Below are 57,671 nucleotides of genomic sequence, written 5' to 3' on the forward strand. Positions count from 1 at the left end.
GGCCGGCGATGGCGCCGCCGGTGAAGGCGAGCCCGGCAGCGGTCAGAGCGGTCTTACGCAGCATGTCGGTACGCATGGTGATGGCACCTTTCGATCGGGGGTGCGCGGACGCGCGGGGGAGCGGCGTGCCGCGAAGGGGAAGTCAGAACGGATCGCTCCGGCGGCGGGGGCCTGCTCGGGCGTCCGGGATGTCTCAACGACCCGGGCCGGTCAGCCATTCCGCCGGCCGGTCGGGCCACCCGTGGCGCGGGGGAGCGGAGAGCGCCGTGGGTATGCCATGTTCAACGACCCGCGCCGGCCCACGATTCCGCCGCCCAGGTGGCACCGACCACGGGACGCACCGGACGGCGGCCGCTTGCAGGCACCTACCCGGACATCCGGAACCGGACAAACACCTCACGACATCTCAGTCCGCGCGATCGGTCCTCGGGTGAGCATCGCCGCCGCACGGTGAGATCGTGTGCGGGGAGTGGGTGGCGAGCGCGCTGTCGAGCTGATGTCGCAAACGACTCACGCTGCCGCGCCGGCACGAACCGCACGACACCCGGGGCGAGCTCGGAGCCGGCCCGGGTGACTCCTTCCCGCGCCGACGGCCCGCCTCCCCGGCCGATCTGGGCGGGACATCGCTGAATCGTCTACGACATCAGCTCGACAGCGCGCGAGGAGTCCACCCCGCGCCGCCATGCCCGCGCCGCCATGCCCGCGCCGCCATGCCCGCGTGCCGCCAGCAACCGGCAACCGACGGCAGTGACCCGTCGGCGATGCCCCCGATGATGGTCGGATGGCCTGCCGTGCGACGCCGGGCGACGCATCGGGCGAAACCGCCCGCACCCTGACATCGAGAGGTGAGATTCGCGACGGCGCTTCCCGGGGGCGTTGGGCGCGGGCGTCAGGCGGACGGGGCGGGCGCGGGGGCCTCCTCGGGGCCGGCCTGGGCGGGGATCGCGGTGTGCGGCACGGCGTGAGTCGGTTGCTCGGTCTGGGTGGGGATCGCCGCCTGTCGCGCGGCGGGAGCCGGCCGCTCGGCGGGCCAGGGGATCTCCGGCGAGCGGTGGAAGGCCGTGCCGGCCGCGATCCAGCGCGGGCCGTGCCCGGCCAGCCGGTCGCGGAAACCGGCCCAGTCGTGCGTCGCGCGGGGCGACCAGCCCAGCTCGGCGATCGCCGGCAGGCGCGGGAAGAGCATGAACTCGACCTCGGCCCGCGAGGTGACCGACTCGGTCCACAGCGGCGCCTCCACGCCGAGCACCGCGTCGGCCGGTACGCCGGCCAGGTGGGTGCCGGGATCCCAGTCGTACGCCCGCCGCACGTCGATCAGGCCGGCCCAGTCGTGCCCGATGGGGGTGTCCGGGGCGTACTTCATGTCGAGGTAGGCGTGGTTGCCGGGGGAGAGGACGAGCCGCGCCCCCCGCTGGACGGCGTCCGCCGTGACCGGGTCCTCGCCCCTGGTGCCCCACCACTGGAGCACCCGTCCCTCGGCGTGCGCGACGGGTGCGATCTGGTGCCAGCCCACCACCGTCTTGCCGGTCGCGGCGACGATGCGCTGGGCCCGCTCGACGAAGGCCGCGTACGCGTCGGGGCGCACCTTGAACGCCTCGTCGCCCCCGATGTGCAGCCACGGCCCGGGGGTGAGCGCCGCGATCTCGCCCAGCACGTCGGCGACGAACTCGTACGTCCGCTCGTTCGTGGGGTCGACGTAGCTGAAGCCGACGTCGGTGCCGGTGTACGGCGGCGGCGCGATGCCGTCCGGGGCCAGCTCGCCGTACGCGGTCAGCGCGGCGTTGGTGTGCCCCGGCAGGTCGATCTCCGGCACCACGGTGACGTACCGCTCGGCGGCGTAGGCCACGATCCGCCGGTAGTCGTCGCGGCTGTAGTGCCCGCCCGGGCCGCCGCCCACCTCGCTCGCCCCGCCGACCTCTGTCAGCCGCGGCCAGGCGTCGACCGCGATCCGCCAGCCCTGATCGTCGGTGAGGTGCAGGTGCAGGTGGTTGAGCTTGTAGCGGGCCAGGTGATCGATCACCCGCAGCACGTCCGGTACGCCGAAGAAGTGCCGGGCGACGTCGAGCATCGCCCCCCGGTAGGGGAACCGGGGCCGGTCGGTGATCGAACCGCCGGGCAGCGCCCAGCGCTCGGCCACCGGCACCGGGCTCTCGATGGCGGCGGGCAGGAGTTGACGCAGCGTCTGCGCGCCGTGGAAGAGCCCGGCGGGGGTGGCGGCCTCGATCCGTACGCCTTCGGACGTCACGTCGAGCCGGTAGCCCTCGGGGCCGAGGTCGTCGGAGGCGGCCAGCGCCAACGTGACGTCGCCGGCGGGCTCCGGTCGGGTGGCGTCGGTCACCGGCAGCGGGTAGCCGGTGGCCGGCCGGAGCAGGGCGGCGAGCTGCCCGGCGACGGCGCGGGCGGCGTCGTCGGGGCTCACCCGGATCGTCGCGTCGGGAGTGAGGACGAAGTCGGCGCCCGGGACCGGCGCGACCCGCTCCGGGGCGGGCACGACGTCGCCCAGCCGGACCCGGGCCGGCGGGGCGGGCAGGTCGTCGTCGGCGGCTCCGGTCGGCGGGGCGAGCAGGTTCTCGGGGGTCCCGGTCGGCGGGGCGAGCAGGTCGTCGGCGGCCCGGGCCGCCGCCCGGGCCAGCTCGGCGGCGGTCGGTTCGTGGACCGGCAGGTCGTGGTGCGCGGGGGTCCGCTCGTCCACCCCGGGGGCGCGGGACGGGTCGAGCGGCTCCGGGGCGGCGGTGGGAACGGCTGGCACGGCGTCGGCTCCGAGGGGTGTATTTGCGGCGGTTATGGCAAAGGTGAGGTTCACCGAAAAGCGTGCGGCCAAGAATACGAGGCGAAGCGGGAAATGCGTGATCGTGCTCGTGGAAGCGTTCCCAAAAACCCGTACGAACGCGGATAGTCGTGATAGCTGTGCCTATTGTCACCGAACGGTCCCGGGCCACACGAAGTTCGCTTAGCCTTCGCCCACCGGCCGGCTTGGCACCGGGATTGCCGGTGGTCCATCCCGGGGTATGAGAGCAACTGAACCTTCGTTAAGTGTCGGACCGGCGCGCGTGGGAGGGCTCTGGTGGCAAAGCAGGAGACGGTGGAACACAAGTACGTCTACGCCTTCGTCGAGGGCAACAAGGATCTCAAGGAACTGCTCGGCGGCAAGGGGGCCAACCTGGCCGAGATGACCAATCTCGGCCTGCCGGTCCCACCGGGCTTCACGATCACCACGGAGGCCTGCAAGGCGTACCTCGCCACCGGGGAGGAGCCCGACGGCCTGGCCGACCAGATCGCCGCGCACCTCGCGTCGCTGGAGCAGGCGATGGGCAAGCGCCTCGGTGACCCGGAGGACCCGCTGCTGGTGTCCGTGCGCTCCGGCGCCAAGTTCTCCATGCCCGGCATGATGGAGACCGTCCTCAACGTCGGCCTCAACGACCGCAGCGTCCAGGGACTCGCCCGACAGGCGGGCGGCGCGGACCAGCAGGCCGCCGGCGGCGCGGACCGGTTCGCCTGGGACTCCTACCGCCGCCTGATCCAGATGTTCGGCAAGACGGTGTGCGAGGTGCCGGGCGAGGAGTTCGAGCACGCGCTCGACGACGCCAAGCGGGCCAAGGGCACCGGGAACGACCTCGACCTCGACGCCGACGACCTGCGAGGGCTGGTCGACGCGTACAAGAAGATCTTCTTCAAGCACACCGGCCGGGAGTTTCCGCAGGAGCCGCGCGAGCAGCTCGACCTGGCCATCCGCGCGGTCTTCGAGTCGTGGAACGCCGAGCGCGCGGTGCTCTACCGCCGCCAGGAGCGGATCCCGGCCGACCTGGGCACCGCGGTCAACGTGGTGGCGATGGTCTTCGGCAACCTCGGCCCGGACTCCGGCACCGGCGTCGCGTTCACCCGCGACCCCGCCAGCGGCGCCCAGGGCATCTACGGCGACTACCTGGCCAACGCCCAGGGCGAGGACGTGGTCGCGGGCATCCGCAACACCGTGCCGTTGCAGGAGCTGGAGCGGCTGGACAAGAAGTCCTACGACGAACTGCTCGGCATCATGGCCCGGCTGGAGGGCCACTACAAGGACCTCTGCGACATCGAGTTCACCATCGAGCGCGGCAAGCTCTGGATGCTCCAGACCCGCGTCGGCAAGCGCACCGCCGCCGCGGCGTTCGTCATCGCCGGGCAACTCGTCGACGAGGGCCTGATCGACCTCGACGAGGCGCTGCACCGGGTCAACGGCGCGCAGCTCGCCCAGCTGATGTTCCCGCGGTTCCGGCTCGACCACGAGTTCCAGCCGGTGGCCAAGGGCATCGGGGCGTCGCCGGGCGCGGCGTCGGGCAAGGTGGTCTTCACCTCCGCCCGCGCGGTCGAACTGGCCGCCGAGGGGGAGTCGGTGATCCTGGTCCGGCGCGAGACCAACCCCGACGACCTGAACGGCATGATCGCCGCCCAGGGCATCCTCACCTCGCGCGGCGGCAAGACCAGCCACGCCGCCGTGGTGGCGCGGGGGATGGGCAAGACCTGCGTCTCCGGCGCCGACGAGATCGACGTCAACGTCCCGCAGCGCCGCTTCGTCGTCGGCGGGCAGACCGTCGTCGAGGGCGACATCGTCTCCATCGACGGCACCACCGGCAAGGTCTACCTCGGCGAGGTGCCGGTCATGCCGTCGGAGGTGGTGCAGTACTTCGAGGGCAGCCTCGACCCCGAGCACATCGACAACGCGCTGGTACGGGCCGTACACCGGATCATGTCGCACGCCGATGCCCGGCGGCGGCTGGCGGTACGCACGAACGCCGACACCGGCGCGGACGCCGCCCGGGCCCGGCGCTTCGGCGCGGAGGGCATCGGGCTGTGCCGCACCGAGCACATGTTCCTCGGCGACCGGCGCGAGCTGGTCGAGCGGCTGATCCTGGCCCGCGACAACGCGGACCGGGAGGCCGCGCTGGCCGCGCTGCTGCCGTTGCAGCGCGCCGACTTCGAGGAGATCTTCCGGGAGATGGACGGGATGCCCGTCACCGTCCGGCTGATCGACCCGCCGCTGCACGAGTTCCTGCCCCCGTTGGAGCAGCTCGCGGTCAACGTGGCGGTCGCCCAGGAGCGCGGCGAGGACGTGGCGCAGGAGGAGGCGCTGCTCGCCGCCGTGCGGCGGATGCACGAGGAGAACCCGATGCTGGGTCTGCGCGGCGTCCGCCTCGGCCTGGTCATCCCCGGCCTGTTCGCCATGCAGGTCCGGGCCATCGCGGAGGCCGCGGTCACCGTCACCCGCAGCGGCGCGGTGGCCCGGCCGGAGATCATGGTCCCCCTGGTCGGCGCGGTGCAGGAGCTGGAGACGGTCCGCGCCGAGGCCGAGAAGATCATCGCCGAGGTGGTCGGGGACAGCGGCGTCGAGGTGCTGATCGGCACGATGATCGAGGTGCCCCGGGCGGCGCTGACCGCCGGCCAGATCGCCGAGGCGGCGCAGTTCTTCTCCTTCGGCACCAACGACCTGACCCAGATGGGCTGGGGCTTCTCCCGCGACGACGTGGAGGGCGCGTTCTTCTGGCGCTACCTGGAGCTGGGCATCTTCGGCATCTCGCCGTTCGAGTCGATCGACCGCGACGGCGTGGGCCGGCTGGTGCGCATCGCCGCGGAGGAGGGCCGAGCGGCCCGGCCGGAGCTGAAGCTCGGCGTCTGCGGCGAGCACGGGGGCGACCCGGAGTCGGTGCACTTCTTCCACGAGGTCGGCCTGGACTACGTGTCCTGCTCGCCCTTCCGGGTGCCCGTGGCCCGGTTGGAGGCCGGCCGCGCGGCGGTGGAGACGGACGGCTCCGACAGCCGCTGACGGGGACGGTACGACAGGCTGGCGGCGGACCCGGGGGAGCGGATCCGCCGCCGCTGCCGTGCGGGCGGCCCGTGCCGGCGTGACCGCACCGTGGGTCGGGAGTCGGTCGCGACCGGCTCCCGGAGGTTGCTCAGACCGGCGGGCGGCGCCAGGTGTGGGGCGTGACGCGTCGGGGCAGCCTGCCGCCCGAGGTGCGGGCCGTGAGCCGGGCGTGCGCCTCGGGCACCGTCGCCGCCCCGATCAGGCGGTTGGTGTCCAGCACCGAGCCGGTGCGCCGGGCCACCGCCCGCGCGTCGGCGTGCAGCTCCTCCAGGTCGGCGCCGGCGTCGGCGACCAGCGTCAACAGGGCGTTGCGCCCGGCGGGATAGGTGACGACGGCGCCGGTCGACGTGCGGACCACCGATTCCCGGAACTCGCCGTGCCGCACGGTGTCGGCCACCCGGTGGCCGAGGCCGAAGCTGGCCGCCGCGAGCGCCGCCAGGTGGGTGGCGTCCGTCGTCGGCAGGTCGCTGGAGATCAGCAGCCCGTCGGTGCCGGCCAGCACCGTGCCCGCCACCTCCGGGCGGCGCCGGCGCAGCTCCGACAGTTCCGTTCCCATCATCGTGTCCGCGTTCACGGGCGTCTCCCCACCGTCGGGCCCTCAGTCTGGTCACGTTCCGCGCTGGGAACGCTACCGGCGGCCATGCCGGACCGCGATCCCGTAACCGTCGGCGATCGGTCGACAACTCTCGACTGTTCGGAGGTTGCGTAGCCGTCGGGCGCGCGCCGGCGGCGCGCCGTTCGCGGCGCGCGGGCGTAACCTGATCGGCATGAGCAGCGCCTGGGAGAGCCTGACCGTCGACGCCCGGGACCCCGCCCGGCTCGCCCGCTGGTGGGCCGAGGCGCTGGGCTACCAGGTGGTCAACGAGCAGTCGGACGAGGTGGAGATCCGCCGGTCCGCCGACCGGCTGCCGGGCATCGTCTTCGTGCCGGTGGCCGACGACAAGACGGCCAAGAACCGGCTGCACATCGACCTGCGCCCCGACGACCAGGAGGCCGAGGTCGAGCGGCTGGTCGACATGGGGGCCCGGCACGTCGACGTGGGGCAGGGCGACGGCGGGTGGACCGTGCTGGCCGATCCGGAGGGCAACGAGTTCTGCGTGCTGCGGCAGCGTGAGGACTGAGCCTCCCGGGCCGGACGATCCGGACGTCGCCCGCTGGGTCGACGAGCCGCCGAAGGACACCGGGTACGGGCGGTCGGCGTACGAGCGGGACCGCGCCCGGGTGCTGCACTCGGCGGCGTTCCGGCGACTGGCCGCGAAGACCCAGGTGCACACGGCCGGCACGGACGACTTCCTGCGTACCCGGCTGACCCACTCGCTGGAGGTCGCGCAGATCGCCCGGGAGATGGGGGCCCGGCTGGGGTGCGACCCGGACGTGGTCGACACCGCGGGGCTGGCCCACGACCTCGGTCACCCGCCGTTCGGGCACAACGGCGAGGACGCGCTGGACGACCTCGCGGCCGGGTGCGGCGGCTTCGAGGGCAACGCGCAGACGCTGCGGGTGCTGACCCGGCTGGAGGCCAAGGTGGTCGCCCCGGACGGGAGGTCCGCCGGTCTCAACCTGACCCGCGCCTCGCTGGACGCCGTGAGCAAGTACCCGTGGCCCCGCCGCCGGGAGCAGCGCAAGTTCGGGGTGTACGACGACGACCTCCCGCTCTTCGCCTGGCTGCGCGCGGGCGGCCCGGGTGACGACCGGCGCTGCCTGGAGGCGCAGGTGATGGACTGGGCCGACGACGTCGCGTACTCGGTGCACGACGTCGAGGACGGCATCCACGGCGGTTACGTGGCGCTGCGTACGCTGCTGCGCGACCCCGAAGAGCGGGCCGCGCTCTGCGCCGACGTCGCCGCCACCTACTCCGGCGAGTCCCCGGCCGACCTCGGCGACGTGCTGCTGGAACTGCTCGACGACCCGGTGCTCGCCCCGCTGGCCGGCTACGACGGCAGCCACCGCGCGCAGGCGGCGCTGAAGGCGACCACCAGCGTGCTGACCGGCCGCTTCGTCTCGACGGTGGTGGCGGCCACGCAGGAGCGGTACGGCCCGGGGCCGCACCGCCGCTACGCCGCCGACCTGGTGGTGCCCCGGCGGATCCGGGCGCGGTGCGCGCTGCTCAAGGGAATCGCCCTGCGGTACGTGATGCGTCGCCCCGGCGCGGGGGACCGCTACCGGCGGCAGCGGGAGGTGCTGGCCGAGCTGGTGCACGCCCTGGCCGACCGGGCACCGGACGGGCTGGATCCCGTCTTCGCCCCGCTCTGGTCGGCGGCGCCGGACGACGCGGCCCGGCTCCGGGTGGTGGTCGACCAGGTCGCCTCGCTGACCGACCCGGCCGCCGTCGCCTGGCACGCGCGGGTGGTGCGCGGCGGGCGCGGGCACCAGCCGACTGGGGATGGGGGATGGGCTACCGCGCAAACTTAGGCTAACCTAACCGGCATGACGGAGCGCCCCATCAAGGTCACCACCGCCCGGGTACTGCGCACCGAGCGGCCCACCCCCCACGTCGTCCGCCTGGTGCTCGGGGGTGAGGAGCTGGCCGGCCTGCCGGTGGGCGAGTTCACCGACCACTACATCAAGATCGTCTTTCCCGCGCCGGAGACGGAGTATCCGATCCCGTCGGACCTCAACGCGATGCGCCGCGATCTGCCCCGGGAGCGGTGGCCCCGGCTGCGCGCGTACACGGTGCGGGCCTGGGACGCGTCGGCCGGCGAGCTGACCGTCGACATCGTGCACCACGGTGACGTGGGGCTGGGCGGGCCGTGGGCGGCCGCGCTGCGCCCCGGCGACCCGGTGCCCTTCGTCGGCCCCGGCGGGGACTACGCCCCCAGCCCCGAGGCCGACTGGCACCTGCTGGTGGGCGACGAGAGCGCGCTGCCGGCCATCGCCGCCGCCCTGGAGCGGCTGCCCGCCGGCGCCCCGGCCACCGTCTTCGTCGAGATCGACGACCCGAGCGAGGAGCAGCCGCTGGCCAGCCCGGGCGCGGTGCGCCTGACCTGGCTGCACCGGGGCGACCGCCCGGTCGGGGAGGCCCTGGTCGCGGCCGTCCGGGCCCTGGAGTTCCCGCCCGGTGACGTGCAGGCCTTCGTGCACGGCGAGGCCACCTTCGTCAAGGAGCTGCGCCGCCTGCTCCGCATCGAGCGTGGCGTTCCCCGCGAGCGGCTCTCCATCTCCGGCTACTGGCGCCGGGGCCTGGACGACGAGGGCTGGCGCGCCAGCAAGCCCGACTGGAACCGGCAGGTGGAGGCCGAGGAGGCCGCCGCCGTCCCGGCCTGACCGGCCACCGCCGCTCCTGACGCCACCGTCCCGGCCAGCTGCCGCGCCCGGCCGGCTCCCGTCCACGCGGTCCGGCCGGGCAGGTTCTGCCCGATATCGCCGTGTGCCGCCTCCCTGCCCAGCAGGATGGGCAGGGGGTGGCCATGAGCGGGCAGGTACGGGACCGGGCGCAGGCCGTGGGCCGGATCGACCGGACGGTGCTGGCGCTCAGCGTCGGCGGCGTACTGGCCGTGGTGGCGTGGGGCGTGCTGGCCCGGGGCTCCCTGGCCGGCTTCGGCGAGTCGGGCCTGGCCTGGGTCATCGACACCTTCGGCTGGTTCTTCGTGGTGGCCGCCGACGCCTTCCTGGTGCTCTCGGTGATCATCGCGGTGACGAGGTTCGGCCGGATCCGGCTCGGCGCCGACGACGACGAACCGGAGTTCAGCACGCTGGCCTGGGTGGCCATGATGTTCAGCACCGGCATGGGGATCGGCCTGGTCTTCTACGCCGTCGCCGAGCCGATCGAGCACTACGGCGCCCCGCCGCCGGCCAGCGGCGTCGCGCCGAACACCGGGGCCGCCGGTGCGGCGGCGATGCAGTACACGCTCTTCCACTGGACGCTGCACCCGTGGGCGATCTACGCGGTGGTGGCGCTCGCGCTGGCGTACTCGACGTTCCGTAAGGGCCGGCCGAACCGGATCTCGGCCGCCTTCCAGCCGCTGCTCGGCGCGCAGACCGAGGGGCCGGTGGGCCGCGCGATCGACCTGCTGGCCGTCTTCGCCACCGTGTTCGGCTCGGCGACCAGCCTCGGCCTCGGCGCACTCCAGGTCGCCGCCGGGCTGGACCTGGTCACCCGGGTCCCGGACACCACCGCGGTCGAGCTGGTGGTGATCGGCGCCCTCACCCTGGCGTTCGTCGTCTCCGCCTTCTCGGGGCTGCACCGGGGCATCAAGTGGCTGTCGACCACCAACGTCGTGCTCGCCGTCGCGCTGATGGTGTTCGTGTTCGTGGCCGGCCCGACGATCTACACGCTGGAGGTGCTGCCCGCCTCGGTCGGCGACTACCTGAGCAACCTGGTCACCATGTCCACCCGCACCGGCGCCTTCTCGGATCCGGCGTGGTTGGGCAACTGGACGATCTTCTACTGGGCGTGGTGGATCTCCTGGGCCCCGTTCGTCGGCATCTTCATCGCGCGGATCTCCCGGGGGCGTACGGTCCGGCAGTTCGTCGCCGGGGTGCTGCTGGTGCCCAGCGGGGCCAGCGTGATCTGGTTCGCGGTGCTGGGCGGCAGCGCCCTGCGGGTGCAGGCCACCGGCACCCGGGACCTGGTCGCCGACGTCCGCGCGGGCACCGAACGGGCCCTGTTCGGCCTGCTGGAGGCGCTGCCCCTGGCGGGCCTGACCACCGTCCTGGCGATGGTGCTGGTCGGGCTCTTCTTCGTCACCGGCGCCGACTCCGCCGCGCTGGTGCTCGGCTCGCTGACCTCCCGGGGCGCGCTGCGCCCGCACCGCGCGCTGGTGGTGGTCTGGGGCGTGCTGATCGGCGCGGTCGCCGCCGTACTGCTGCTGGTGGGCGGGCTGGACGCGCTGCAACAGGCGACCATCCTCGTCGCACTGCCCTTCGTCGTGGTGATGCTCGGCCTGGCCGTCGCGCTGGTCCGGGACATGGCCCGGGACCCGGCGGTCAACCCGCCGCCGCGGGTCCGCCGCTCCGGCCTGGCCGCGGCCGTGCGGGCCGCCCGGTCGTACGACGAGGAGGACCCGCCGCCGGTGCGGCGCTACCTGCGGCGCCCGCGCTGAACCGGCGCGGCCGGTCCGGACGCCGCGCCGGGTGGCCGTGATCCGGTCGTCGCGGGCGCGGGCGCCGAGGTGACGGCGGTGGTCGCCACACGCGGCGTCCCCCGGCGGCGCGGCGTCGGTGCGGCAGGGCAGGATGTACGCCGAGGGGGTGGCGGACATGGCTGGGCGGATCCGGGACGAGGACATCGCGCTGGTCCGGGAGCGCAGCTCGATCGCCGAGGTCATCTCCGAGACGGTGACCCTGAGGTCGGCCGGCGCCGGCAACCTCAAGGGGCTGTGCCCGTTCCACGACGAGAAGAGCCCGTCGTTCAACGTCTCGCCCGCCCGCAACGTCTGGTACTGCTTCGGCTGCGGCGCCGGCGGCGACGCGATCAAGTTCCTGATGGACGCCGAGCACCTCAGCTTCGTCGAGTCGGTCGAGCGGCTCGCCGACCGCGCCGGCATCCAGCTGCGCTACGTCGAGAACGACTCCGCCGCGCCGCGCCCGCGTCCCCAGCAGGGGCAGCGGCAGCGCCTCGTCGCCGCGCACGCCGCCGCCGTGGAGTTCTACCGCGGCCAGCTCACCACCGCCGGCGCGCGTCCCGCCCGGGAGTTCCTGGCCCAGCGCGGCTTCGACCGGGCCGCCGCCGAGCGCTACGGCTGCGGCTTCGCACCCGACGCCTGGGACCTGCTCACCAAGCACCTGCGCCAGCAGGGCTTCAGCCACGACGAGCTGGTCACCGCCGGGCTGTCCCGGCCGTCGCGTTCCGGCACGCTGATCGACCGGTTCCGCCGCCGCCTGATGTGGCCCATCCGCGACCTGGCCGGAGACGTCATCGGCTTCGGCGCCCGCAAGCTCTTCGACGACGACGACGGCCCGAAGTACCTGAACACCCCCGAGACGCCCATCTACAAGAAGTCGCACGTCCTCTACGGCATCGACCAGGCCAAGCGGGAGATCGCCAAGCAGGGCAAGGTGGTCGTGGTCGAGGGCTACACCGACGTGATGGCCTGCCACCTGGCCGGGGTGCCGACGGCCGTGGCGACCTGCGGCACGGCGTTCGGCGGGGACCACATCGGGGTGCTGCGCCGGCTGCTGCTGGACACCGACGACGTGGCAGGCGAGATCATCTTCACCTTCGACGGGGACGCCGCCGGCCAGAAGGCCGCGCTGCGTGCCTTCGAGGACGACCAGCGCTTCGTCGGGCGTACGTTCATCGCGGTCAGCCCCGACAACATGGACCCGTGCGACCTGCGCCTGGCCAAGGGTGACCTGGCGGTCCGCGACCTGGTGGCCCGCCGCGAGCCGCTTGTCGACTTCGCGCTGCGGCACGTGATCAACCGCTTCGACCTCGACACCGTCGACGGCCGGGTGGAGGCGATGCGCCGGGCCGCGCCGCTGGTCGCCAAGCTCAAGGACCGGGAGAAGCGTCCGGAGTACGTCCGCAAGCTCGCCGGCGACCTCGGCATGGAGATCGAGCCGGTGCAGCGGGCCGTGCTGGCCGCCGCGTCGCCCACCCCCGGCCGGGAGGCCGCGCCGGCGCCCCGACCCGCCCGGCCGGAGCCGGTCGTCGACAACCCGCACTCGATGGTCGAGCGGGAGGCGCTGAAGCTCGCCCTCCAGGAGCCGGTGCTGGCCGGGCCGATGTTCGACGCGGTCGAGGCGTCGGAGTACCGCCACCCCGTGCACGTGGCGGTACGGGCGGCCGTCGCGGCGGCCGGCGGGGCCGCCACGGCCACCGGCGGGGCGGTCTGGATCGAGTCGGTCCGCGACGCCTGCGAGGACCTGGCCGCCCGGGCGCTCGTCGGCGAGCTGGCCGTGGAGCCGCTGCGCATCGACGGCGAGCCCGACCCGCGCTACGTCTCGGTCACCATGGCCCGGTTGCAGTGGGGCTCGGTGACCAGCCGGATCAGGGACCTGAAGTCCCGGATCCAGCGGATCAACCCGGTCAACAACAAGGACGAGTACTTCGCCGCCTTCGGCGAGCTGCTGTCGCTGGAGCAGCACGCCCGGGCGTTGCGCGAGCAGGCCGCGGGAGGACTGTAGATGGGACTGTTCCGCCGCAAGCCGAAGCTGCCCCCGGCCGCCCGGCCGCCGCTGGCCGCCGACGAGCGGGTGCTCGCCTGGGCCGCCGCCGGCAACGGCGAGGGCGACGGGGTGGTGGTCGCCAGCAACCTGGGGCTCTGGCTGCCCGGCCGGGCGCACCGGCTGGGCTGGCACGACGTCCTCAAGGCGGTCTGGTCCGGCCGCGAACTGACGGTGACGCCGGCCGAGCGGCTCGCCGAGCGCGACGGCTACCTGCTGGTGGCCGACCGCCCGGCCGAGACGTACCTGCTGCTCGACCCGGGGGAGCTGCCGCACCAGGTGCGGGAGCGGGTCACCCGGTCGGTGGCGTACACGCAGCACCACCCGGTGCCCGGCGGCGCCGGCCGGGTCGCGGCGCGCCGCGTGCCGGGGGTGGACGGCCTCACGTGGACGGTCCGCCTCGACCCCGGCACCCCAACCGACGACCCCGAGGTGCTCGCCGAGACCGACCGCCTCGTGGCGGAGGCCCGCGCCGCCACCGCCCCGGCGGACGCCTGACCGGCGCGGGTCACCCGCGCTGGTAGAACCGCGCGGCCCCGGGGTGCAGCGGGATCGGGTCGGTGCCCGAGGCGCTCTGCTGGGTGAAGTTGCCGGCCTCCGGGTGCACCTTGACCAGGTCGGCCTGGTAGGCGAAGAGCAGCCGGGTCAGGTCGTACGCCAGCTGGTCGGGCATGTCGGCGCTGACCAGGATGACGTTCGCCACCGTGACCGTCGGCGTGCCGCTCCTCGTCTTGTAGACCTCCTTCCGCAGCTCCGCGGTGGTGTAGACCGAACCGTGTCGCGCGGTGAGCGGCTCCATCAGGTCGACGATCGGCAGCAGCGCGTACCTGCCGGGCGCGCTGGCCAGCAGGTCGGCGATGCCCGGCGTGGGCAGGCCGCCGGAGAAGAACATCGCGTCGAGCGTGCCGGCCCGCATCCGCTTCACGGTCTCCGGCAGGGAGAGCGTGGCCCGGACGACGTCCCGGTCCGGGTCGAGGCCCGCTGCGGTCAGCAGACGCCCGGCGATGATGTCCGTGCCGGACTTCGGCGAGCCGGTGGAGACCCGCTTCCCGCGCAGCCCCGACAGCTTGGTGATCTTCGCGTCGGCGCGGACGATCACGTGGGTGTAGTTGCTGTAGACCCGGGCCAACGCCCGCACCGGCTGCGGCTGGCCCTCGAAGGCCCCGCGCCCCGCGACGGCGTCCGCCGCCGTGTCGGCGAGGCTGAAGGCGATCTCCATGTCGCCGCTGGCCAGCCGGTTGATGTTCTCCACCGACGCGCCGGTCGGCTCGGCCCGCGCCTCGTAGCCGGGCAGGTGGCGGCTGATCACGTCCGCGTAGCCGCCGCCGAGCTGGTAGTAGACGCCGGTGGTGTTGCCGGTGGCGAGGAAGATCCGGCCACCGTGCCAGGGCTGCGGCCCGGCCTCGGCCGTGCCGCAACCGGCGACGAGCACGGTCGCCAACAGGGCCGCGAGCAACCGGGAGGACCGTCCGATCACGCCCGGACCGCCGGCTCCAGGGCCTCCGCCACCCGCTGGACCAGCATGGCGGTCTCGTAGCCGATCTGGCCGAGGTCGCAGCCGGGCGCGGCGAGCACCCCGACGAGCGCGCGCTCGCCGACCGCCATCACCAGCAGCACCCCGCCGTCCATGTCGACGATCTGCTGGCGTACCCGGCCGGCCGACATCAACCGGGCGGCACCGACGGTCAGGCTGGCCAGGCCGCTGATCACGGCGGAGAGCTGGTCCACCTGGTCGGGCGCGAGGTGGGGCGAGGCCGCCAGCCGCAGCCCGTCGCCGGAGACCGCGAGGGCGTGCGACACGTCCGGCACCTGTTCGGCGAAGTTGGCCAGGAGCCAGTCCAGGCCGGCGCTCACGGATGGGGTCATGGTGTTCTCCTGGGGGGTGTCGTCTGGGTACGTCGGGTCGCGGCGGCCACTCCCTCGGCGAGGGAGGAGAGCCGGGACCGTACGACCTCGGGGTCGAGCAGGTCGCCCGCCGGTCGTACCGGCGGGGCCTCGTGCAGCGTGGCCGGCAGCTGGCCGCCCCGGGTGCGGCGCGGCAGCCCGGCCCCGGTGAGCTGAGGCGGCGCGGGCGGAGCCGACGCGGGACGGGACGACGGCGCCGTGGCGACGCCACCCGGCCCGGTCGGGCGCGCGCCGAGCACCGGGAGGGCGATCGTCGGCGCGTGGTGGACGCTGGCCAGGTCGGGCACGGCGGCGGGATCACCGGTCCCGGTCCGGGGCCGGAACCAGGCGGTCTGGGCGGGGACGACCGGCGCCTGCGTACGCGCGGGCGGGGGCGCCTGCGCGGGCACCTGCCGGACGGGTGGCGCCGGCGCGTGCACCTGCGGGGCGGCCTGGGCGGGGGCACGACCCTCCGGGGCGGAGCGCGGGGCGACGTCCTCGACGCGGGTGAGCGCCGACTCCGGGATCTCCACCTGCGCGACGGTGCCCGCGCCGCTGTTGTGCAGTTGCACCCGCACGCCGTGCCGGGCCGCCAGGTGGGCCACCACGTGCAGGCCCATGCTGCCGGCCGAGGCGCTGGAGAGCATCGCGGGGGCGAGCAGCCGCTCGTTGATCGAGGCGAGGCGGCTGTCGCTGATGCCGATGCCCTGGTCGTGCACGCGCAGCGTGAGGCCGTCGATCGTGCGCCGGCCGTCGACGTGCACCGGGGCGTTCGGCGGGGAGTAGACGGTGGCGTTCTCCAGCAGCTCGGCGAGGAGGTGGACCAGGTTGCCCACCGCGGCGCCGTGCACCGCGGCGGTCGGCACGTCGACCTCCACCCGCGGGTAGTCCTCGATCTCCGAGGCGGCCGCCCGCACCACGTCCGCGAGCAGGTGTGCGCCGTCGTGCGTACGGCCGGGCTCCCCGCCGGCGAGGACCAGCAGGTTCTCCCCATTGCGCCGCATGCGGGCGGCGAGGTGGTCCAGCGCGAAGAGCCGGGCCAGCGCGTCGGGGTCGGTCTCCTCGCGTTCGAACTCGTCGAGCAGCCGCAGCTGCCGGGTGATCAGGGTGCGGATGCGCCGGGCCAGGGCCTCGGCCATCCGGGTCACGTCCATCCGCACCTCGGCCTGTTCGCCGGCCAGGCGCAGGGCGGCCCGGTTCACCGTGTCGAAGGCCTGGGCGACCTGGGCGATCTCGTCGCGGCCCTGCCCGATGCCGGCGGTCAGCCGGGTGGCCGCGCCGTCGGTCGGCGCGCCGTCGCCGGCCGCGATGGCGGTGATCCGCTCGGGCAGTTCCCGGTTCGCCATGGTGAGCGCCGCGACCCGCAGCCGGCGCAGCCGGCGGCTGGTGCGGACGGCCAGCAGCACGGCCGCGGTCAACGACGCCAGCGCGACGGCGGTGGTCGCGCCGCCGGTGATCAGGGCCCGTAGCTGTGCTTCCCGGGCCAGCCCGGCGGCGTTGCGGTCGAGTTCCTCGGAGAGTTCCCGGCCGAGCAGGTTGTAGCGCCGGATGGCGCCGCTCTGGGCCACGTACCAGGCGTCGCCGTCGGTCTTCAGCCCGGCGGGCTCGGTCTCCACGTTGAGCGCGCTGTCGCGCATCCGGCGGGCGGTGGAGACGTCGGTGCCGGACACCAGCCGGGTGTACGCGTCCGCCGCCGGTCGGCTGGCGATCCGGGAGAACTCGGCCTGCCGCTGCTCCTGCGCGCCCCGCAGCTGGCCGAGGCGGACCAGTTCGCCGTCCACCAGCTCGCCCCGGACGAAGACGGTGCGCAGCAGGTCGCGTTCCACGGCGGCGAGGTGCTCCTGGGCGGCGACGGCGGCGACCTCGCGCGCCCCGTTGGCCAGCTCCCGGTCGCGCAGCTGGGCCGGCAGCGCGTCGGCGACGGCGAGCAGCGACTCGACCAGCGAGAGGTAGGCCGGGTCGGCGGTGGTGCCGCCCAGCGCGGACCCGCGGGCCGTTTCGAGCTGGCCGAGCTGCGCGTCGGCGCCGTCGAGCACCTGGCGCAGGTCGGGTGCGGCGCGGCGGGCGTCCCGGCTGGAGCCGCGGTACCGCTCGACGGACGCGTCGACCCGGCGGCGCTGCGCGTCGACGAGGGGTCGTCCGCTGCTGCCGCCCCGCTGGCGCAGTGCCGCCGTCTCGCCGAGTTCCCGTTCCAGCTCGTGCACCAGGCGCACGGTGGCCGTCGCGGTGCCGGCCAGCACCCGGGCGCGGTCCGCGTCGTCGGTGGCGGCCATGGCCATGGCGGTCTGGGTGGACCCCAGCACGACCAGACCGATCGTGGCCACCAGGATGGGCGCGAGCAACTGGGTGCGTACCGACCACAGTCGGTCGGTGTGGTCGGCGGGCCGGTGGTGCCGGCGTACGCGGCCGGGGGTGGGGAGCGACACTCGGGCCTTCCGGGGTGGGGTCGGAGGTGCCGGACCCGGGCGCGAGGCCCGGGCCCGGCACCCTGGATCAGCGTGCGCCGAGGTCCTGCAACGCCTTGTCCGCGCCGCGGTGCAGCGGTACGGGGTCGGTCTTGCGGGCGTTGTCCAGGCTGATGCCCTTGGCGGCCGGGTTGGCCTGCGCCAGGGCGTCCTTCTTGTCGAACACCGTCCGGGTGATCGCGCAGGCCACGTTCGCGTTGAGGTCCTTGCGGACCAGCAGCACGTTCGGCACCACGATGGTCGGGGTGTCCGCGGCGGTCTTGTAGACGTCCGCGCCGATGGTCCCGGCCTGGTACGCCGGGTTGAGCTCGGTCATCTTCGGCAGCAGCGGGGTGATGTCGATGAACTTCACCTTGTCCCCGGCGGTGGTGAACAGGTCGGTCAGCCCGCCCGTGGGCACCCCGCCCGACCAGAAGAGCCCGTCGACGCTGCCGTCCTTGACGCCCTCGACGGACTTGGTCAGGTCGAGCCGCTGCGCCTGGACGTCCTTGGCCGGGTCGAGGCCGGCGGCCTCCAGCAGCCGGTTGGCGATGACCTCGGTGCCGGACTTCGGGGAGCCGGTGGAGATCTTCTTGCCCTTCATGTCGGCGACCGAGTTGATCCCCGAGTCGGCCCGGACGACGACCTGCGTGTAGTTGTCGTAGATCCGGGCGAGCGCCTCGACCGGCTGCGGCGCCGTGAAGCTGCCCTTGCCCTGCACCGCGTTGACCGCCGTGTCGAACAGGGAGAAGGCGACGTCGTACTGGCCGCCGACGAGCTGCTCGACGTTCTGCACCGAGGCGCCGGTCTCGGCGGCGGTGCCGGTCAGCTTGCCCTCGGTCGCCCCGGAGAGCTGACCGGCCAGGGCGTTGCCGACCACGTAGTAGACGCCGGTGGCGTTGCCGGTGGCGATACCGACGCGGGTGCTGTCGGTGACCTTGCAGGTGATCTCACTGGCGGCGTCGTCCTTGGTCGCGCCGTCCTGACGGCCTCCGCAGCCGGCGGTGCCCGCGGCGACGAGGGCCAGCGCGCCAACCCCCGCGGCGAGCCGCACGTTGATCCGTCTCACTGTTTTTCCTCCCCATGGTTCACCGTTGGTACTGCTGACGGCCCGCCGGTCCGACCGGCGGATCCGCGTCTGACGAGCACACCCGCCACCATGACGGCCGCCAGGGCGGCGCCGATCGCGACGGGCACGGGTTCGAGCCAGAGCAGCGTCAGCCCGGCGAGCGCGCCGACGATCCGCTCCGGCGTGCCGGCCGGGCCGACGCCGGGCAGCCAGCCGCCCGCCGCCACCGCCAGCACGGCGACGCTGAGGGCGGCGACCGTCGCGGCGACGGCTATCCGCTGCGGGCCCCCGATGCCGAGCAGCCCGAGGCCGGTCGGGGTGACCACGAAGGCGAGCGGGATGAGGTAGGCCGGCAGGGCGTACCGCAGGGTCTGCCACATGGTCGGCACCAGCCGGCCGCCGGTCACCGCGGCGGCGGCCACCGCGGCGAGCGCGGTCGGCGGGGACGCCTCGGACAGGACCGCGAAGTAGAAGACGAACATCGCCGCGGCGGGCGCGGTGACGCCCAGGTCCAGCAGGGCCGGGCCGATGATCACCCAGCCGATCACGAACGACGCGGTGACCGGCACGGCCAGCCCGAGCAGGGTGAGGGCGACGGCGGCGAGCAGCGCGGTGAGCGCCAGCACCACGGCCGGCTCGGAGCTGACGGCCTGGGCCCCGCTGACCAGCAGCGCCGCGGCCTGGGGCCCGAGGCCGGTCTTGGTGGTGGTGGCGGTGATGATGCCCGCGGCGGCGCAGACCGCGCTCACCGCGAGCACGCCGCGCACCCCGGCGCTCAGCGCGGCGAGCAGGCGGGCCGGGGTGAGCCGGTGCCGACGGTCGAGGAAGGACAGCACGGCGGCCAGGACGGTGGCCAGCACCACGGCCTTCGTCGCGGAGAAGCCGACGGCGAGCAGCCCGACGATCGCGAAGAGCGAGAGGAAGTGGTAGCCGAAGCGGGCCAGCAGCCGGCCGGCCGAGGCCGTCTCGATCACCACCGGCCGCACGCCCGAGCGCCGGGCGTCGATCTCGACTGCGAGGAGGATGCCGAGGTAGTAGAGCACCGTCGGGACGGTCGCCCAGCCGAGCACCTGCAGGTACGACACGCCGAGGTACTCGGCGATGATGAAGGCCGCCGCGCCGAGGGTGGGCGGGGAGAGGATCGCCCCGACGCCGGCCGCGGCGAGCATGCCGCCCGCCCGCTCCGGCGGATAGCCGGCGCGCCGCAGGACGGGCCAGGTGACCGCGCCGATGCTGACGGTCGTCGCCGCGCCGGAACCGGAGACGGTGCCGAGCAGGAACCCGGAGGCGACGGCCGTGCGCCCGGCGGCCGTGCGCGAGCGCCGGAAGGCGGCGGCGGAGAGCTCCACGAAGAACCGGCCGGCCCCGGAGAGGTCCAGCACCGCGCCGTAGATGGTGAACAGCACGATGTACGTCGCCGCGACGTCGAGCGGGGTGCCGTAGAAGCCGCTGTCGGAGTTGTAGAGGCCGTCGACGATCTGTCCGAAGTCGAGGCCCGCGTGGGCCACCGGCCAGGACTGGGGCAGCAGCCCGCCGTAGTAGCCGTAGCCGAGGAAGACCACACAGACCGCCGGCAGGATCCATCCGGTGGTGCGCCGGCACGCCTCCAGCAGCAGGATCAGCAGGACGGTGCCCATCGCCACGTCCACGCCGACCAGCAGGCCCTGCCGGTCGAGGAAGGCGTCGTACCCGCCGCCGCCCTCACCCAGGCCGACGGGCAGCACCGGGTAGAGGCAGCTGACCAGCGCCGCGCCGGCCAGGATCCAGTCCGGCAGGGTGGGACCCCGGCGCCCGGGGCGGCCGGTGGGCGCGGCGTCGCTCGGCGCGTCCGCGCGACGCAGTCGCCGGGGCAGGCGCAGATCGGCCGGGTACGCCAGGAAGACCATCGGCAGGATGCCGGCCAGGAAGATGACCAGGTAGAACTTGCTCCCCTGCGGCAGCGGGCTGAACACCTGCCAGAGGGCGAGCAGCGCGATCGCCAACGTCGTTCCGGTGACCAGCACGCCGATCGGCCCGGAGAGTTCCCGCCCGGGCTTTTCGTCCTCGAACTGCGCGGCGAGTTCCCGTGGATCGGGCGCGGCACCGTCTGGATCGGACCGATTGTCCGTCTCGGGCGGCAGGGGGACCGGACCGCCGTCCGGGGTGGACTCGGGGCCCACGGTGGACGGCTGCGGGGCGGGTTCGCCTGATGAACGCACTGGTGGCACGAGGGGGCACGATACGCGAATTAGATACCGGGCGGAATATTGCTGATCATGATTGCAGCCAGTAATTAAATGGGACTTCCGATTACGCAGAGAGACTGTTATTGCGCCCGGATATGCGGCAGGATGCGCGCCCTGATTGGTAAGAATGCGGCAAGCCGGGAGCGGTCCGCATCCGATGCGTCCACTCTGGTCCGGTAGCGGCGCGTTTCCGGCCCACCCTCGCGCGGTGGTCACCGCGTCGTCGACATCGCACGAAACCATCACGCAGCGTAGTTTTCGTCGCTCTCCGTTGCCGGAAGGGCCCTGACCAGGGCGCCTGCACCCCCTACCGTCCGGCCCCACTCCTGCCGCCGATCCCACCCCTACCGCCCGGCGACGGGCCCGGCCGCGATCCGGCCGGCGGTGTCGGCGCCGGAGGTTATGGTCGGGCGGTGACCACGGCTCCACCACTCATCCAGGCGCGGGCGCTGGTGAAGCGGTTCGGCGACTTCACCGCCGTCGACGGCATCGACGTCGAGGTGCGTGCCGGCGAGGCGTTCGGCTTCCTCGGGCCCAACGGCGCCGGCAAGTCCTCCACCATGCGGATGGTCGGCTGCACCTCCCCGCCCAGCGGCGGCGAGCTGCGCATCCTCGGCATGGATCCGGTGCGCGACGGGCCGGCGATCCGGGCCCGCCTCGGCGTCTGCCCCCAGCTCGACAACCTGGATCCCGAGCTGACCGTCCAGGAGAACCTCACCACCTACGCGCGCTACTTCGGCATCTCCCGCCGGGTGGCCCGCGCGCGGGCCGCCGAGCTGCTCGACTTCGTCCAGCTCACCGAGCGGGCCGACAGCAGGGTCGAGCTGCTCTCCGGCGGCATGAAACGGCGGTTGACCATCGCCCGCGCGCTGGTCAACGAGCCCGAGATCGTCCTGCTCGACGAGCCGACGACCGGCCTCGACCCGCAGGCCCGGCACCTGGTGTGGGAGCGGCTGTTCCGGCTCAAGCAGCAGGGCGTCACGCTGGTCCTCACCACCCACTACATGGACGAGGCGGAGCAGCTCTGCGACCGCCTGGTGGTGATGGACGGCGGGCGGATCGTCGCCGAGGGCTCGCCCCGCGCGCTGATCGACCGGCACTCCACCCGGGAGGTGGTGGAGCTGCGGTTCGCCGCCGAGTCGCAGGAGGCGTTCGCCGGCAAGCTCGACGGGCTGGGGGAGCGCGTCGAGGTGCTGCCCGACCGGATCCTGCTCTACGTGCCCGACGGCGACGCGGCCGTCACCGAGGTCGGCGAGCGGGGGCTGCACCCGGCCAACGTGCTGGTCCGGCGCAGCAGCCTGGAGGACGTCTTCCTCCACCTCACCGGCCGCACCTTGGTCGACTGACCGGGCGGGACGGCCGGCTCCGCGCCGTCCGGCCGACCGAACCGGCGGCGGTCCGCGTCGTCCGCGCCATCCGTGCCGCCCGCATCGTGCGCGCTGTGCGCGCCGCCCGTGCCGTGCGCGTCGTCCGTGCCGCCCGTGCCGTGCGCGTCGTGCGCGTCGTCCGCGCCGCCCGCGGCGGGTGTGCCGCCGGGAGGCGGGTCGTGGCCGGCGGGTGCGGCGGTGCCGGTCGTTACGTAGCATCGGCGGGCCGGCGGCACGTCGCCCGCCCGGCGACACACACGGGGGTGTCATGTCGAGGTTGGAGTTCCAGTCCCGCCGCCAGGCCGGGCTCGCCGCGCTCTATCTGGGCGTCTTCGCGACGATCTGGTTCAGCGTGCCGGCCGCCGAGCAGCCGCTGCGCGCCCTGCTCGTGGTCGCGAGCGGCGCGGCCCTGGTCACGGCGGTGATCGGCGCCGTCGTCGTGGCCCGCAGCCGGGGACCCGTCGCCCACGACCGCGCCGCCGACCGTCGCTACCTCCTGATCGTCCTCGCCGAGTTCGCCGCCGCCGGGCTCGGCGCCGTCGTGCTCGCCCTCGTCGGGTGGTCGGAGTTCATCCCGGTGCTGGTCTGCGCCGTGGTGGGGCTGCACTTCTTCCCCCTCGTGCCGGTGCTGCGCGACCCGCTGCTGCGACTGCTCGGGGCGGCGATGTGCGTCGTCGCCCTGGCGGGGCTGGTCACCGCGCTCGCCACGGCGGTGTCGGCGGGGCTCGTCGTCGGCACGGGTGCCGGGCTGCTGCTGCTCGGCTACGCGGTGCTGGCGCTGCTCCGTACGGCCCGGCAACGCTGACGGACGAGGGCGCCGGTTCGCCGTAGGGTGGCCTCGGCCTGTCGTACCCGCGAGGTAGGAAGGTCGTGGTGGGCGCGGAGCGAGACGGGGGTGGTCGCGTGAGCGTGGCGCAGTCGGCGCGGGAACGGGCGCGTCCGGCGCTGCCGCGGGTGCCGGCGCTCGCGGTGCTGGCGCACCATCTCGTCGGCTACCGGCGCACCTGGCGGGCGGGGCTCTTCTCGTCGTTCCTGCTGCCGGTGCTGACCGTGGTCGGGTTCGGCGTCGGCGTCGGCTCCTACATCGACCAGGGCATCGGCGGGGTGCCCTACCTGGACTGGATCGTGCCCGGCCTGATCGCGTCGACGGCGTTGCAGACGGCCGTCAGCGAGTCGACGTGGCCGGTGTTCGGCAACTTCCAGTGGGTCAAGACCTACTTCGCGCAGAGCGCGGCGCCGCTGCGGGTGGGCGACATCCTCGGCGGGCACCTGGCCTTCGTGGTGTTCCGGGTGGTCACCACCGTCGCGGCGTTTCTGCTGGTGACGGCCCTGTTCGGGGCGCTGCGGTCGCCGTGGGCACTCGTCGCGCTGCCGGTGACGGCACTGCTCGGGCTGGCCGTCGCCGCGCCGACCTTCGCGTACGCGTCGGTGGTCTCCGTCGACAGTTGGCTGGCGATGCTGCTCCGCTTCGCGGTGATCCCGATGACGCTCTTCGCCGGCGTGTTCTTCCCCGTCGAGTCGCTGCCCCTGGCGCTGCGCTGGCTGGCGTACGCGACCCCGCTCTGGCACGGCGTCGACCTGTGCCGGGCGGCGTCGCTCGGCGTCGCCCCGCAGTGGTCGGTCGCCGGCCACCTGCTCTACCTCGCGGCCTGGGCGGTCGGCGGCTGGCTGCTGGCCCGTCGCGCGTTCCGTCGCAGGCTGGTCGTCTAGGAGGGTCGCAGTGGTCGGTCTCGTCCTGCCCCGGCTGGTCGCCGTCTCCGCCGCGTCCCGCCGGTCGGTCTCCGTGGCCGAGCGCAACGTCGCGGCCCTGAAGGCCGTCTACTGGCTGCTGCTCGTCTCCGGTTTCGTGGAGCCGCTGCTCTACCTGCTCTCCATCGGTGTCGGGGTCGGCACGCTGGTCGGCGACCTCACGCTCGCCGGCGGCGAGGTCGTCACCTACGCGGCGTTCGTCGCGCCGGCCATGCTCGCGTCGTCGGCCATGTCCGGCGCGCTGTCGGAGACGACCTTCAACTTCTTCGGGAAGATGAAGCAGATGAAGCTGTACGACGGGGTGATCGCCACCCCCGTGCAGCCGTTCGAGATCGCGGTGGGAGAGCTGCTCTGGGCGATGCTGCGCGGCAGCGCCTACTCGGCCGCCTTCCTGGTGGTGATGGTGGCGATGGACCTGACCACCGCGGCGCGGGCACTGGTCGCCTTCCCGGCGGCCGTGCTGGTCGGCTTCGCCTTCGGCGCGCTGGGAATGGCGATCACCACCTTCATGCGCAGCTGGCACGACTTCGACCTGATGTCGGCGGCCCAGTTCACCCTCTTCCTCTTCTCCGGCACGTTCGTCCCCGCCGAGTCCTACCCGGCCGCGCTGCGCTGGGCGGTGGAGGTGACCCCGCTCTACCGCGCGGTGCACCTCATCCGTGGCGTCTCGGTGGGCGCGGCCGGCTGGGAATGGGTGCTCGACGTGCTCTACCTGCTCGCGGCGATGATCCTGGGGCTGCTGGTCGCCTCGCGCCGGATGGGCAGGTTGCTCTACGGCTAGGGGTTAACGGTGGCCGCTGCCTGGGCATGTCGAGGGGACTGACGCCGACCACGAGGAGGGGCGATGGCCTCCGACGAGTCCTCCACCCGCAGCGGGCGCGACCGCGACGATTCCGGGGCGGTGCCCGCCGGCCGGGTGGGCGACCGCCGGACGGGCCGCGCGGACCGGGGATCCGACCCCCTTCGTGCCGAGCGGCACCGCCCGGGTCGCGGCCCGGTCGGGCCCGACGAGGGTCCCGACAGCCCGGCCGAGCTGCCGGGCGCCGGCTGGAAGGCCGCGCTGCGCCGCACGGTACGGGAGTTCCAGGACGACAGCCTGACCGACTGGGCGGCGGCCCTGACGTACTACGGGGTGCTCTCCATCTTCCCCGGCCTGCTGGTGCTGGTCTCGATCCTCGGCCTGCTCGGCCCGGGCGCCACGCAGGGCGTCAAGGACACCGTCAACCAGGCGGTCCCGCAGGGGGAGATCCGGCAGATCGTCGAGGGGGCGATCGACCAGGCGCAGCAGAGCGGCGGTTTCGCCGGTTTCGCCGCCATCCTCGGTCTGCTGGCCGCGTTCTGGTCGGCGTCGGGTTACATCGCCGCGTTCATGCGGGCCTCCAACACCATCTACGACGTGCCGGAGGGGCGCCCGATCTGGAAGACGCTGCCGATCCGCGTCGGGGTGACCGCGGTGATCGGCGTGATGCTGCTGGCCAGCGCGGTGATCGTGGTCTTCACCGGCGGCCTCGCCGAGCAGGTCGGGGAGGCGATCGGGCTGGGCTCCACGGCGGTGACGGTGTGGAACATCGCCAAGTGGCCGGTGCTGCTGCTCCTGGTGAGCCTGATGTTCGCGATCCTCTACTGGGCGTCGCCGAACGCCCGGCACGGCGGCTTCCGCTGGGTCAGCCCGGGTGGCGTACTGGCCGTGGTCATCTGGTTGGTGATCTCGGGCCTGTTCGCGCTCTACGTCAGCAACTTCGGCTCGTACAACAAGACGTACGGGGCGCTCGCCGGTGTGATCATCTTCCTGATCTGGCTGTGGCTGAGCAACATCGCGATCCTCCTCGGCGCGGAGTTCGACGCCGAGCTGGAGCGCAGCCGCGCCATCGAGGCGGGCCACTCCCCGGACGAGGAGCCGTACGTCGAACTGCGCGACGACCGCAAGCTCAAGAAGAAGCGCAACGCCGCCAACCGCAGCTGACGCTCCGCCCGCACCCGCAACCGCAACCGCAGCTGCACCCGCCGCCCCGCCACCCGTCCGGTGCCGGGGCGGCGGCACGTCCCGCGCCGCCGGCACCGGCGCGCTTGCCTACGCCACGGCTTGCCTCGTCGCGCTGGGTGTCACCCGCCTCACCCGCTTGCCTCGCGCGTGGCCGTGCTGGCCATCCGCTCCACCCGCTTGCCTCGCGCGTGGCCGTGCTGGCCATCCGCCCCACCCGCTTGCCTCGCGGCGCGGGCATGCTGGCCATCCGCCCACCCACCCGTCTCCTCCGGAATGACCGTCCGGGTGATCAGGACGTGGTGGACCTTATCCGCCGGTTTTTAGGTACATGGCGTCCTGATCACCGTCGGTGGGTCTGCGCAGCACCTCCGGCTGGGGAGTGCGGCAGCACCGGCGGTGGGCCTGCGGCAGCGCCGGCTGGGCTGCGGCAGCTCCGTGGCTGGGTTGCAGCAGCAGCGCCTCCGGCCGGGGCGGGGCCGGGCTGGGGCGCGGTGTGCGCGTTCGCTTCGTGGTGCGTGTGGGGAGTAGCTTTCCTTGATCCATCCGAAGCTTTTGCTTGTACGAACGAAAGTTCGCGTCAGATCGGCCGAAGCTCTGGACACGTGACACGGAACACTCCTACTGTGTCGGCACGACACCTCGGCATTACGTCGATGTGAACGAGCCGCGAAGAGGTGATTCCGGTGCGGACGGTCGACCCCCTGCACGTACGGCTGCTGCGGCTGCTCCGTGACGAGGGGGCGGTGTCCCGGGCCGAGCTGGGCGACCGGTTGCAGATGCCCCGTCCCCGGCTGCTGGCGGAGCTGGAACGGCTCGTCACCCTCGGCTACGTCGCCGAGGCGGGGCTGGCCGCCTCCCGGGGCGGCCGCCGCTCCACCCTCGTCGAGCTGAGTCCGCGCCTGCGCTTCGCCGCCGTCGACCTCGGCGCCAGCTCCATCGACGTCGAGGTGGTCAACGGCCGGCTGGAGCCGGTCGCCGCGTACGCCGAGGCGGCCGACATCCGCACCGGCCCGAAGGTGATCCTCCAGCGGGTCAACGAGTTGCTGCACAAGGCCCGGGTGGACGGTGCCTACGAGCGGCTCGACGCCGTCGGCATCGGGGTGCCCGGCCCGGTCAGCTTCCGCGACGGCGTGCCGGTCTCCCCGCCGATCATGCCGGGGTGGGACCGGTTCCCGGTGCGCGAACTGCTCACCCGCGAGCACGGCTGCCCGGCCGTGGTGGACAACGACGTCAACATCATGGCGATCGGGGAGCGGCACGGCGGGGTCGCCCACTCCGTGGACGACTTCCTCTTCGTGAAGATCGGCACCGGAATAGGGTGCGGGATCTACCTCAGCGGCGAGGTCTACCGGGGCACCGACGGCTGCGCCGGCGACATCGGCCACATCCAGGTCGACGCGCACGGCCCGATGTGCTCCTGCGGCAACGTCGGCTGCCTGGAGGCGCTGTTCAGCGGGGCCGCGCTGGCCAAGGACGCGACCGCCGCCGCGCGCAGCGGGGTGTCGCCCGCGCTGGCCGAACGGCTCGCCGCACGCGGCGCGGTGACCGCGCTGGACGTCGCCGGGGGCGCCGTCGAGGGGGACGTGACCTGCATCCAGCTGATCCGCGACGGGGGTCGGCGGGTGGGTGGGGTACTGGCCGGGCTGGTCAGCTTCACCAATCCGTCGATGATCGTGATCGGCGGCGGGCTCGCCCAGCTCGGGCACATCCTCCTCGCCGAGATCCGCAGCGTCGTCTACCGCCGGTCGCTGCCGCTGGCCACCGGCAACCTTCCCGTCGTCCTCTCCGAACTCGGCCCGCGCGCCGGTGTGGCCGGCGCGGCCGTGCTCGCCAGCGACGTCGCCTTCGGGGAGGCATCGTGAGCGCGAGGAGTGAGCCGGGTCTGCGAGCCCCGCAGTCGCGAACGGAGAAGTCGTCGTGAGCGCGAGGAGTGAGCCGGGCCTGCGAGCCCCGCAGTCGCGAACGGAGAAGTCGTCGTGAGCGCGAGGAGTGAGCCGGGTCTGCGAGCCCCGCAGTCGCGAACGGAGGTGGCGTCGTGAGCGAGCGTGAGGAGGAGACCGTGGCCCGATCCGAGGAGACGGCCGCCGGGCCGGCGGATGCCGTCCCCGCCGGCGCCCCGCTGGTCGAGGCGCCCGCCGACGCCGTCGCGGGCGAGGTGGTGCTGCGCCTCACCGACGTGGTCAAGACCTTCCCGGGCGTACGGGCTCTGGACGGGGTGCAGTTGGAGGTGCGGGCCGGCGAGGTGCACTGCCTGCTCGGGCAGAACGGCGCCGGCAAGTCCACCCTGATCAAGGTGCTCGCCGGGGTGCACCGGCCCGACTCGGGGCTCGTCGAGTGGCGGGGCAGCCCGGTCACCTTCGCCAACCCGCAGGCCGCCATGCGCGCCGGCATCGCCACCATCTACCAGGAACTCGACCTGGTCGAGGACCTCTCGGTCGCGGAGAACGCCTTCCTCGGCCACGAGCCGCGCCGGTTCGGCTTCGTCCGGCGGGGCACCATGGCCCGGCACACCCGGCAGATCCTCGGAGGGCTCGGCCACGCCGAGATCCCGCCCGGGCGGATGGTGCGCGCGCTGCCCGCCGCCGGCAAGCAGATCGTCAGCATGGCCCGCGCGCTCTCCCACGAGGCACGGCTGATCATCATGGACGAGCCGAGCGCCGTACTGGCCCACGACGAGGTGGGCAACCTGTTCCGGATCATCCGGGAGCTGACCGCGCAGGGCATCGCCGTCATCTACATCTCGCACCGGCTGGAGGAGATCCGCGAGATCGGCGACCGTGTCACCGTACTCAAGGACGGCCGGACCACGGCGGCGAACCTGCCGGCCCGCGACACCCCGACCCGCGACCTGGTCAGCCGGATGACCGGCCGCACCATCGAGTACGTCTTCCCGGACCGCCCGGCCGGCGCGGCCGGCGGCGCGGAGCTGCTCACGGTCGAAGGGCTGACCCGGGCCGGCGAGTTCGCCGACGTCTCGCTCAGGGTCCGGGCCGGCGAGATCGTCGGCATCGCCGGGCTGGTCGGCTCGGGCCGTTCCGAGCTGCTGGAGACCATCTACGGCGCGCGTCGTGCCGAGGCCGGCTCGGTGCGGATGGCCGGTCGGGCGTTGCGCCCGGGCAGCGTCGGCGCGGCGGTGCGGGCCGGCATGGGGATGGCCCCCGAGGAGCGCAAGAGCCAGGCGCTGCTGCTGGGCGAGCCGATCTACCGCAACGTGACCCTGGCGACCTTCGCCCGCTACGCCCGCGCCGGGTTCACCGACGCCGGGCGGGAACGGGCGGAGGCGGACCGGATCGCCGAGAGCCTGGAGCTGCGCCCCCGCGACGTACGCCGGCCGGTGCGCACCCTCTCCGGCGGCAACCAGCAGAAGGTGGTGGTCGGCCGCTGGCTGCTCGGCGACACCCGGCTGCTGCTGCTCGACGAGCCGACCCGGGGCGTCGACGTCGGCGCCCGGGCGGAGCTCTACCAGGTGATCCGAGGGCTGGCCGCGCGCGGCGTCGGGGTGCTGCTGGTCTCCAGCGAGGTCCCCGAGGTGCTCGGCCTGGCCGACCGGGTGCTGGTGATGCGGGAGGGGCGGGTCGTCCGCGAGGCCCCGGCCGGCGAACTCGACGAGAACACCGTGCTCGACCTCGTCATGGCGGGGTCCCTGATGGAAGGCGCACCGGCATGACCGAGGGTCCTACTCCCACCGTGGCGCCCAAGCGGGCGGCGCAGCTGCCGGCGCAGTCGCCGCCGGTGGACCCGGCACAGACCGCGGCGGCCGTCGACAAGGTGGCGGCACCGGGCCGGATTTCCTGGTGGCGGGGGGACGGCGGCGAGGGCGTCCGCCGCAACCTCGGCCTGATCGGGGTGCTGGCCGTGCTCGTCGTGATCGGCGCCCTCACCCGCTCCGACCTCTACTCCAACCCGGACTGGGTGTGGGACAACGTCCTGAGCATCCTCAAGCTGGCGGCCGTGGTCGGCGTGGTCACCGTTGGCATGACCTTCGTGATCATCGGCGGTGGCATCGACCTTTCCGTCGGCGCGATCGTCGCGCTGGCCGGCGTCTGGTGCACCACGGTGGCCACCCAGAGCTACGGCGCCGGCGGCATGATCTTCAGCGCGCTCACCGTCGGGTTGGCGGTCGGCCTGGTCAACGGGCTGCTCATCTCGTACGGCCGGCTGGTGCCGTTCATCGCCACCCTCGCCATGCTGGTGGCGGCCCGGGGCCTGGCCGCCGAGATCTCCGACAAGCAGACCCAGGTGTCGGACAACGGCTTCATCAACGGCCTCGCCAGCAACAGCCTGCTGGGCATCCCGCTGCTGGTCTACATCCTCGCCGCCGTGGTCGCCGCCGGCTGGGTGCTGCTCAACCGCACCACCTTCGGTCGGCGTACGGTCGCCGTCGGCGGCAACCCGGAGGCCGCCCGGCTCGCCGGGATCAACGTCCGGCGGCACACCGTGCTGCTCTACGCGCTCTCCGGCCTCTGCTGCGGGATCGCCGCCATCATGCTCACCGCCCAGGCCAACTCGGCGCAGGCGGCTATGGCGAACCTCTACGAGCTGGACGCGATCGCCGCCGCGATCATCGGCGGCACGCTGCTCAGCGGCGGGCGGGGCACCATCATCGGTTCCCTGCTCGGGGTGGTCATCTTCGCCACCATCACCAACCTCTTCGCCATCAACGGCCTCTCCACGGAGGCCCAGAACATGGTCAAGGGCGGCATCATCGTGGCCGCCGTCCTGGTCCAGCAGGTCCAGTTCCGCAGCCTCACCCAGTTCCTGGGCCGCAACCGGCTCACCACCACCTGATCCGTACCGCACCGACCGCGCGGCATCCGGGCCACCCGAGCGACGGTGGCCGGGCCCCGCACGCTCTCTTCCGTCCCGCACCGCGAGATTTCCTCCACCACCGTCAACCCAGGAGGTCGTCATGACCCAGCACAGTCGCGACATGTCGCGCCGCCGACTGCTCTTCGGCGGGGCCGCCGTCGGCGCCGGCGTGCTGCTCGCCGGCTGCACCAGCAACGAAGCCCAGCCGACCGAGGCGCAGACCAAGGCGGCGGCCGCGCCGGGCGGCAACAACGAGCCCGGCAAGCGGGTCGTCATCGGCTTCTCCGCGCCGGCCGCGGACCACGGCTGGATCGCCGCCATCACCAACAACGCCAAGGCGCAGGCCGGGGCGTACTCCGACGTGGAGTTCAAGTCGGTCGAGGCCGGCGCGGACGCGGCGGCCCAGCGGGCGGCGCTGTCCACGCTGATCTCGCAGAAGCCCGACGTGATCGTGCTGCTGCCGCACGACGGCAAGGAGCTCAACGCGTTCGGCCTGGAGGCGATGAAGGCCGGCGTCCCGGTGGTCAACCTGGACCGGGCCTTCCCCGACGCGCGGGCCTACCGGCTCCAGATCAAGGGCGACAACTACGGCATGGGCGTGGCCGCCGCCACCTACATGATCGAGCAGTTCAAGGCCAAGGGCATCAGCAACCCGGTGATCGGCGAGATCGCCGGCATGGACGAGCTGGAGCTGACCCAGGAGCGGTCGAAGGGCTTCGTCGACACCCTGACGGCGAGCGGCTTCAAGGTCGCCAACCGCCGGGCGGCCCGGTTCACGGCCGACTCGGGGCAGCAGGAGGCGGCGCAGCTGCTCCAGGCCCTGCCGAAGATCGACGCGCTCTGGAACCACGACGACGACCAGGGCATCGGCGTGCTGGCCGCGGTCAGCCAGAGCGGCCGCAAGGAGTTCTTCATGGTCGGCGGCGCCGGCTCGAAGAAGGCGATGGAGGACATCCAGGCGGACAACACGGTGCTCAAGGCGACCGTGACCTACAGCCCCTCGATGGCCTCCTCGGCCATCTCCCTGGCCCGCCTGATCGGCCAGGGCAAGGGCATGTCCGACCTGGTGGAACTCCAGGTGCCCAAGGAGATCATCCTCGCCTCCGAGACGATCACCAAGGAGAACGCGGGCAACTACCTCAAGCTCGGGTTCTGATACACGGGGGGAGACCCACCTTGTCCACGACAGACAGAGAACTGCGGGTCGGCATGGTCGGCTACGCGTTCATGGGCGCCGCGCACTCGCAGGCGTGGCGCACCGTGAACCGGGTGTTCGACCTGCCGGCACGGGCCCGGATGTCGCTGATCTGCGGCCGGGACACCGGGAAGGTGGCCGACGCCGCCGACCGGCTCGGCTGGGACGCGTACACGACCGACTGGCGCGACCTGATCGCCCGGGACGACATCGACGTGGTCGACGTCTGCACGCCCGGGGACAGCCACGCCGAGATCGCCCTCGCCGCGCTGGCCGCCGGCAAGCACGTGCTGTGCGAGAAGCCGCTGGCCAACACGGTCTCCGAGGCCCGGGCGATGGCCGCCGCGGCAGCCACCGCGCAGGCCGCCGGGGTGCGGTCGATGTGCGGGTTCAACTACCGACGGGTGCCGGCGGTCGCGATGATGCGCCAGCTCGTCGCCGACGGGCGGCTCGGGGTGATCCGGCACGTCCGGGCGACGTACCTGCAGGACTGGATCGTGGACCCGCAGTTCCCCCTGGTCTGGCGGTTGCAGCGGGACCGGGCCGGCTCGGGCGCGCTCGGCGACATCGGGGCGCACATCATCGACCTGACCCAGTACGTCACCGGCCGGCGGATCACCGGGGTCAGCGCGGTCACCGAGACGTTCGTCAGGGAACGGCCGCTGCCGGCCGGGTCGAGCGGGCTGGCGGCGACGGTGGACGGGGCGGCGGTCGACGGCCTCGGTGCCGACGGCCACCGCCCGGCCACCGGGGCGGTCACCGTCGACGACGCGGCGGTCTTCGTGGCCCGGCTCGACGGCGGCGTGCTGGCGACGTACGAGGCGAGCCGGTTCGCCACGGGACGCAAGAACGCCCTCCGGGTGGAGATCAACGGCTCGCTGGGCACGGTGGCCTTCGACCTGGAGCGCCTCAACGAGCTGGAGTTCTACGACGCGACGCGACCCGCTGCGGAGCAGGGGTTCAGCCGCATCCTGGTGACCGAGGGGGAGCACCCGTACATGTCCGCCTGGTGGCCGCCCGGCCACCTCATCGGCTACGAGCACTCCTTCACCCACCAGATGCGGGACTTCGTCGAGGCGGTCGCCACCGGCGTCGACCCGGCCCCCTCCTTCGTCGACGGGTTGCAGGTCCAGTTGGTGCTGGACGCGGTGACCCGGTCGGCGGAGCTCGGCTCCTCGTGGACCGAGGTGGAGCCGGCCCTGGCCACGGTCGCCGCCTGAGCCGACTCCGGCGCCGACCGGCGAGGGACCGGCCGCGGTTGCGCCCCGCGGCCGGGACGAGGTCGGCACCGGAGGGCGTGCGGCCGGGCCGGCGTGGCCCGGTGACGCACGAGCAGAACGGTCGTCCGGTGCGGCCGGACCGGGATTCCCCGGTCGCACCGGAGGACCGTCACCACCCGGCGACCCCGCCGGGCCGTGTCACCCCACGACGTCCGGTCGGGGCGTGCCGTCGTCCCGACCGGCGGATGCGGGGGAGGCAGGGACGAGACGCCGACCGGCCCTGCCTGCCAGCCCCGTCCGTCCGTGCCCGCGCCGGGAACCGGGCCGGGGTCGTCGCCGCCGACGTCGACACCGGACCGGTGGGCTCCTCCCGGGGCGGCCGGCGGACGGGGCCCATCCACATAGATCCGTATCTTTCTGAACAAACTTCTGATATCTATATAACTCAATGCACGGCTGGTTCCTCCTGATCGGGAAGGAGCACCATGCGTACGGGTGTCTGGCTGGTGGGAGCGCGCGGCTCGGTCGCGACCACCAGCATCGTGGGGGCGCTCGCCCTGCGGTCCGGGCTCACCGGCCCGACCGGCTGCGTCACCGAACTGCCCGACCTGCGCGGGCCCGCCCTGCCGGCCTTCACCGACCTGGTCTTCGGCGGGCACGACGTCGTCACCACCCCGCTGGCGAAGCGGGCCGAGGCACTGGCCGCCGCCGGCGTGCTGCCCGGCCGGCTGGTCGCCGCCCTCCCCGACGAACTGGCCGCCGTCGAACGCGAGCTGCGTCCGGCCCCCGCCGTCGGCACCCAGGCGGACCGGGCCGCCGCGACCGTACGCGACCTCACCGACTTCCGCCGCCGGCACGGGCTGGACCGGGTGGTGGTGGTCAACGTCTCGGCCACCGAACCCGCCGCCCGCCCGCACCCGGGGCACGCCGACCCGGACGCGCTGCGGGCCGCGCTCGCCGGTGGCGACGAGGTGCTGCCGCCCAGCTCCCTCTACGCGTACGCGGCGGTGCGGGCGGGCTGCCCGTACGTCGACTTCACCCCGTCCACCGGGCTGCGGCTGCCGGCCCTGGTGGCGCTGGCCGCCGAGGGCGGGATCCCGTACGCCGGGCACGACGGAAAGACGGGGGAGACCCTGGTCAAGTCCGTGCTCGCGCCGATGTTCGCGATGCGGCACCTGGCGGTGCGCTCCTGGTCCGGGATCAACCTGCTCGGCGGCGGCGACGGCGCCACCCTAACCGACCCGGCGGCCAACGCGGCCAAGGCGGAGAGCAAGCAGCGGGTGCTCGGCGAGACCCTCGGCCACCTGCCGCAGGGCGGCACCCGGATCGAGTACGTCGAGGCGCTGGGCGACTTCAAGACCGCCTGGGACCTGATCACGTTCGCCGGGTTCCTCGGCACCGGGATGCGCATGGAGTTCACCTGGCACGGCTGCGACTCCGCCCTGGCCGCGCCCCTCGTGCTCGACCTGGCCCGACTCACCGCCGCCGCGCACGCCGCCGGCCACGCCGGCCCCCTGACCGACCTCGCCTTCTTCTTCAAGGACCCGTTCGGCACGCCCACCCACTCGCTGGCCGACCAGTGGACCCGGCTGTGCGGCTTCGCCCAGCGGCTGCACGCGGGAGGCACCGATGCCGCGCGTCGCTGACCTCGCCGAACTGGTCCGGGCGCCGGCCGCGCTGTCGGTGCCGGGGGACGTCGTCGCCGGGGCGGCGGCAGCCGGCACGCTCGGGCGGCGTACGCCCGCGCTGGCCGCCGCGTCCGTCCTGCTCTACTGGGCGGGAATGGCCGGCAACGACTGGGCCGACCGCCGGCTGGACGCCGTCGAACGCCCCGAGCGGCCCATCCCCAGCGGCCGGGTGGCCCCCGGGGTCGCGCTCGGCCTCGCCGCCGGGCTCACCGCCGCCGGGGTCGCGCTGGCCACCGCCGCCGGGGGCCGGCGCGCCGCGACGGTCGCGGTCGGCCTCGCCGCCGCCGTCTGGGGGTACGACCTGGCGGCGAAGGACACGCCCGCCGGCCCGGCCGTGATGGCCGCCTGCCGAGGGCTGGACGTGCTGCTCGGTGCGACGGGCGGACGGGCGCTGCGGGCGGTGCCGGCGGCGGTCACCGTGGCCGCGCACACGTGGACGGTCACCGCGCTCTCCCGCCGGGAGGTCACCGGCGCCGACGCCGCGCTGCCGCTGCGTACCCTCGCCGGAACCGCCCTGGTCGCCGCGAGCGCCGCCGTCCGGCCGCGCCCCGACCGGGCCCGGCCGGGCCGCCGCCTCCGGGCCGCGACCCGCGCCACGCCCACCGGCGTGCCCGACCGCGCCCCGCAGCCCGGCCCCGGCGTCGCCGCCGCGCTGCCGGCGCTGCTGGCCGGCTGGTACGCGGCCCGCTACGGCGCGGCCCAGGCCCGGGCGGCGGCCGACCCCTGCGCCGGCCGGGTGCGGGCGGCGGTGGGAGCGGGGATCACCGGGCTGCCCGCGTTGCAGGGCGCCCTCACCGCACGCGCCGGGGCCGGGCTGCTGGGGCTGGCGGTGGCCGCGGCCGCGCCGCTCGGCGGCCGGCTGGCCCGGAAGGTCTCCCCGACGTGACCGCCCCAGGGAGGCCCCCGGGCGGCGACGCCCCGCGCTTCGGCTACGGGACCAACGGGTTCGCCAACCACCGGCTGACCGACGCGCTCGCCGTCGTCGCCGACCTGGGCTACCAGGGCGTGGCGCTCACCCTGGACCACGACCACCTCGACCCGTTCGCGCCCGCGCTGGCCCGCCGGGTGGCCGCCGTCGCCCGCCGGCTCGCGGCGCTCGACCTCGCCGTGGTCGTCGAGACCGGCGCACGCTACCTGCTCGACCCGTGGCACAAGCACGCCCCGACGCTGCTGCACGACGACCCGGCGCGGCGCGTCGAGTTCCTGCGCCGGGCCGTGCGGATCGGCGCCGACCTGGGCGCGGAGGCCGTCTCCCTCTGGTCCGGCGTCCGACCGGAGAACGTCGAACCGGCGACCGCCTGGGACCGGCTGGTCGCCGGGTGCGCCACGGTCCTCGACGCCGCCGAGGCGGCCGGGACGACCCTCGGCTTCGAGCCGGAGCCGGGCATGCTGGTCGAGGACATCGCCGGCTGGCGCCGGCTGCGCGACGCGCTCGGCGATCCGGCCCGCTTCGGCATCACCCTCGACATCGGACACTGCCGCTGCCTGGAGCCGCGGCCGGTCCCCGAGTGCGTACGCGAGGTGGCCGCGCATCTGGTCAACGTGCAGATCGACGACATGCGCCGGGGCGTGCACGAGCACCTGGAGTTCGGCACCGGCGAGATCGACTTCCCGCCCGTGCTGCGTGCCCTGGGCGACGCCGGCTACCGGGGACTGGTCGCCGTGGAGCTGCCCCGCCACTCGCACGCCGCCCCCGCCGTCGCGGCCCGCTCGCTCGACTTCCTGCGCGCCGCCGCGATGGAGGCGGCGCGACCGGGACCGGGTGCCGACGGGAAGGAAGCGGCGCGACCGGAACGGTGACGGGGCCACGTCGGCAGCACGAGAGAGGAGACGGGATGACACCGGATTCACTGCGGGCCGCGCTGCGGGGCGTACCCGATCCCGACTGGCTCGACGCGGCGCTGCGGCGGGTGGCGACCGAACCGGCGGCCATCGACCGGTTCTTCCCGGCCGCCGGGCGGCGCTGCGGCCGGGCGCCGCTGGCCGGGGCACCCGGCTGGAGCGCCGACGAGGCGGCCCGGGCCCTGCTGCTGACCGCGCTGCCGGGCGACCACGCCGCGCACGCGCAGGCCCGCTACCGGCAGGGCGACGCCGCCGAGAAGCGGGCCGTGCTCAAGGCCCTGCCGCTGCTGCCGATCGGCGCGGCCGGGGCGCCGCTGCTGCACGACGCGATCCGCACCAACGACACCCGGCTGCTGGCCGCCGCCCTCGGCCCGTACGCCCGGCACCTCGACCCGGCCGCCTGGCGGCAGGCGGTGCTCAAGTGCGTGTTCACCGGCGTGCCGCTGGCCGTGGTGCACGACCTCGACGCCCGCGCCGACGGCGAACTCGCCGCGATGCTCGCGGGGCTGGCCGCCGAGCGGCAGGCCGCCGGGCGGGCCATGCCGGCGGACGCGACCGACCTGCTCGCCCGGCTGCGCGAAATCCAGGAGGCCTGATGCGCATCTTTGACCCGCACATCCACATGACCTCGCGGACCACCGACGACTACGAGCGGATGGCCGCCGCCGGCGTCCGCGCGGTGGTGGAGCCGGCGTTCTGGCTCGGCCAGCCCCGCACCAGCCCCGCCTCCTTCGCCGACTACTTCGACTCGCTGGTCGGCTGGGAGCCGTTCCGGGCCGGGCAGTTCGGGATCCGCCACCACGCCACGGTGGCGCTGAACCCGAAGGAGGCCAACGACCCGCGTTGCCGCCCGGTGCTCGACCTGCTGCCGCGCTACCTGGAGAAGGACGCCGTGGTGGCGGTCGGCGAGATCGGCTACGACTCGATGACGCCGGAGGAGGACGAGGCGTTCGCCGCCCAGCTCGCCCTGGCCGTGGCCCACGACCTGCCGGCCCTGGTGCACACCCCGCACCGGGACAAGGCCCGGGGCGTCGAACGCAGCCTCGCCGTGGTCGCCGAGTCCGGCGTCGAGCCGGGCCGGGTGGTGCTCGACCACCTCAACGAGGTGACGGTGGGGCTGGTCCGGGACACCGGCTGCTGGCTGGGCTTCTCCATCTACCCCGACACCAAGATGTCCCCGCCGCGCATGGTGGAGCTGCTGCGGGCGTACGGGACCGAGCGGGTGCTGGTCAACTCGGCGGCCGACTGGGGGCGCTCGGACCCGCTGCTCACCCGGGCCACCGGGGAGGCGATGCTGCTGGCCGGCTTCACCGACGACGACGTGGACCGGGTGCTGTGGCGCAACCCGGTCGAGTTCTACGGCCAGTCCGGGCGGCTCGACCTGACGGACCTGGAGCACGCCGCCGACGCGGCGGCCGGCACCTGGGCCGGCAACTCGATCCTGCGCGGCGGCAGCTGATGCGGCTGCGGCACGCCGGCGGCGACACCGTCCACCTCGGCTACTGCACCAACGTGCACCCCGCCGAGGACCTCGCCGGCATCCTCCGCCAGCTGGACACCTACGCCGTGCCCGTACGCGAGGCGCTCGGCGCCGACCTGCTCGGCCTCGGGCTGTGGCTGGCCGCCCCGGTCGCCGCCGAGCTGGCCGCCGACCCGGCCGCCCGGCGCCGGCTGCGCGCCGAGCTGACCGTCCGGGGGCTGGAGGTGGTCACCCTCAACGGTTTCCCGTACGCGGCCTTCCAGGCCCCCGTCGTCAAGGGCGACGTCTACCACCCGGACTGGACCGCCCCCGCGCGGCTCGCGTACACCCTTGACCTGGCCCGGGTGCTCGCCGACCTGCTGCCCGACGACGCGGCCCGGGGCTCGGTCTCCACCCTGCCGCTGGCCTGGCGGCAACCCTGGGACGCCGCCCGCGCGGACGCCGCCCGCCGACGGCTCGACGACCTGTCGGCCGGTCTCGCGGCCGTCGAGCGGGAGACCGGCCGGCCGGTGCGGGTCGGCTTCGAGCCGGAGCCGGGCTGCGTGGTGGAGAGCAGCGGCCAGGCGGTCGCGGCCCTGTCCGGCCTGGACACCGACCGGCTCGGCGTCTGCCTGGACCTCGCCCACCTCGCCTGCGCCTGGGAGGAGCCGGCCGAGGCGCTGCGCCGGCTGCGCACGGCCGGCCTGCCGGTGGTGAAGGTGCAGGTGTCGGCCGCCATCGAGGCGCCCGCCGAGGCGACGCCGGCGCTGTGCCGCTGGGTGGAGCCGCGCTTCCTGCACCAGACCCGCGCCGCCGGCTGCGCGGGCGCGGCGGACCCGGCCGACCCCGCCCACGCCGCCGACGACCTGGACGCCGCCCTGGCCGCGCGGCTGCCCGGGCCGTGGCGGGTGCACTACCACGTGCCGTTGCACGCCCCGCCGGAGCCGCCGCTGGGCTCCACCCTGCCGGTGCTGCGCGCCGCGCTGGCCGCGCTCTACGCCGGGCCCGAGGCGGGCTGCGACCACCTCGACGTCGAGACGTACACCTGGGGGGTGCTGCCGGCCGCGCGGCGCCCGCGCACCGACGCGGAGCTGGCCGCCGGGATCGCCGCGGAGCTGGCCTTCGCCCGCGCCGAGCTGGTCGCCGTGGGCCTGACGCCGACGGATCATCGGGACCGCGCCGGGGTGTCTCCCGGCGACGCCGGACGCAGTGGGGTGACGGCATGAGCGAGCGTCAGCGAGCGAGTCATCGACACAGGGCCGGGGTGGCTCATGGTGGCGCCGAGCGGAGCGAGGTGACGACATGAGCCGGCGGCTGGTGGTGCTGGACGTGGTCGGGCTGACCCCACGCCTGCTGGCGCACATGCCCCGGCTGCGCGCGGTCGCCGACGCCGGCTTCCGCGCCGAGCTGGGCACCGTGCTGCCCGCGCTGACGTGTTCGGTGCAGTCGACGTTCCTCACCGGGGCGCTCCCGGCCGGGCACGGGATCGTCGGCAACGGGTGGTACTTCCGCGACCTCGGCGAGGTGCTGCTCTGGCGGCAGCACCACGCCCTGGTCGGCGGGGAGAAGCTGTGGCAGGCCGCCCGCCGGGCGCAGCCGGGCTTCACGGTCGCCAACGTCTGCTGGTGGTACGCGATGGGCGCCGACGTGGACTGGACGGTCACCCCGCGCCCCGTCTACCACGCGGACGGGCGCAAGGAGCCGGACTGCTACACCGACCCGCCGGAGCTGCACGACGACCTCACCGACCGGCTCGGCACCTTCCCGCTGTTCAGCTACTGGGGGCCGGGCGCCGGGCTGGCGTCGTCGGCGTGGATCTGCCGGGCCGCCGAGCGGATCCTGGACGACCACGCGCCGGACCTGACCCTGGTCTACGTCCCGCACCTCGACTACGACCTGCAACGCCACGGCCCCTCGTCGCCCCGGGCCGCCGCCGCGGCGGCCGAGCTGGACGGGGTGCTCGGGCCGCTGCTGGACGCCGCCCGCGCCCGCGACGCCACCGTGGTGGTGCTCTCCGAGTACGGCATCACCGACGTCTCCCGGCCGGTCGACGTCAACCGGCTGCTGCGCGCCGAGGGGCTGCTGCGGGTGCACACCCAGGCCGGCATGGAGTACCTCGACCCGTGGACCTCGCGGGCCTTCGCGGTGGCCGACCACCAGGTGGCGCACGTCTACGTCCGCGACCCGGCCGACGTGCCGGCGATGGCGGCGCTCTGCGCCGGGCTGCCCGGGGTGGCCGAGGTGCTCGACGCCGACGGCCGGGCCGCGTACGGGCTGGACCACCCGCGCGCCGGAGAGCTGGTCCTCGTCGCCGAGCCGGACGCCTGGTTCACCTACTACTACTGGCTCGACGACGACCGCGCGCCCGACTTCGCCCGGCTGGTGGAGATCCACCGGAAGCCGGGTTACGACCCCGCCGAGCTGTTCTTCGACCCGGCCGCGCCGGGCGCGGCGAAGCGGCGGGCCGCCGTGGCGCTGGCCCGCAAGAAGCTCGGGATGCGCTACCTGATGAGCGTGGTGGGGCTGGACGCCGGCGCCCGGGCGGTACGCGGGTCGCACGGCCGGCTCCCGGCCGACCCGGCCGACGGGCCGGTGCTGCTCTGCTCCGACCCGTCCGCCGCCCGGGACCGGGTCGCCGCGACCGAGGTCAAGGCACTCCTGCTGGAGCTGGCAGGGCTGGCACCGCCGCCGGCCCCCGATGCGGTCCCGCCGCCGGCCGCCGGTGCGGTCGCGTCGTCGCGTCGCGTCGCGCCGTCCACTCCGACGTCGGCGGGGCGGCCCGGGGAGGCGCCGTGACCGCCGTCGTCGTCCCGACCGACACGAGCGGGCTGCGGGACCGGTTCGACGCCGCGCTCGCCGCCTTCCTCGACCGGCAGGGCCGGGACTGGCCGGACGGGGCGCCCCGGGGCGTCTTCACCGCGCTGCACCGGTTCGTGCTGGCCGGCGGCAAGCGGCTGCGCCCGCTCTTCTGCTACTGGGGATGGCGGGGCGCGGGCGGCGTCGACGGCGCCCCGATCGTGGTGGCCGCCGCCGCGTTGGAGCTGTTCCACGCGTTCGCGCTGATCCACGACGACATCCTGGACGGCAGCGACCGCCGCCGGGGCGGGCCGTCGGTGCACCGGCTCTTCGCCGACCTGCACGCCCGCTCGTCCTGGCGTGGCGACCCCGAGGCGTACGGGCGCAACACCGCGCTGCTCTGCGGCGACCTCTGCGCCGCCTGGTCCGACCAGATGTTCCACGAGTGTGGCCTGGACGCGGGGCGGGTGCACCGGGGGTACGCGGTCTACGCGCTGATGCGCACCGAGGTGATCGCGGGGGAGTACCTGGACCTCGTCTCCGGGGTCGGCGACGGTTCGGTGGCGAGCGCGCTGACCGTCGTCCGGATGAAGGCGGCCCGCTACACGGTCACCCGGCCGTTGCAGATCGGGGCGACGCTGGCCGGGGCCGGACCGGAGCTGCTCGCCGCGCTGGCCGAGTTCGGCGATCCGCTGGGCGACGCGTTCCAGCTGCGCGACGACGTGCTGGGGGTCTTCGGCGACCCGACGGTCACCGGCAAGTCGGTCCTGGACGACCTGCGGGAGGGCAAGCCGACGGTGATGATGGCGCTGGCCCGTGGCGCCGCCGACCGGGCGCAGGCCGCGCGGCTGCGGGAGCTGTTCGGCAACCCGGCGCTCGACGGCGACGGCGCCGCCGAGCTGCGGAAGATCATCGAGGGCACCGGGGCCCGTGAGCGGATCGAGGGGATGATCCGGGTACGCGCGGAGGCCGCCCTGGCGGCCCTGGGGTCCACCCCGGTGACCGCCGAGGCCCGGGCCGCCCTGACGGCCCTCGCCACCCAGGCCGTGGACCGTCCCCGCTGAACAGCGACCGCCCGTCCGTCGCCGGAGCCGCCGAGGGCCACCCGCCGCCCCTCGGCGGCGAGGTGCAGCGGCCGAGCGGGGCGGTCCTCGTCGCCGACTTTTGACGGGATCGACGAAAGTTGGTGCCGAATCGGCGGAAGGTATGGACACATCGATGTCTGCCATTTAATGTCGGGCCATCACGAATCTGTTTCGTCGAGGTGAACCGGCGGCGCGGGAACCCATCGACTGGTGACCTCCGATCGATGGGGTCCACTCCATCCCTCGCAGGTTACGGCCGGCCGGGCACGGCACCCCGGCGGACCGACCGCATCCCCCGCTACGGCATCCGGCGCGACGGCGCGCGCCCGCCCTGGCAGTCACTCGTCAGGAAGGGACGGCACACCCATGTCCACCCAGGACGCCCCCACCCACCGGCTCCGACGGCGGTTCTCCGCCGGCTCGGCGCTGCTGCTGGTCGCCACCGCCGGCTCGGTCGCCCTCGGCGCCGGCCCGGCCCCGCTTGGCGGCCCCACCCCGGCCCAGGCCCACCCCATCGTCGGCACCGACTTCCAGCAGGTCACCCTCGCCAAGGGCGTCGCCGAGGTGGGCGAGCCCATGACGATCGCGGTGCTGCCGGACCGATCGGTCCTGCACACCGCCCGCAACGGCACCGTCCGGCGTACGGACTCCGCCGGCACCACCTCCGTGATCGGCACGCTGCCGGTCTACACCCACGACGAGGAGGGGTTGCAGGGCGTCGGGGCCGACCCGAACTTCGCCAGCAACCGGCACATCTACCTCTACTACGCGCCGCCGCTGGCCACCCCGGCCGGCGACGCGCCGGCGACCGGCAGCGACTTCTCGGCCTGGCAGGGCGTCAACCGCCTCTCCCGGTTCACCCTCAACGCCGACTTCACGATCAACACCGCCAGCAAGGTCGACATCCTCGACGTGCCCGCCGACCGGGGGATGTGCTGCCACGTCGGCGGCGACATCGACTTCGACGCCGCCGGCAACCTCTACCTCTCCACCGGCGACGACACCAACCCGTTCGACTCGGCCGGGTACGCGCCCATCGACGAGCGCACCAACCGCAACCCCGCGTACGACGCGCAGCGCAGCGCGGCCAACACCAACGACCTGCGCGGCAAGATCCTGCGGATCAAGGTGAACGCCAACGGCACGTACTCGATCCCGGCGGGCAACATGTTCGTCGACTCGGACACGCGGACCCGCCCCGAGATCTACGCGATGGGCTTCCGCAACCCGTTCCGGATGAGCGTGGACCGGGCCACCGGCATCGTCTACGTCGGCGACTACGGCCCGGACGCCGGCACCACCAGCGCCCGGGGGCCGAGCGGTCAGGTGGAGTTTAACCGGGTCACCGGGCCCGGCAACTACGGCTGGCCGTACTGCACCGGCACCAACACCGCCACCGAGACGTACGCCGAGTGGGACTTCGCCGCCGGGACCGGCGGGGCGAAGTACAACTGCTCCGGCGGGCCGACCAACAACTCCTTCCGCAACACCGGCCTGCCCACCCTGCCCGGGGCGAAGCCGGCCTGGATCCGGTACGCCGGTGACGCCGGCACCCCGCCCGAGTTCGGCGGCGGCTCCGAGTCGCCGATGGGCGGCCCCGTCTACCGGTACGACGCCGCGCTGAACTCCACCACCAAGTTCCCGCAGTCCTTCGACGGGCAGTTCTTCGCCGGCGAACTCGGCCGGGGCTGGGTCAAGCCCATCCACCTCAACGCCGACGGCAGCCCGGGAACCATCGACACGTTCCCGTGGAACGGCAAGCAGATCATGGACATGGCGTTCGGGCCCGAGGGCGCGCTCTACATCCTCGACTACGGCACCGGGTACTTCAACGGCGACGCCAACTCGGCGCTCTACCGCTACGACTACATCGCCGGCGGCAACCGGGCGCCGACCGCCGTCGCCGCGGCCGACAAGACCTCCGGCGCGGCCCCGCTGGCCGTGAACTTCTCCTCGGCCGGGTCCAGCGACCCCGACGGCGGGGCGCTCACGTACTCCTGGGCCTTCGGCGACGGCACCACCTCGACGGCGGCCAACCCCAGCAAGACGTACACCGCCAACGGCACCTACCAGGTCACGCTGACCGTACGCGACCCACAGGGCGCCACCGGCACGGCGAACGTGCAGATCGGCGTCGGCAACACCGCGCCCACGGTCACCATCAACAGCCCGCCCAACGGCAAGCTGTTCAGCTACGGCGACACCGTGCCGTTCAGCATCACGGTGACCGACCCGGAGGACGCCGCCATCGACTGCACCAAGGTCAAGATGACCTACGTGCTGGGCCACGACAACCACGGCCACCAGATCACCTCGAAGAACGGCTGCTCGGGCTCGATCACCATCCCGGTCGACGGTGAACACGACGACGCGGCGAACATCTTCGCCATCTTCGACGCCGAGTACACCGACGCGGGCGGGCTGACCACGCACAAGCAGCACACCCTCCAGCCGCGCAAGCGCCAGGCGGAGCACTTCAAGACCTCCTCCGGCGTCGGGATCTTCGACAAGGGCACCGCCGAAGGCGGCAAGACCGTCGGCGACATCAACAACGGCGACTGGATCGCGTTCGAGCCGTACCGGATCGACAACGCGACCTCGTTCAGCGCCCGGGTCTCGTCGGCCGGCGCGGGCGGCACCCTCCAGGTGCGGGCCGGCTCGCCCACGGGCACCGTGCTCGGCTCCGCGACCGTCCCGGTCACCGGCGCCTGGGACACGTTCACCACGGTCAGCGGCAGCATCTCCGGGGCACCGGCCAGCACCGGCACGCTCTACCTCACGTTTGCCGGCACGGGCACCGGCGCGCTCTACGACGTGGACACGTTCGCCTTCACCACCGGCTCGGCGGTGCGCACCGGCCCGGTCGTCGGGCTCGGCGGCAAGTGCCTGGACGTACGCAACGCGGCCACCGCCGACGGCACGCAGATCCAGATCTACGGCTGCAACGGCTCCGCCGCGCAGACGTGGACGGTGACGCCGAACTCGACCGTCAAGGCGCTGGGCAAGTGCCTGGACATCTCCGGCGGCGCCTCGGCCGACGGGACGAAGATCCAGCTGTACGGCTGCAACGGCACCGGCGCGCAGAACTGGTCGGCCCAGGCGGACGGCACCCTGAAGAACCCGCAGACCGGCAAGTGCCTGGACGTCTCGGGCAACACCCCGGCCGACGGTCAGGCCGTGCACCTGTGGACGTGCCACACCGGCGCCAACCAGAAGTGGACCCTGCCCTGAGCTGAGGCGGGGAGGGGCGTCGCGCCCCTCCCCGCTCCGGCAGGCCCCTGAACACCCCCGGCATTGGAGAGCGACATGCGCAGACTCCTCCGACCCCTCCTCGGCGCGGCCACCGCCGTCCTCGCCGTCCTCGCCTGCACCACCCCGGCCACCCCGGCCAGCGCCGCCGACGCCCCGTACGACGTGCTGGTCTTCTCGAAGACCGCCGGCTTCCGGCACGACTCCATCGCGGTCGGCACGCAGGCGATCCGCGACCTCGGCGCGGCCAACAACTTCACCGTCACCGCCACCGAGGACGCCGCCCAGTTCACCACCGCCAACCTGTCCCGGTACGAGGCCGTGGTCTTCCTCAACACCACCGGCGACGTGCTCGACGGCGCGCAGCAGAGCGCCTTCGAGTCGTACATCGGTGCCGGCGGCGGGTACGTGGGCGTGCACGCCGCCGCCGACACCGAGTACGGCTGGTCCTTCTACGGCAACCTGGTCGGGGCGTACTTCGCCTCGCACCCGCACATCCAGCAGGCGAACGTCAAGGCGGAGAACCGGGCGCACCCGGCGACCGCGCACCTGCCGCAGACCTGGACCCGCACCGACGAGTGGTACAACTACCAGACCAACGCCCGCTCCACCGCCCGGGTGCTGGCCACCCTCGACGAGTCGTCCTACACCGGCGGCTCGATGGGCGCCGACCACCCGCACTCCTGGTGCAAGACCTACAGCGGCGGCCGGTCCTTCTACACCGGCGGCGGGCACACCCAGGCGTCGTACGCCGAGCCGGCGTTCCGCGCCCACCTGCTGGGCGGCATCCGGTACGCGGCCGGCCGGGCCAAGGCCGACTGCCGGGCCGAGACCGGCTACACCGCGCTCTACAACGGCGCGACCACCGGCTGGTCCCAGGCCGGGCCGGGCAGCTTCAGCAACGCCGACGCCACCCTGACCTCGGTCGGCGGGATGGGCCTCTACTGGTACAGCGCGAAGCAGTTCACCAACTACTCGCTCAAGCTGGACTGGCGGCTCGCCGGCGACGACAACTCCGGCGTCTTCATCGGGTTCCCGGCCTCCAGCGACCCCTGGTCGGCGGTGAACAACGGCTACGAGGTCCAGATCGACGCCACCGACGCGGCCGACCGCACCACCGGCGCGGTCTACACCTTCAAGTCCGCCGACATCGCCGCCCGGGACGCGGCGCTGAACCCGCCGGGGGAGTGGAACACCTACGAGCTGCTCGTCGAGGGCGAGCGCCTCCAGGTCTTCCTGAACGGGGTGAAGATCAACGACTTCACCAACACGGACCCGGTCCGCTCGCTCGCCGGCCACATCGGGCTGCAGAACCACGGCACCGGCGACGACGCCTCGTTCCGCAACATCCGGATCAAGGAACTCGGCGTCAACCCGCCGGGCGGAAACACCACCGTCCAGGCGGAGGCGTTCAGCTCGGCCGGCGGGGTCGCCCCGTTCGCCAAGGCCGGCGCCAACGGCGGGCAGACCCTCGGCCACATCGACCCGGGCGACTGGGCCGCGTACGCCGGGGCCGACCTGACCGGCGTGACGTCGCTGCGGGCGCGGGTGGTCTCGGGCGGGCCGGGCGGCACCATCCAGGTGCGTACCGGCTCCACGACCGGCACCGTGCTCGGCTCGGTCGCCGTGCCGAACACGGGTGGCTGGAGCACCTTCGCCGACGTCACGACCACCCTCTCCGGGGTGCCGTCCGGCACCCGGGACCTCTACCTCACCTTCACCGGGTCGGGCACGGGGCTCTTCGACGTGGACGACTTCACCCTGGTCAGATCCGGTGGCAGCGGCGGCGTCGGCCCGATCCGCGGCCTGGGCGGCAAGTGCCTGGACGTACGCAACGGCGCCACGGCCGACGGCACCCAGATCCAGATCCAGACCTGCAACGGCTCGGCGGCGCAGACGTGGACGGTGACGCCGAACTCGACGGTGAGAGCGTTGGGCAAGTGCCTGGACATCTCCGGGGGCGCGTCGGCGGACGGAACGAAGATCCAGTTGTGGACGTGCAACGGCACGGGCGCGCAGAACTGGTCGGCGCAGGCGGACGGCACCCTGAAGAACCCGCAGACCGGCAAGTGCCTGGACGTCTCGGGCAACACCCCGGCCGACGGTCAGGCCGTGCACCTGTGGACGTGCCACACCGGCGCCAACCAGAAGTGGACCCTGCCCTGATCGGCTGACCCTCCCGTTCCTCCCCGCGATCCCGCGGTCCGTGCCCGATGTCCGCAGCAAGGCCGCGGACCGTGCGGACAGCGCAGGACCGCGGGGAGGGGCGAGGGCTTTCGTGGTCGGCCCGGCGGTTCTAGAGTGGTGGCGGCGACCGTGGCGGTTGCCGGTGACCGGCGGGAGGCGCAACCCGGCCGGGTCCAGGTGCGCACGCGCACCCACCGGTGTCCCGCCGTGGCCCGCCGCCGCACCGGCCCGGCCGGTCACCTCGCCCCGGTCACGCACCCACGGAATCCCCCATCAGCACAGGGGAGAAGCACCATGGCGCGACCCATCACGCTCTTCACCGGCCAGTGGGCCGATCTTCCGTTCGACGAGGTCTGCCGCCTCGCCTCCGAGTGGGGCTACGACGGGCTGGAGATCGCCTGCTGGGGCGACCACTTCGAGGTCGACAAGGCACTCGCGGACGAGTCGTACGTCGAGCGGAAGCGCGAGACGCTGGCGAAGCACAACCTGAAGGTCTTCGCGATCTCCAACCACCTGGTCGGCCAGGCCGTCTGCGACCACCCGATCGACGAGCGGCACCAGGGCATCCTGCCGGCCCGGATCTGGGGCGACGGCGAACCCGAGGGGGTACGCCGCCGCGCCGCCGAGGAGATCAAGGACACCGCCCGGGCGGCGGCGAAGCTGGGAGTGGACACCGTCGTCGGCTTCACCGGCTCGTCGATCTGGCACACGCTGGCGATGTTCCCGCCGGTGCCGCCGTCGATGATCGAGCGCGGCTACCAGGACTTCGCCGACCGGTGGAACCCGATCCTGGACGTCTTCGACGAGGCGGGTGTGCGTTTCGCCCACGAGGTGCACCCGAGCGAGATCGCGTACGACTACTGGACGACGAAGCGGACGCTGGAGGCCGTCGGGCACCGGCCCGCGTTCGGGCTGAACTGGGACCCGTCGCACTTCGTCTGGCAGGAGCTGGACCCGGTGAACTTCATCTTCGACTTCGCCGACCGGATCTACCACGTCGACTGCAAGGACGCGAAGGTGCGCACCGGGGACGGGCGGCGGGGCCGGCTCGCCTCGCACCTGCCGTGGGCGGACATGCGGCGCGGCTGGGACTTCGTCTCCACCGGCCACGGCGACGTGCCCTGGGAGGACTGCTTCCGGGCGCTGAACGCGATCGGCTACGCCGGCCCGATCTCGATCGAGTGGGAGGACGCCGGGATGGACCGCCTCGTCGGCGCCCCGGAGGCGTTGCAGTTCGTCCGCCGGCTCGCGTTCGACGCCCCGGCGGCGGCCTTCGACGCCGCGTTCACCAGCAAGGACTGACCGGCCCGGGGCGCATCCGAGCGGGCCGGTCACCCTCGAGCGCCCGCACACGAACGGGCCGGTCGCCCGAAGGTGACCGGCCCGTTCGAAGGTGCGATCAGAGGGTGCTGCCGTTGGTGCCCGAGCTGGACGGCTTGCTACGGGGCGTGGCGGTGGTCGACGTCGACCCGGGGGCCGAGGTCGTGCTCGACGACCCGGTGGAGCTCTTCGCGCCGGCCGCGGCCGGCGTGCCGGCGAACGCGTCGTCGGCGGCGGTCAGCTCCTGCTTGTGCCCGTTGGTGCTCAGCTTCTCGCCCAGCTTCGACTGGCCGAGCTTGTCCTTGCCCTCGCTGTAGAGGCGGGTCGCCTGGGCCTGCGCGACACCGGCCGCCTCCTGGACGGTCGGGTGGTCGAGCACCTTGCGGCCCCGGATCACCAGCTCCTCGTACTTTTCCCGACCGGCACGGGCGCCCAGGACGAATCCCGCAGCCAGCCCGCCAAGGAACATCATCTTTCCGCGCATGGCGGCTCCTTCCGTACCTGACGCGCCGTCGACCGACGGTTACCCCGCCGGAGGCGACCAAATCGCGCCTGCCTTCTCTGTCTGCAGCTAACTACCCATCTTGCTCTCCGCTCATACCTCCTTGTGCCGGGATGACGATTTGTCAGGGTTTATTGTCGTGTCGTCCGGGTGCCGATCCATGGGGTAACCCCCTGGACCAACACCCCCCGGAATCCTGTACTCTTGTCCCCGTCGCACGGCGCAGCGAGATCGGCGCCGAACGACGCAACGGTCCCCCGTAGCTCAATTGGCAGAGCAGCCGGCTGTTAACCGGCAGGTTTTTGGTTCGAGTCCAAACGGGGGAGCTTCACACACCGAACGCCCGTCGGCCACGCCGGCGGGCGTTCGCCGTTCCCGCCGCCGGTGCCACCGCCACCGCCGCCACCACCACCGCGGTCGTCGTCGGCACCGCCGCCGCCGTCACGCGCCGCTGCTGCTTCCGCGCCGTCGTGCCGCCGCCGTGCCACCGCCGTGCCACCGAGGCGTCGTCGTGCTCGCCGCCCGCCGCCCGTGTCCGTCGTGGCGTGGTCGTGCCCGGCGGGGCGGGACGGCCTGTTTCGCCCACCCTCGGGCTGCTCGCCCGGCAGGATGGTCGATGTCCACCTGGACTCCCGCTGCATCGATTGGTGCGTCGATTCATGGGGTGGGTGGCCGGGCCGGCTGTCCCGGACGGACGGAGAGCGGGAGGTGCGAGATGCTCGCGGAGACCGACGTCGTCGTGGTCGGCGGCGGCCTGGCCGGGCTCGCCGCGGCCCGGCGGCTGCACCGGGCGGGCGTGCCGTGGCGGCTGCTGGAGGCCGGCGGCCGGCTCGGCGGCCGGGTCGCCACCGACGCGGTCGACGGCTACCTGCTGGACCGGGGCTTCCAGGTGCTCAACACCGCGTACCCGCGGCTCGGCGCCCTGCTCGACGTCGACCGGCTGCGCCTCGGGCACTTCACGTCCGGCGTGCTGGTGCGCAGGGGCGACCGGCTGGCCCGCCTGGTGAACCCGCTGCGCGAACCCACCGGCGCGCCCGGCACCGCGCTGGCCGGCGTGGGCTCCCTGCTCGACCGGCTGCGGTTCGCCGCGCTCGCCACGGGCTGCGCCACCCTGCCGAAGGAACGGCTGCTCGCCGCCCCGGAGACCAGCACCGAGGCCGCGCTGCGCCGCGCCGGGCTCTCCGACGCGATCATCGAGGAACTGCTGCGGCCGTTCCTCTCCGGCGTCCTCATCGACCGGGAGCTGGAGACCTCCAGCCACGTGCTGGCGATGGTGCTGCGCTCCTTCGCCCGGGGCCGGATCGGCCTGCCCGCCGAGGGGATGGCCGCGCTGCCCCGCGCCGTCGCCGACCCGCTCCCGGCGGAGCTGATCGACCTGGACACCCCGGTCGCCGAGGTCGCGCCCGGCCGGGTCCGCACCCAGGCCGGCGACCTGCGCTGCCGCGCCGTCGTGGTCGCCGTGGACCCGCCAGCGGCGGCCACGCTGCTGCCGGGCCTGCCGGCGGTACGTACCCACAGCTACACGACCTACTACCACAGCACGCAGGAGCCGCCGCTCGACGAGCCGATCCTGCTCGTCGACGGGGACCGGCGGGAGATCGTCGCCAACACGGTGGTGGTCAGCAGGGCCGCGCCCACGTACGCGCCGGACGGTCGGCACCTGGTCGCCACCTCCGTGGTCGGCCCGTCGGCCCCGCCCGAGCCGACGGTGCGGGCCGAACTCACCCGGCTCTACGGCCGGTCCACGGCGGACTGGACGCACCTGACCACGGTGTCCATTCCCGACGCGCTACCGGCCGCGCCCCCGCCGCAGGGGCGGTTGCGCAAGCCGGTGGCGCTGGGGGAGGGCCTGTTCGTGGCCGGGGACCACCGCGACAGCCCCTCCATCCAGGGCGCCCTCGCCAGCGGCTGGCGGGCCGCCGGGGCCGTCCTGTCGGAGCTGCGTACCGGCTGAACGGAGGGTCACGCCCCGTTGATGATCACTTATGCTCCTCGCCATGCCCGCACCCCTTCCGCCGCCCAACCTCGACGTCGCGGCGGCGTACCCCCAGGTCGGTCAGGTGCGCGCGGCCCTCGCGGCGCGCGACTGGCCGGCCCTGCGCGCGCTCGTCGACGGGCAGGATCCGCACGGCCGGACCTTCCTCGTCGGCGAGGCCGGTGAGACCGCGGACATCGAGGAGTTCCTCCGGGGCGTGCTGGCCCAGCGGCCCGACGACGCGCTCGCCGGCGCCCTGCTCGGGGCCCACCTGATCCGGGCCGGGTGGCGGATCCGTTCGTCCTACCGCGCCCAGCACGTCAGCCGGCAGCAGTTCGCCGAGTTCCACGCCCACCTGCGGCGCGCCGAGCAGGTGCTCATCGACGTCACCGCCCGGCACCCGGACGACGCGGCGGCGTGGACGCAGCGGATCACCAACGCGCGCGGACTGGAGCTCGGCCAGGCGGAGGCCCGCCGCCGCTACGACCAGCTCGCCAAGCACCACCCGCACCACCTGCCGGCCCAGGCCTCGCTGCTGCAACAGTTCTGCCCGAAGTGGAGCGGCACCTGGGAGCGGGCACACGGCTTCGCCCGGGAGTGCGCCGACGCCGCCCCGCCCGGCGCCCCGAACGCGGTGCTGGTGGTCGAGGCCCACCTGGAGGAGGCGCTCGACCACGACAACCTGCGCGAGGCGAGCGCCCACCTGCGCGGCGGGCACGTGCAGCGCGAGATCCACCAGGCGGCACAGCGGTCGGTCTGGCACCCCGAGTTCCGCAACGGCTGGGGCTGGGTCTGGGTGCGCAGCGTCTTCGCGATGGCCTTCTGCCTGATGGACGAATACCCGGCGGCGGCCCAGCAGTTCGCGGCCATGGGGCCGCTCGGCGACGAGGCGATGTTCGGCTACGTCGACGGCGACGCGACCAGGCAGTTCCAGCGGTTCCGCGACAAGGCGTACGCGAAGGGTGGGCAGTCATGATCCAGGAACTGGACGTGGACGGGGTGCCCACGCTGCTCGCCCCCACCGGCGGGCCGATGCGCGCCGGGCTGACCTTCCGGGTCGGCACCGCCGACGAGACGCTCGCCCGCAGCGGCATCACCCACCTGCTGGAACACCTCGCCCTGGCCCCCCTCGGGCTGGCCGACTACCACGTCAACGGCGCCACCGCGCCGGTGTTCACCACGTTCCACATGCAGGGCTCCGCGCAGGACATCGCCACCTTCCTCACCTCGGTCTGCGCCAACCTGACCGAGCTGCCGACCGGCCGGCTGGACGTGGAGAAGGAGATCCTGCGCACCGAGCACAGCAGCCGGGGCACGGCCGCCGTCGACGACATCCCGCTGTGGCGGCACGGCGCCCGCGACTTCGGCATCACCAGCTACCCGGAGTGGGGGCTCTCCGCGCTCACCGCCGACGACCTGCGGCAGTGGGCGGCCCGCTGGTTCACCCGGGAGAACGCCGTGCTCTGGATCGCCGGGAAGGCCGTTCCCGCCGGGCTGCGCCTGACGCTGCCCCCGGGCGTACGGCAGCCGGTGCCGGTGGCGTCGTCGGCGCTGCCGCAGACCCCCGCGTACTTCGTCGGCGGGTCGCGGGCGGTGGTGCTGGACGCCGTCGTGCGGCGCCGGACCGCCGCGAGCGTCTTCGCCGGGGTGCTGGAGCGCGAGCTGTACCGGGCGCTGCGCCAGGACGGCGGGCTCTCCTACCAGACGACGGCGGGCTACGAGCCGCGCGGCGACGGCCACGCGACGCTGCGGGCGCTGGCCGACGCGCTGCCGGAGAAGCAGGACGCCGTGCTCGGCGGCTTCGTCGACACGCTCGCCAAGCTCCGGGTCGGCCGGATCGAACAGGCCGACCTCGACGCCGTCGTGGCGAAGCGGGAGGACTTCCTCGGCACCGCCGAGGTGGACGCGGCGCGACTGCCGTCGTACGCCTTCAACGTGCTCACCGGGGAGCGCAACCTCACGGTCGACGAGCACCGGGCCGAGCTGAAGGCCGTCAGCACCGACGACGTGCACGAGGTGGCCCGCGAGGCGCTGGACGGGGCGCTGCTGATGGTGCCCGAGGGGCACCGGGCCGACTGGGCCGGCTTCGCCGCGGCGCCCACCCGCTCGGCCGACACGGTCGCCGGCACCCCCTACCAGGAGAAGGAAGGCGACGGCGAGCTGCACGTCGGCGTGGACGGCGTGAGCTGGCTCGGCCACGGCGGCCCGCTCACGGTGAGGTACGCCGAATGCGCCCTCATGCTCGTCTGGCCCGACGGCGCCCGGCAGCTCATCGGCGAGGACGCCATCTCGATGCGGATCGAACCGACCATGCTCGACCTGCACCCCGGCGCGATCCGGGTGATCGACTCCCAGGTGCCGGCCGACCGGCAGGTGGTCATGCCGGCCCGCGACCCGGCACGCATCCCGCAGCCACAGGCCGCGGCAGCCGGCTCCGGCTCCGCACGGCGGGAGCCGGTGAAGCGCTCCTGGTGGGAGATCCCGCTGATGGTCGTCAGCGGCCTCGCCGCGCTGGTGATCGGCGGGGGAACCTTCCTGCTGACCCTCGGCATGTTCATCACCGAGACCGCCGAGAGCGACGAGGGCTGGCTGTGGGCCGTCATCGCGGTGGGATGGCTGCTCACTGTTATCCTCGCGTTGCCCATCGTGCTGCTGCGCCGGCGACGCCGATGAGCGACGGCGCCGTTTCGTGCTGGCCGGTGATCCACCGGGCGGGATAAGATCCGGCGCGGTATTGGGGCGGTAGCTCAGCCGGTTAGAGCAGGGGACTCATAATCCCTCGGTCGCGGGTTCGAGTCCCGCCCGCCCCACCGTTATCGCGGTAGCGCACCGTGCCGCTGACGTGGTGCATCGAGGACCGGTTGACGCCAATCCTCGAAGCGTCAGGCGGTGCGTGGCATCGGGCACCACCCCGTGTCGAGTGTCGTCAGGTAGGTTGCCCGCGTGGATCCCTGCCTGCGCTTGGCCCTGCTTGAGGCCGACTACCTCAACGACGCGGTCGCCGAGATTCGCGAACGTCCGGTCGAGGAGCTCAAGGCCCGCTATGCCGAGGTGCTCACGCTGGAGGTCTCGGCCGACGCCGACGGGGCCTGTTGGACCGATGAGGCGGATCTGTGGGACGCGCTGCCGCACGGTGCCGACGGCACGATCCGGTCGCTGGCGGGCATCGAGGGTTTCCCGGGGCTGCGCAACCTGTACCTGCGCGAGTCCGAGGTCGGTGATCTCGGACCGCTCACCGCGCTGCCCGAGCTGGAGCTGCTGTGGCTCGGTGTGCCGCCGGACGCGGACCTGGCCCCGCTGCTGGCGTGCGATCGACTCAAGCGGGTGCGCATCGGCTGTGCGGGCGTGCTGCACCCGGCGGGCCACGAAATGCTCGCGGCGCTGGCTGGGCGCGGTGTCCAGGTGGACAACTTCCTGCCCGACCCGATCGAGGCGGCGGCGCCGTTCGGTGATCCGATCCTGAAGCTGGCGGTGCTCGACAGGTTGCGGAACTCGGTTGAGCTGCCCCCGACGTACTTCTTCGACGAGTTCGCGTTCGACGAGGGCAACCTGGCCCGGCTGATGACGGTCGCGATACCCCAGGCGGAGCTCGACACCGTCGAGTCCCTCAGCTGGCTCGGGGGTGGGCACGCCACGGCGCACATGGTGTGGCAGCAGTGGGACGGCGAGTCCGACGAGTTCCGCATCCGGTCGCTGGCGGGCGTGGAGGTGCTGCGCAACCTGCGCGAGCTGAAGGTCACCCCGCTCGCCCTGCTGCCTGAGCACCAGATCGCGCAGCTGCGGGCGCGTGGCATCACGGTCAGCGAGTGGGACTGAAGCATCGGGTCGGGCGTCCTGTCCACGGACGGGTCCGCGGGCCGCGATCGGCGCGTGGGTCCGCCCGCAGCTGGAACTGAAAGCCCGGTGGCGGGACAGCCTGCCGGCCGGCGCCATCGGGGTGCTCGGCGACCGGGATGTGCTGGATGCCTGGGTGCGCGAGCAGACCGATGGCCTGCTCGACCGGATGCCGGTCACGGTCAAACGCGACACGAAGCTGGTGCTGGCTTCGGCGTTGGTCGCCCGGACCCGGTGGGTCCAGCCGTTCGACGACGGCGTGCTGGTCGCCGAGGACGGGCCCTGGGCCGGGCAGGTCCTGGCGGGCCTGCATCGGAGCACCGCCGACCGCGACCTGCTCGCCGTGTACGACACCCCGGCCGGGCAGGTCACCGTGCTGACCGTCGAGGGCACCGACGGCATCGACGTGGACCTGGCCGTCGGCCTGCCCGACGCCCCGGCCGCCGCGGTGCTCGCCGCCGGGCTCGACGCCCGGTCGGCGGTGCCGGCGCGGCGCGGGTCGCAGCTCGCGGAGGGCGACACCGCGCCGGGCGTGACCGTGACCCTCGGAGCTTGCCCCGGTTCACCGTGACGTCGTCGCACGACCTGCGCGCGCACGCCGACGTGTTCGGGCTGCGTACGGTGTCAAGCTTCGGAAGGCAGCGACTGCCCGGCATGAGCGACGTGCCGTTGTACGTCGGCGCGGCGGCGCAGGACCTGACCGCGTCGTTCACCGCGGACGGGTTCGAGGCGGCGGTGGTGACCGCGATGGGGATCCACTACTCCGGCGCCCCACCGTCGGAGCGCCCGCTGGAGGTGCGGCTGCTGCTGGACCGTCCGTTCGGGTTCGTGGCCAGGCACCGCCGCTCGGGACTGGTGCTCGTCGCCGGCTGGGTCGCGCGGGGCGAGGCAGCGTCCGTGTAGGCCGGTGCGCCGGTGCGGCGGACGTCCAGGCGGTGATGTCGTCGAGCCGCGTCCGCTCGCGCCTACCGCCGACGCGGAGTGGGGTTCCCCGGTAGGTCGACTTCTTGCTGGCCCTGCAACGCCTTCCAGGCGGCACGGCACCTCGCTTGTCCGCCCGCTCCGCCCGCACCTCGGGCATCGAGCCCGTTCACTTTGATGTTCCTGGATGGTAGCGTCCTGGAAACATTGCAAGGACTTGCATTGATCGATGGTCGGTGGACGGGCCCGCTGCCGACCTCCTCGCCCCACACCCCCGCCCCCGCGAGGAGGTCTTTCGCATGAACCCCCCATCGCGCTCCAAGCCGCCCACCGTCGCCAGGGAGCCGAGGACGGCCACCCGACCCGCACCACGACGTCTCGCCCTGCTCGTCGCGATGCTGGTCGGCCTGACCGGCGTACTGTCCTCGGGCCTGGTCACCGCACCGGCGGCCCAGGCCACGATCGACGGGCAGGCGCTGGGCGCGCGCTACAACGGGGCCGCCAGCGACATCACCTTCCGCGTCCGCTCGGCGACGGCCACCCGGATGGCGCTCTACCTCTACAGCGCCGCCACCGGCGCGCAGGAGAAGGTCAGCTACGTGTTGACCGGCAACGGCGGCATCTTCGCCAAGACGGTCAGCGTCGCCGAGCTGAACCGCCTCGGCATCACCGGCACGGTCTACTACGGCTACCGCGCCTGGGGGCCGAACTGGCCGTGGCACGCCGGCTGGACGAAGGGCTCGACGGCGGGATTTGTCTCCGACGTCGACGCCGCCGGCAACCGGTTCAACCCCAACAAGCTGCTGATCGACCCGTACGCGCGGGAGATCAGCCACGACCCGCAGACCCCGAGCCGTCCCGACGTGGCCGGCTATCGCAGCGGCGCCAACCGCGCGGTCGACACCGGCACGTTCGCCCCCAAGGGCATCGTCCTCAAGCCGACGGCCGGCGGAGTCGGCACCAAGCCCACCCGGGCCTTCAAGGACGACATCGTGTACGAGGTGCACGTGCGCGGACTGACCAGGAACGACCCCACGATCGCGTCGGCGTACCGCGGCACCTACCGGGGCGCCGGACTCAAGGCCCCCTACCTCGCGTCGCTGGGCGTGACGGCGGTGGAGTTCCTGCCCCTTCAGGAGACGCAGAACGACACCCACGACGTCGACCCCACCAGCACCGCCGGCGACAACTACTGGGGTTACATGACCCTCAACTACTTCGCCCCTGACCGGCGCTACGCCTACGACAAGTCCCCCGGCGGTCCCACCGCCGAGTTCAAGGCGATGGTGAAGGCGTTCCACGACGCCGGGATCAAGGTGCTCGTGGACGTGGTCTACAACCACACCGGCGAGGACGGGCCACAGGGCGACAAGAACACCTACAACGTGTTCTCCTGGCGCGGCCTGGACAACTCCACCTACTACTCGCTGACCGGCGACCGGCAGAGCCCCTGGGACAACACCGGCGTCGGCGGCAACTACAACACCTTCAACCCCGCCGCGCAGGACCTCATCGTCGACTCCGTCGCCTACTGGAAGGACACGCTCGGCGTCGACGGCTTCCGGTTCGACCTGGCGTCCGTGCTGGGCAACACCTGCCAGCACGGCTGCTTCAACTACAGCCGGACCAATTCCGGCACCGCCCTGAACCGCCTGGTCGCCGAGATGCCCGCGCGCCCGGCCGGCGGTGGGGCCGGCGTCGACTGGATCGCCGAACCGTGGGCCATCGGCGGCAACAGCTACCAGGTCGGCAACTTCCCGACCGGCTGGTCGGAATGGAACGGCATCTACCGTGACACCCTGCGCCGCGACCAGAACAAGCTGGGCGTCGACGCGGTCACCCCGGCCAACCTCGCCGACCGGTTCGCCGGGTCGTCCGACCTCTACGGCGACGACGGCAGGCGCCCGTGGAACTCGGTCAACTT

At 73.7% G+C, this 57,671-nt stretch carries 44 protein-coding genes and 2 tRNA genes (1 of these 46 running past the window's edge); 37 read left to right on the top strand and 9 right to left on the bottom strand.

The features are described 5' to 3' along the window. Positions 1-889: 889 nt before the first annotated feature. Positions 890-2,746, bottom strand: a complete 1,857-nt coding sequence (locus ACLQ22_RS25405; protein ID WP_425694532.1) for a beta-N-acetylhexosaminidase — start codon at positions 2,744-2,746, stop codon at positions 890-892. Positions 2,747-3,061: 315 nt separating this feature from the next. Here ACLQ22_RS25405 and ppdK point away from each other — a divergent pair, with 315 nt between their 5' ends. Continuing rightward, positions 3,062-5,794, top strand: a complete 2,733-nt coding sequence (gene ppdK / locus ACLQ22_RS25410; protein ID WP_425694533.1) for a pyruvate, phosphate dikinase — start codon at positions 3,062-3,064, stop codon at positions 5,792-5,794. Between the two features lie 130 nt (positions 5,795-5,924). Here ppdK and ACLQ22_RS25415 read toward each other — a convergent pair whose 3' ends face one another. Next, positions 5,925-6,410, bottom strand: a complete 486-nt coding sequence (locus ACLQ22_RS25415) for a roadblock/LC7 domain-containing protein (protein WP_121400259.1) — start codon at positions 6,408-6,410, stop codon at positions 5,925-5,927. Positions 6,411-6,603: 193 nt separating this feature from the next. Between ACLQ22_RS25415 and ACLQ22_RS25420 the strand changes: the two genes are divergently transcribed. From ACLQ22_RS25420 to ACLQ22_RS25445, 6 genes are all read left to right on the top strand, one after another. After that, positions 6,604-6,957, top strand: coding sequence for a VOC family protein (locus tag ACLQ22_RS25420; protein WP_425694534.1), 354 nt, complete (start codon positions 6,604-6,606; stop codon positions 6,955-6,957). Then, the gene (locus tag ACLQ22_RS25425; RefSeq protein WP_425694535.1) at positions 6,947-8,248 is read left to right on the top strand and encodes a deoxyguanosinetriphosphate triphosphohydrolase; all 1,302 of its coding nucleotides are present in this window, start codon (positions 6,947-6,949) and stop codon (positions 8,246-8,248) included. Before ACLQ22_RS25420 ends, ACLQ22_RS25425 begins: the two co-directional genes overlap by 11 nt. A 15-nt stretch (positions 8,249-8,263) precedes the next feature. Beyond that, the gene (locus tag ACLQ22_RS25430; protein ID WP_425694536.1) at positions 8,264-9,100 is read left to right on the top strand and encodes a siderophore-interacting protein; all 837 of its coding nucleotides are present in this window, start codon (positions 8,264-8,266) and stop codon (positions 9,098-9,100) included. 143 nt (positions 9,101-9,243) lie between these two features. Next, positions 9,244-10,878, top strand: coding sequence for a BCCT family transporter (locus ACLQ22_RS25435; protein WP_425694537.1), 1,635 nt, complete (start codon positions 9,244-9,246; stop codon positions 10,876-10,878). A 133-nt stretch (positions 10,879-11,011) separates the two neighbouring features. Next, a complete protein-coding gene (gene dnaG / locus ACLQ22_RS25440; protein WP_425694661.1) occupies positions 11,012-12,904 on the top strand; it encodes a DNA primase in 1,893 nt (630 codons plus the stop codon). Continuing rightward, the gene (locus ACLQ22_RS25445) at positions 12,905-13,441 is read left to right on the top strand and encodes a hypothetical protein (RefSeq protein WP_425694538.1); all 537 of its coding nucleotides are present in this window, start codon (positions 12,905-12,907) and stop codon (positions 13,439-13,441) included. Positions 13,442-13,451: 10 nt separating this feature from the next. On the opposite strand, the gene ACLQ22_RS25450 is transcribed toward ACLQ22_RS25445, so the two are convergent. From ACLQ22_RS25450 to ACLQ22_RS25470, 5 genes are all read right to left on the bottom strand, one after another. Further along, entirely contained in the window at positions 13,452-14,420 is a 969-nt protein-coding gene (locus ACLQ22_RS25450; protein WP_425694539.1) for a TAXI family TRAP transporter solute-binding subunit, read from the bottom strand. Then, entirely contained in the window at positions 14,417-14,809 is a 393-nt protein-coding gene (locus ACLQ22_RS25455; protein ID WP_425694540.1) for a roadblock/LC7 domain-containing protein, read from the bottom strand. Before ACLQ22_RS25455 ends, ACLQ22_RS25450 begins: the two co-directional genes overlap by 4 nt. Further along, positions 14,806-17,253, bottom strand: a complete 2,448-nt coding sequence (locus ACLQ22_RS25460; RefSeq protein WP_425694541.1) for a sensor histidine kinase — start codon at positions 17,251-17,253, stop codon at positions 14,806-14,808. Before ACLQ22_RS25460 ends, ACLQ22_RS25455 begins: the two co-directional genes overlap by 4 nt. A gap of 67 nt (positions 17,254-17,320) precedes the next feature. After that, complete coding sequence (locus ACLQ22_RS25465) at positions 17,321-18,340, bottom strand: TAXI family TRAP transporter solute-binding subunit (RefSeq protein WP_366641769.1); 1,020 nt, start codon at positions 18,338-18,340, stop codon at positions 17,321-17,323. Continuing rightward, positions 18,337-20,499 carry a TRAP transporter permease gene (locus ACLQ22_RS25470; RefSeq protein ID WP_425694542.1) on the bottom strand — a complete coding sequence of 721 codons (2,163 nt, stop codon included), beginning with the start codon at positions 20,497-20,499 and terminating at the stop codon, positions 18,337-18,339. The genes ACLQ22_RS25465 and ACLQ22_RS25470 overlap by 4 nt, the downstream gene beginning before the upstream one ends. A gap of 479 nt (positions 20,500-20,978) precedes the next feature. Here ACLQ22_RS25470 and ACLQ22_RS25475 point away from each other — a divergent pair, with 479 nt between their 5' ends. The 21 genes from ACLQ22_RS25475 to ACLQ22_RS25575 all read left to right on the top strand — a co-directional run bounded on the left by ACLQ22_RS25475 (position 20,979) and on the right by ACLQ22_RS25575 (position 48,497). Continuing rightward, on the top strand, positions 20,979-21,911 hold the full coding sequence (locus tag ACLQ22_RS25475; RefSeq protein WP_425694543.1) for an ABC transporter ATP-binding protein: 933 nt from the start codon (positions 20,979-20,981) through the stop codon (positions 21,909-21,911). Between the two features lie 289 nt (positions 21,912-22,200). Continuing rightward, on the top strand, positions 22,201-22,737 hold the full coding sequence (locus ACLQ22_RS25480; protein ID WP_425694544.1) for a hypothetical protein: 537 nt from the start codon (positions 22,201-22,203) through the stop codon (positions 22,735-22,737). A 104-nt stretch (positions 22,738-22,841) separates the two neighbouring features. Then, positions 22,842-23,642: an ABC transporter permease gene (locus ACLQ22_RS25485; RefSeq protein WP_425694662.1), complete on the top strand. Its 801-nt coding sequence runs from the start codon at positions 22,842-22,844 to the stop codon at positions 23,640-23,642. Positions 23,643-23,652: 10 nt separating this feature from the next. Further along, the gene (locus tag ACLQ22_RS25490; RefSeq protein ID WP_425694545.1) at positions 23,653-24,462 is read left to right on the top strand and encodes an ABC transporter permease; all 810 of its coding nucleotides are present in this window, start codon (positions 23,653-23,655) and stop codon (positions 24,460-24,462) included. Between the two features lie 63 nt (positions 24,463-24,525). Beyond that, the gene (locus ACLQ22_RS25495; RefSeq protein WP_425694546.1) at positions 24,526-25,644 is read left to right on the top strand and encodes a YihY/virulence factor BrkB family protein; all 1,119 of its coding nucleotides are present in this window, start codon (positions 24,526-24,528) and stop codon (positions 25,642-25,644) included. A gap of 704 nt (positions 25,645-26,348) precedes the next feature. Then, positions 26,349-27,527 carry an ROK family protein gene (locus tag ACLQ22_RS25500; protein ID WP_121400274.1) on the top strand — a complete coding sequence of 393 codons (1,179 nt, stop codon included), beginning with the start codon at positions 26,349-26,351 and terminating at the stop codon, positions 27,525-27,527. Positions 27,528-27,820: 293 nt separating this feature from the next. After that, on the top strand, positions 27,821-29,332 hold the full coding sequence (locus ACLQ22_RS25505; RefSeq protein ID WP_425694663.1) for a sugar ABC transporter ATP-binding protein: 1,512 nt from the start codon (positions 27,821-27,823) through the stop codon (positions 29,330-29,332). Then, positions 29,329-30,453, top strand: a complete 1,125-nt coding sequence (locus ACLQ22_RS25510) for an ABC transporter permease (RefSeq protein ID WP_366641775.1) — start codon at positions 29,329-29,331, stop codon at positions 30,451-30,453. The genes ACLQ22_RS25505 and ACLQ22_RS25510 overlap by 4 nt, the downstream gene beginning before the upstream one ends. 121 nt (positions 30,454-30,574) lie before the next feature. Next, positions 30,575-31,630 (top strand): substrate-binding domain-containing protein, encoded by a 1,056-nt coding sequence (locus ACLQ22_RS25515; protein WP_425694547.1) that lies wholly within the window; start codon positions 30,575-30,577, stop codon positions 31,628-31,630. A gap of 53 nt (positions 31,631-31,683) precedes the next feature. Continuing rightward, positions 31,684-32,889, top strand: a complete 1,206-nt coding sequence (locus tag ACLQ22_RS25520; protein WP_425694664.1) for a Gfo/Idh/MocA family protein — start codon at positions 31,684-31,686, stop codon at positions 32,887-32,889. A 485-nt stretch (positions 32,890-33,374) separates the two neighbouring features. Further along, positions 33,375-34,535 (top strand): inositol-3-phosphate synthase, encoded by a 1,161-nt coding sequence (locus ACLQ22_RS25525; protein WP_425694548.1) that lies wholly within the window; start codon positions 33,375-33,377, stop codon positions 34,533-34,535. After that, the gene (locus tag ACLQ22_RS25530) at positions 34,519-35,463 is read left to right on the top strand and encodes an SCO3242 family prenyltransferase (protein ID WP_425694549.1); all 945 of its coding nucleotides are present in this window, start codon (positions 34,519-34,521) and stop codon (positions 35,461-35,463) included. Before ACLQ22_RS25525 ends, ACLQ22_RS25530 begins: the two co-directional genes overlap by 17 nt. Then, the gene (locus tag ACLQ22_RS25535) at positions 35,460-36,377 is read left to right on the top strand and encodes a sugar phosphate isomerase/epimerase family protein (RefSeq protein ID WP_425694550.1); all 918 of its coding nucleotides are present in this window, start codon (positions 35,460-35,462) and stop codon (positions 36,375-36,377) included. The genes ACLQ22_RS25530 and ACLQ22_RS25535 overlap by 4 nt, the downstream gene beginning before the upstream one ends. Positions 36,378-36,412: 35 nt before the next feature. Beyond that, entirely contained in the window at positions 36,413-37,015 is a 603-nt protein-coding gene (locus ACLQ22_RS25540; RefSeq protein WP_425694551.1) for an EboA domain-containing protein, read from the top strand. Beyond that, entirely contained in the window at positions 37,015-37,878 is an 864-nt protein-coding gene (locus ACLQ22_RS25545; protein ID WP_425694552.1) for a TatD family hydrolase, read from the top strand. Before ACLQ22_RS25540 ends, ACLQ22_RS25545 begins: the two co-directional genes overlap by 1 nt. Then, entirely contained in the window at positions 37,878-39,104 is a 1,227-nt protein-coding gene (gene eboE / locus ACLQ22_RS25550) for a metabolite traffic protein EboE (protein WP_425694553.1), read from the top strand. Before ACLQ22_RS25545 ends, eboE begins: the two co-directional genes overlap by 1 nt. 76 nt (positions 39,105-39,180) lie before the next feature. Beyond that, positions 39,181-40,674, top strand: a complete 1,494-nt coding sequence (locus ACLQ22_RS25555) for an alkaline phosphatase family protein (protein ID WP_425694554.1) — start codon at positions 39,181-39,183, stop codon at positions 40,672-40,674. Further along, complete coding sequence (locus ACLQ22_RS25560; RefSeq protein ID WP_425694555.1) at positions 40,671-41,738, top strand: polyprenyl synthetase family protein; 1,068 nt, start codon at positions 40,671-40,673, stop codon at positions 41,736-41,738. Before ACLQ22_RS25555 ends, ACLQ22_RS25560 begins: the two co-directional genes overlap by 4 nt. Before the next feature lie 387 nt (positions 41,739-42,125). Further along, positions 42,126-44,990, top strand: coding sequence for a PQQ-dependent sugar dehydrogenase (locus ACLQ22_RS25565; RefSeq protein ID WP_425694556.1), 2,865 nt, complete (start codon positions 42,126-42,128; stop codon positions 44,988-44,990). Positions 44,991-45,065: 75 nt separating this feature from the next. Then, positions 45,066-47,174, top strand: coding sequence for a ThuA domain-containing protein (locus ACLQ22_RS25570; RefSeq protein ID WP_425694557.1), 2,109 nt, complete (start codon positions 45,066-45,068; stop codon positions 47,172-47,174). A gap of 315 nt (positions 47,175-47,489) precedes the next feature. Continuing rightward, positions 47,490-48,497, top strand: a complete 1,008-nt coding sequence (locus tag ACLQ22_RS25575) for a sugar phosphate isomerase/epimerase family protein (protein WP_121400287.1) — start codon at positions 47,490-47,492, stop codon at positions 48,495-48,497. A 97-nt stretch (positions 48,498-48,594) separates the two neighbouring features. Here the strand turns inward: ACLQ22_RS25575 and ACLQ22_RS25580 are convergent, their stop codons facing one another. Beyond that, the gene (locus ACLQ22_RS25580; RefSeq protein WP_425694558.1) at positions 48,595-48,999 is read right to left on the bottom strand and encodes a hypothetical protein; all 405 of its coding nucleotides are present in this window, start codon (positions 48,997-48,999) and stop codon (positions 48,595-48,597) included. Positions 49,000-49,270: 271 nt separating this feature from the next. Between ACLQ22_RS25580 and ACLQ22_RS25585 the strand changes: the two genes are divergently transcribed. Then, positions 49,271-49,343, top strand: a tRNA-Asn gene (locus ACLQ22_RS25585). Positions 49,344-49,345: 2 nt separating this feature from the next. Here the strand turns inward: ACLQ22_RS25585 and ACLQ22_RS25590 are convergent. Then, positions 49,346-49,603 (bottom strand): hypothetical protein, encoded by a 258-nt coding sequence (locus ACLQ22_RS25590; RefSeq protein ID WP_425694559.1) that lies wholly within the window; start codon positions 49,601-49,603, stop codon positions 49,346-49,348. A 129-nt stretch (positions 49,604-49,732) separates the two neighbouring features. Between ACLQ22_RS25590 and ACLQ22_RS25595 the strand changes: the two genes are divergently transcribed. The 8 genes from ACLQ22_RS25595 to ACLQ22_RS25630 form a co-directional block, all read left to right on the top strand. After that, a complete protein-coding gene (locus tag ACLQ22_RS25595) occupies positions 49,733-50,971 on the top strand; it encodes an NAD(P)/FAD-dependent oxidoreductase (RefSeq protein ID WP_425694560.1) in 1,239 nt (412 codons plus the stop codon). A gap of 43 nt (positions 50,972-51,014) precedes the next feature. Beyond that, entirely contained in the window at positions 51,015-51,968 is a 954-nt protein-coding gene (locus ACLQ22_RS25600) for a hypothetical protein (RefSeq protein ID WP_425694561.1), read from the top strand. Beyond that, a complete protein-coding gene (locus ACLQ22_RS25605; RefSeq protein ID WP_425694562.1) occupies positions 51,965-53,665 on the top strand; it encodes a M16 family metallopeptidase in 1,701 nt (566 codons plus the stop codon). The genes ACLQ22_RS25600 and ACLQ22_RS25605 overlap by 4 nt, the downstream gene beginning before the upstream one ends. A 63-nt stretch (positions 53,666-53,728) precedes the next feature. Next, positions 53,729-53,802 (top strand) — tRNA-Ile (locus tag ACLQ22_RS25610). Between the two features lie 133 nt (positions 53,803-53,935). Next, on the top strand, positions 53,936-54,808 hold the full coding sequence (locus ACLQ22_RS25615) for a DUF6892 domain-containing protein (RefSeq protein ID WP_425694563.1): 873 nt from the start codon (positions 53,936-53,938) through the stop codon (positions 54,806-54,808). A gap of 154 nt (positions 54,809-54,962) precedes the next feature. Next, positions 54,963-55,397 (top strand): hypothetical protein, encoded by a 435-nt coding sequence (locus ACLQ22_RS25620; protein WP_425694564.1) that lies wholly within the window; start codon positions 54,963-54,965, stop codon positions 55,395-55,397. Then, a complete protein-coding gene (locus tag ACLQ22_RS25625) occupies positions 55,379-55,729 on the top strand; it encodes a serpin family protein (protein ID WP_425694565.1) in 351 nt (116 codons plus the stop codon). The genes ACLQ22_RS25620 and ACLQ22_RS25625 overlap by 19 nt, the downstream gene beginning before the upstream one ends. A 317-nt stretch (positions 55,730-56,046) precedes the next feature. Further along, positions 56,047-57,671 carry the 5' portion of a glycogen debranching protein gene (locus tag ACLQ22_RS25630; RefSeq protein ID WP_425694566.1) on the top strand. It continues 745 nt past the right edge of the window, so the window shows 1,625 of its 2,370 coding nt (coding positions 1-1,625); its start codon is at positions 56,047-56,049; its stop codon lies off the right edge, out of view.

This window comes from Micromonospora sp. DT178 (assembly GCF_049841695.1).
Lineage (GTDB): Bacteria > Actinomycetota > Actinomycetes > Mycobacteriales > Micromonosporaceae > Micromonospora.

Bases quoted from the DNA above. Each gene is read 5' to 3' on its own strand.
- ACLQ22_RS25420 (WP_425694534.1), top strand. From the start codon at position 6,604: ATGAGCAGCGCCTGGGAGAGCCTGACCGTCGACGCCCGGGACCCCGCC.
- ACLQ22_RS25430 (WP_425694536.1), top strand. From the start codon at position 8,264: ATGACGGAGCGCCCCATCAAGGTCACCACCGCCCGGGTACTGCGCACC.
- ACLQ22_RS25435 (WP_425694537.1), top strand. From the start codon at position 9,244: ATGAGCGGGCAGGTACGGGACCGGGCGCAGGCCGTGGGCCGGATCGAC.
- dnaG (WP_425694661.1), top strand. From the start codon at position 11,012: ATGTACGCCGAGGGGGTGGCGGACATGGCTGGGCGGATCCGGGACGAG.
- ACLQ22_RS25445 (WP_425694538.1), top strand. From the start codon at position 12,905: ATGGGACTGTTCCGCCGCAAGCCGAAGCTGCCCCCGGCCGCCCGGCCG.
- ACLQ22_RS25455 (WP_425694540.1), bottom strand. From the start codon at position 14,809: ATGACCCCATCCGTGAGCGCCGGCCTGGACTGGCTCCTGGCCAACTTC.
- ACLQ22_RS25480 (WP_425694544.1), top strand. From the start codon at position 22,201: ATGTCGAGGTTGGAGTTCCAGTCCCGCCGCCAGGCCGGGCTCGCCGCG.
- ACLQ22_RS25495 (WP_425694546.1), top strand. From the start codon at position 24,526: ATGGCCTCCGACGAGTCCTCCACCCGCAGCGGGCGCGACCGCGACGAT.
- ACLQ22_RS25510 (WP_366641775.1), top strand. From the start codon at position 29,329: ATGACCGAGGGTCCTACTCCCACCGTGGCGCCCAAGCGGGCGGCGCAG.
- ACLQ22_RS25515 (WP_425694547.1), top strand. From the start codon at position 30,575: ATGACCCAGCACAGTCGCGACATGTCGCGCCGCCGACTGCTCTTCGGC.
- ACLQ22_RS25520 (WP_425694664.1), top strand. From the start codon at position 31,684: ATGGTCGGCTACGCGTTCATGGGCGCCGCGCACTCGCAGGCGTGGCGC.
- ACLQ22_RS25525 (WP_425694548.1), top strand. From the start codon at position 33,375: ATGCGTACGGGTGTCTGGCTGGTGGGAGCGCGCGGCTCGGTCGCGACC.
- ACLQ22_RS25530 (WP_425694549.1), top strand. From the start codon at position 34,519: ATGCCGCGCGTCGCTGACCTCGCCGAACTGGTCCGGGCGCCGGCCGCG.
- ACLQ22_RS25540 (WP_425694551.1), top strand. From the start codon at position 36,413: ATGACACCGGATTCACTGCGGGCCGCGCTGCGGGGCGTACCCGATCCC.
- ACLQ22_RS25545 (WP_425694552.1), top strand. From the start codon at position 37,015: ATGCGCATCTTTGACCCGCACATCCACATGACCTCGCGGACCACCGAC.
- eboE (WP_425694553.1), top strand. From the start codon at position 37,878: ATGCGGCTGCGGCACGCCGGCGGCGACACCGTCCACCTCGGCTACTGC.
- ACLQ22_RS25555 (WP_425694554.1), top strand. From the start codon at position 39,181: ATGAGCCGGCGGCTGGTGGTGCTGGACGTGGTCGGGCTGACCCCACGC.
- ACLQ22_RS25565 (WP_425694556.1), top strand. From the start codon at position 42,126: ATGTCCACCCAGGACGCCCCCACCCACCGGCTCCGACGGCGGTTCTCC.
- ACLQ22_RS25570 (WP_425694557.1), top strand. From the start codon at position 45,066: ATGCGCAGACTCCTCCGACCCCTCCTCGGCGCGGCCACCGCCGTCCTC.
- ACLQ22_RS25575 (WP_121400287.1), top strand. From the start codon at position 47,490: ATGGCGCGACCCATCACGCTCTTCACCGGCCAGTGGGCCGATCTTCCG.
- ACLQ22_RS25580 (WP_425694558.1), bottom strand. From the start codon at position 48,999: ATGCGCGGAAAGATGATGTTCCTTGGCGGGCTGGCTGCGGGATTCGTC.
- ACLQ22_RS25595 (WP_425694560.1), top strand. From the start codon at position 49,733: ATGCTCGCGGAGACCGACGTCGTCGTGGTCGGCGGCGGCCTGGCCGGG.
- ACLQ22_RS25600 (WP_425694561.1), top strand. From the start codon at position 51,015: ATGCCCGCACCCCTTCCGCCGCCCAACCTCGACGTCGCGGCGGCGTAC.
- ACLQ22_RS25605 (WP_425694562.1), top strand. From the start codon at position 51,965: ATGATCCAGGAACTGGACGTGGACGGGGTGCCCACGCTGCTCGCCCCC.